Here is a 57,671-nt window from a genome sequence, read left to right as displayed (position 1 = left end):
CAAGATCGGCACCGCGGTGCAGTAGCGCCAGAATCCGGGTAGTCGCGACGAGCCCGTCGAGCAGTCTGGTGAGGACCAATTGCACTGGGTCGCAGATCGTTTCGCTGGTATTCACACGTGTCCTGTAAATATCGCACACGGGTTGTGTCCCAAAGGGTGTGGTGTGCGAGCTGCGGGTTCCAGAAGATGGTCGGCGTGGCTGTCGCTGGGACTCGAATGGTCGTTTTCGCCCAGTTTGGGATCAGGTGGTTGTCGATTGTGTGGGTCGGATTGGTGGCGTGGTGAACAGCGCAGAGGGCGCGCGTGCCCCCGGCTGCGAGGGATTCAAGCGGCTTGTCCGGTCAGGTCCAGGCGTCTGTCCATGTCCAGCAGGAATCTGCTGTAAGGGGTCACTTTCGGAGGTGCCCGACCGCAGCGCGGTCGCGTATTTGACCATCTGGTCGTACTGCGGACCGATCGCCGGGGATTCCGAAAATGGGCCGGGCTGCGTAACAGAAAGCAGGCGTGATCTGGAACACCCCTAATAACGTAACATGCTACTATGTAATAGTGGAAAGAGAATTTCAGCCACCCTCCGAGGCTCGATGAAGGTCGATCTGCAGCTGGACGGACGACCCGGCGAAATGGCCGCTCGGGCGGCCGAATTGGTCGCATGCGGCGCCGACGGACTGTTCACCTTCGAGGGCGCGCACGATGCCTTCCTGTCGCTGGCCCTGGCGGCGGGCGCGGAACCGGTCGATCTGATGACCAATGTCGCCATCGCCCTGCCGCGCAGCCCGCTGCATCTGGCGCACGCAGCCTACGATCTACACCTGCTCAGCGGCGGCCGGTTCCGGCTCGGGCTGGGCTCGCAGACCCGACCGCACATCGAAAAGCGTTACGGCGGTGAGTGGTCGCGGCCGGCGGCGCGGATGCGGGAAGCGGTGCTGGCGGTCAAGGCGATCCTCGGTGCCTGGCAACACGGCACGACACTGCGCTTCGAGGGTGAATTCACCCGGCATACCCTCATGCCGCCGACCTTCGACCCCGGGCCCAATCCCTATGGGCTGCCGGAGATCTGCCTCGGCGCGCTGGGTCCGATCATGACCCGGGTGGCCGCCGAAGTCGCCGACGGGTTGTTGGTCATGCCGTTCAACAGCGCCCGCCACTTCCGCGAGCGCACCCGGCCCGCCATTGCGGAGGGCCTCGAGCGCGCCGGCCGCGACGCGGCAGAGCTGGCGATCTACCCGCAGGTGGTGGTCGCGACCGGTCGGACCGCGGTCGAACTGGACGCCGCCGCCCACGGTGCTCGCCGATTGCTCGCCTTCTACGGATCGACTCCGGCCTACCGTTCGGTGCTCGACGTGGAGGGGTGGGGAGATCTGCAACCGGAATTGAATGCCCTGTCCAAGCGGGGCGAGGTCACCGCGATGACCGAGCTCATCGATCACCGGATGCTCCGGACGCTGGCCGTCCACGGCACACCCGAAGACTGCGCTGCCGCCATCGTGGCTCGCTTCGGTGCCTACGCCGACCGGATCTGCTGCTATTTCCCGGGATACGAGGTCGACGCCGCACACGTCATGGACCTGATCGCCGCGCTGCAGGCCGCCTCATGAGCGGCCTGCGCGTCGAAATCGACGGCGGGGTGGCGGTTTTGACCCTGGACCGCCCACAGCGCCGCAATGCCTTCACCAGCGCCATGGGGCGCGCGATCGGGCAGGCGTACCGCGACCTCGACGCCGACGATGCGGTGCGGGTGCTCGTGCTGACCGGTGCCGCTCCCGCCTTCTGTGCCGGAGCGGACCTGTCCGGCGGTGCGGACACCTTCGAAAGTCCCGATGGCAGCTCGTTTTCCGCCTCTCCGGTCGATCCGCCCGCATTCGCGCTGCGGAAACCGGTGATCGCCGCCGTGAACGGGCACGCCATCGGCATCGGCATGACGCTGGCCATGCAGGCCGACATTCGCCTCGTCGCCGCCGACGCCCGCTTCTCCATTCCGCAGGTGCGGCTCGGCGTCCTGCCCGATGCGATGGCGCACTGGACGGTGGCCCGCGTCGCGGGCCTGGCGGTAGCGGCGGACATTCTGTTGTCCGGCCGGACATTCGACGGTCACGAGGCAGTCCGCCTCGGGCTGGCCAGCCGCTGCCTGCCCGCTGCCGAGGTACTCCCTGCCGCCCTCGAACTGGCCCGGGACATGGCGGTCAATGTCGCCCCCCTGTCCGCCGCGCTGAGCAAAAGACTGTTGTGGGACACCGCGATTCGCGGCTATCACCCTACCCGCGTCGCCGATCTCGAAACCGAGCTGCATCTGCGGGTCATGGGTCGCCCCGACGCCGCCGAAGGCATGCGCGCCCGCCTCGAACATCGCGAACCGGTCTGGTCGGCACGACTGTCGGCCGAATGGAAGGACCTGCCAGAGGCATGATCATCTCTCCCCATCCTGGCGGAGCAGCACGGACTACCGACGAGGTGCTCGACGGTGTCGATCTCAGCGGGCGCACTGCCCTGGTGACGGGGGCGACCAGTGGGCTAGGGGCGGAGACCGCCCGATCCCTGGCCGCCGCCGGGGCCACCGTGGTACTCGCCGCCCGAGACTTCGACGCCGCGGTCGATCGCGCTCGCCGGATCCGCGAGCGGCACCCGAACGCCGACCTGGACGTCATCGGCCTGGACCTGACCGATCTGAACAGCGTGCTCGCCGCCGCGGGCATTCTCGCACTACGGCGCACCGGTCTCGATCTGCTCATCAACAACGCCGGGGTGATGTACCCGCCGCTCATCCGGACCGGTAGCGGATTCGAATTACAGTTCGCCACAAACCATCTCGGGCACTTCTTGCTCACCACCCAACTGCTCCCGGTGCTGGCAGCCACCGGCGTGCGGACCGGACGTCCGGCGCGGGTGATCACGCTCTCCTCCGACGCACACCGTGCCTATGCGATCGACCTGCAGGACCCGCACTGCTGGCAGCGCCCGTACGACAGGTTCGTCGCCTACGCCCAATCGAAGGCGGCGAATGTGCTGATGACCGTCGAATTGCAGCGGCGGCTGGCTGCGGCTCCGGTCGCCGCCTACGCCGTGCACCCGGGTGTCTGCGTGACAGGGTTGGCCCGCTTCATGTCTCGCGACGACTTCGCCGAGATGCAGCGGCTCAGTGCCGGTGCTCCGGATCAGCTGTCCCACCCGAAATCGGTCGAGCAGGGCGCGGCGACGTCGGTGTGGGCCGCGACCGCGGCGGAACTCGATGCGCACCAGGGCGCGTACCTGGCCGATTGCGAGATCGGCCGGGCCGCCGACCACGCCACTGACCCGGACACGGCCATGGCGTTGTGGGAACTGTCCACCCGGCTGACTGCCCCCCATTGACGACGAGATCGTCTCCAGTACTTACGAATTCATATCTCAGGAGCACTTCGATGTCCCTCGCCGTAGACGCCGATCAGCGCGCGCTGGCCGAGTCCGTCGCCGCGTTCGCCCGCAAGATCGCCCCACCCTCGCAGACCCCCGATCACCTTCATCATTACGCGGTCGGGAAAATGCCCGCCGAAGTCTGGGACGCGCTGTGTGAGCAGGGCCTGCACAATCTGCACCTGCCCGCGGCGAACGGGGGCGACGAGTGCGGACTGGCGACGCTTGCGGTTGTCATCGAGCAATTGGGCGCGGCATTGTTCCCCGGCCCGTACCTGTCCACCGTGACCGCGAGCGCGCTGGCAATGCTCGCGGTGTCCGGCTCGAAACGGCTGCTGGAAGACTTCAGCGCCGGCATGACCGGTGCGGTGGTCACCGGGACCGCGCTGCGGGCAACCCGGCACCCGGACGGCTGGGTGGTGTCCGGCCTTTCCGATCCGGCGCTCGGATTGCCGGGCGGACGACGTCTGGTAGTGCGCGCCGAGATCGACGGCAATCCCGGTGTGAGCATGTGGTTCTGGCTCACATCCGCCGACACGAATGCCTTGGTACCGGTGATCGGGGTCGAAGCGGTCGACCTGACCCGTTCGGTCGGCCGCGCCGAATTCGATGCTTACCCGGTGCCCGCGGCACAGGTGCTGGAGGGCATCGATCCGGCGGCGGCGCAGCTGTGGATGACCGCGCTGCTGGCGGCCGAAGCCACCGGTGTCTGCACCTGGTTCTTGGATACCGCCGTCGAATACGTCGGCATGCGACAACAATTCGGCCGTCCGATCGGCAGTTTCCAAGCCGTCCAGCACAAGGCGGCGCTCATGCTGGTCCGCGCCGAAGTGACCGCCGCGGCCACCTGGGACGCGGCGCGCGCCGAAACCCAGACCACCGATCAGCAACGCCTCGCCGCCGCGCACGCCGCAGTGACCGCCGTACCCGCCGGAGTCGACCAGGCGTTGGATTGCGTCAGCCTGCTCGGCGGCATCGGATTCACCTGGGAACACGACGCACACCTGTATTGGCGACGGGCGATCAGCCTCGCCGCGGCCGGCGGTGGAGCGGACCACTGGGCCCGCGAACTGGGGGAGCGGTCGCTGGGCGCCGAGCGTGACTTCTCGTTCGTCACACCGGAATCGCTGCCCGAACTGCGCGCCCGGGTCGGGGCCGTTCTGAACGAGGTGGCCGCCATGCCCGACGACGAAATACCGTCCGCCGGTTGGGCGCCGGCACGCGGCGCGGCCCGCCGGGCCCGGCTGGTAACCGACGGCTTGGTGGCACCGCATTACCCGCACCCCTACGGACTCGGTGCGGGCCCGGCCGAACAGGCGGTAATCGCCGAGGAATTCGCCCGCCGCGATCTCACCCAACCCGAACTGGGTATCGGTGGCTGGGTGCTCCCGACTCTGATCGAATACGGCAGCTCTGAGCAGCGCGACCGGTTCGTCTCAGACACGCTGTGCGGCCGCATCATCTGGTGCCAACTGTTCTCCGAACCCGGTGCTGGCTCGGACCTGGCCGGATTGTCCACTGCTGCAAGAAAAGTCGAGGGCGGTTGGTTGCTGACCGGTCAAAAGGTGTGGAACTCCCAAGCGCAAGAGGCGGATTGGGCAGTCTGCCTGGCTCGCACGGATCCCGCCGTACCGAAACACGCCGGCCTGACCTACTTCCTGGTCCGCATGGACAGCGCAGGAATCGACGTGCGACCGCTTCGGCAGGCCACCGGCATCTGGGAATTCAACGAGGTGTTCCTCGACGAGGTATTCGTCCCCGACAGCCACGTGGTCGCCAACCCCGGTGACGGCTGGCGAATCGCCGTCACCACCCTCTCCAACGAACGACTCGCCATGGGATCGGCCACCTTCGGCCACGGCTCGAGCGCCCTGGTGCGCCGTCTACTCGACTCCGGCGACCACGCGGGCTCCCGCGACGACGCGGTGCGCGTGCTCGGCCGGAATACCGCCCTCGAACTCTCGGTCGCGGCACTGAATCTGCGCAATGCCTTTGCCCGTCTCAACGGCGTCGCCGACGGCAACAGCGCCGGCACCAGCGTCCATAAGGTCTGGCACGCCATCGCCCAGCGAGAAGCCTCCCGCGCGCTGATGTCGATCCTCGGCCCACGCGCCGCCGTCGGCTACCCCGACCAGCCCTACACCTTCGACTTCCTCGGCCTGCCCGCGATCCTCTTCGGCGGCGGCACCATCGAGATTCAGCTCAACATCATCGCGCGACGCGTACTGGGCCTGCCCCGGTGACAGCGTATTCGGTGGACACCCTGAATTCTGGGTGGTCGGACAGCGATGGCCGGGCGGGCCGCCTCAGGAGCGCGACGTGGTAGTCGCGGCCACCGCGACCAGGGCGTCGGCGATCTGCGCGCAGAATGCGTCGGCGTCATCGGTGCCGTGCGTGAGCGCCCGGAACAGGGTGGCACCGCGCAGTAGTTCGAACACCGCGTCGGCATCACAGTCGGGCGCGGCCTGACCCGAGTCCGCCGCGACGGTCAGCAACTCTTGCAGCGCTTCGCGGGTGGGCAGCTCGCCGCGATCGAGCAGGCGGCGGTAGCTGTCGTGGTCGTTGTGGTACTCCGAGAGCAGGCCCGGTATGGCCGAGCGGGCCGCCGGATGCGCGGAAGCGGCCAGGAACAGGCGGGTCCAGGCCAGCAGATCCGCGCGCAGATCGCCGCTCGGGTGCGGGTGGTTGAACTCGTCCAGGGCGAAGATCGCGTCCTCGACCAGCGCCCGCTTGCTCGGCCAGCGGCGGTAGATCGAGGTGGTGACCACGCCCGCCCGGCGGGCCACCGCGGCAATGGTTGTGGCCTGATATCCCGCACTGACCAGCAGTTCCTGCGTGGCGCTGAGCACCTGCGCATCCAGTTGCGGGTCACGCGGGCGACCCGGGCCGGAACGGGTCCGCGGGGGTGCGCTCACGGAACTCTCCCATCGGGGCGAAAAGAAATTCTGCGAATGAGGTTACATCTAGAACAGGTTTCAAATACGCTATGGCCCGTATTCTAATTGTGTGGCCGCGGCCACATGCACCGAGAGGTACTCGTCGATGTTGACGCCACAGGACGAACTGCTCTGCCACCAGCTGCCCACCACCTTCGACCACGTCCAGCAGAGCGATCTGCGTTGGACCGAGCGGGTGGTGATGTACGGGTTCGACACCACCGGCCGGGTGAGTGTGATGACCGGTATGGCGCGCTACCCCAACCGCAATCTCATCGACGCCTACGCGATGATCACCATCGGCGACAAGGCGCACGTGGTGCGTATGTCCCGGCAGATCGACGGCCGCCACGACGGGCTCGGCTCCTGGCAGGTCGGGCCGTTCACCTACGAGATCATCGAGCCACTGCACAAGGTGCGCGCCACCCTCGCCGACAATGAGCACGGCATCGAGCTGCAGCTCGAGTTCGACGCGCAATTCCCGGCTTACGAGCAGGAGCCGGCCTTCTTCCGCACCCGCGGCCGCGTGCGTGAGGACGCCCGTCGCTACTACCAGAACGGTCGCATCTCCGGCTGGTTGGAGGTGGAGGGCGAGCGCATCGAGATCGATCCCGAGACCTGGTGGTTCGGTCGCGATCACTCGTGGGGCACCCGGCACGGCGGTGGCGGCGGCGCCATCAATGAGGGCGGCGGCATTCTGCAGCCCAGTGAGATTCCGGACGGTGTCCTCTACTACATGGGCATCTTCCAATTCGAGGACGAGCTGGTGCATTTCGCACAGCGCGAGACCCCCGAGGGCCACCGCTGGCACTTCGAGGGCACGGTGCTCGCGCCGCTCGGCTCCGATGCGCAGCCGCAGCCGGTGCGCGACGCCGGACATGATCTGACCTTCCGCGACGACTTCCGCGTTGTCAGTGGCGGCACGTTCACCATCGTGGACGCCGCGGGCAAGACTCGGGAATTCACCATCACCCCCGTTTCCGACTTCTGGCCGGGTATTGCGGGATACGACTTCTACCGTGGCTACGCCTCCGGCATCTGGAAGGGCGAGGACTGGAGCGACAGCTTCGTCGCCGACCTCACCGACACCAAGGACCTGAAGCAAGCCAGCATGCTCAGCGAGACCTTCTGCCGCATCGAGACCGAGGGCAAGGTCGGCTACGGCCTGGTCGAAATGGTCTTCATGGGGCGCAACGAGCGCTACGGGTATGAAGGGTACTGAACTTGAGCACCACTAGACTGTCGGCAGAGCGGCTGGCGGCGGCACTGGAACCTGCTGTGCACCGGAACTTCCCGGTGTCCGGCGGCGGCCAGGTCCGCAATTTCCATCGCACCGATCGTGGATTCGCGACCGAGACCTACACGTTCGAGGTCGTGGACGAGAACAGGTCGCTGCCACTGGTTTTCCGGCGTCCACCGGAGATGGCGCTGTTTCCCGACTACGATCTGCTGCGGCAGGTGCTGGTCATGCAGCGGCTGGCCGACATCGATATCCCCGTCGCCACGCCGATCTGGCTGGACCGGGAAGGCAGCGATCTCGGCAGCCCGTACTTCGTGATGAACCGGCTCACGGGCGAAGCGCCCAGCGACTTTCCCTCATATCATGTGGCGGGCAACTACTTCGAGGCCACGCCGGAGCAGCGTGAGCGCATGTGGTGGGGGTGTGTCGACACCATCGCCGATATCCACCGATTGGATTGGCGGGCACTGCGACTCGACTTTCTGGCGCTGCCACAGCACGGCAGCAGCCCGGTCGAGCAGATCGTCAACTACCTGGACTCGGCGCTGGGTTGGGCCACGACGGGCGATCAACCCGAGACCTATCGGCGGGCCATCGCCTATCTGCGGGCCAACCTCTATGAGCCCGAGCACATCACGCTCTGCTGGGGTGACGCCCGCATGTCGAACATTCTGTACGACAATGACTTCCGGGTCAGCGGCGTATTGGACTGGGAGATCGCCTACCTCGGCGATCACGAGGCCGACCTGGCCTGGCTGCTGTTCCTGGACTGGGCCAGCAGCGAATTCGAGGGTCGTGCGCCGCTGCCCGGCACACCGACCCGCGAGGAGACCATCGCCTACTACGAGAAGCGCACCGGGATGCCGGTCTGCAATCTCCTGTACAACGAGATCCTGGCGGCCGTGCTGCTGTCGGTTCCCCTGCTGCGTATGGCCAATCGCATACAGCTACCGCCGGAGATGAACATCACCGGCTTCTGCACTACCCGCATCGAGCAGCTGCTGTCCTGATCCGCGGACCGACGTTCGTGGAGGAAGAAGTAGCCGACTCCGAAAAGGCCTCCGCCCCGGGGCCGGCCCCCGGGACGGAGTTCTTCTCTCGTGTGGTGACCAGACGGTATGAAGGACCCATGCAGAAGCATGCATCAGAGGAACATAATCGCTCACCGCATTCTCGGACTGTGCCGATGACAACCTCCCGGGTCGCCACCGGTAGGCGAACCGCTCGGTACGATCCAGCGGTGCAATCCCATCCGAATGGCGATGTCGGCGCAGTGCTGCGTGCCGCCCGGCTCGCGGCCGGGGTCACCCTGGCCGGGATGGCGGCACGCACCTGCTATTCCAAGCCGTATCTGGGTCAGCTGGAAACCGGGGTCCGCGCTGTCCGTGAAGAGCACGTCGCCGCCTATCAAACCGCTCTGGGTGTGCGTATCGGCGCGACCACCGCGGCGAGTGTGCTCGATGAGCTCGCCCCCCTGTTGCAGGCGGTGTTCGTCCATTCCACAGACGATTCGCCTGCCCCCGACGATGCGGAGGCGCTCGTCCGGTGGGCCCGTGCGCACCAATGGGACGACGCGACCACTGCCCGCGAGGTCGTGACGGCCTGGTTGGCTCGCCACCGTGATCGCCTCGACACCGCGTCGGCGCGGGTCTATCTCGCCGCTGCCGAACTGGCCGATATCGCTTCCGCGATGGCCTGGGACGTCGAGGACATCGCCGCCGCACACCACTACGGAATCCTGGCCGCGCGCTGGGCGCACGCCGCGGGTGACGATGCCTTGGCGGCCGCTGTCCTGTCCTCGCTCGCCTACCAGTACTTGGACCGCAACCGTGCGTCCGAGGCCCTGGAATTGACCCGGTTCGCGCAATACGCGGCTCGGCACTCGCTGGGTCCGGCGTTGCACGCGGCGTTGGCTACCCGGGAGGCGTGGGCGCAGCTGATGTTGGGCGAGGAGAAGGTATTCCGGCGGCTGACCGCATTCGCCGAGGACTGCCGACAAGAACCGGATCCTATCGATGCGATCCATGTCCCGGCCGGTCGCAGTCTGCGCGCCGCGGAGCTGGCGTGTCTGATCGGCCCTCGCCGTCGGGTGCCCGGTCCGGCCGACCTGCACCGGGTCGTCGGTGCGGGCTACCGTGGCCTCGACTGCGGTCGCCCACAGGTGCTGCGCCGGGCGCAGGACCACGTCGGTCGCTCGTTGCGTGCGTCGACATCTGGTCGTGACCAGGTGTTCGAGATGGTCACCCTGGCCAGGGTCCAACTGCTGCTCGATGAGCCCGAGCAGGCCGCAGGTCTGATCACCACGGCGGCGCCTCAGGCCGAGCCATGGGTGGCGGGTCGAATTGGTTCACGATTGCGCGACTTTCGTCATGAATCCACCCGGTTCGCCGCGGTTCCCGCGATCCGCGAAGCCAACGACGCGATCGGCGCGCTTATGCACCGATGACGGCACTTATCTCCAGCTCACGGCAACTTCATAGCATTGACCAGCGTGTTTATGTCGAAGACATGTCATTGACGAGCTTTTACCGACTGCCGTGCTTTTGAAGGATGCATGGCGGAAACGACGACAGCTTGCGGAGGTCCACGCAACGGCGTTCGTTGGTCTGGGGGGCGAGTGCGTCATCGCCAGTCGGTGCGCGAGTTTCCGGACAGCAGCTGCGGCGTAGCGCACTCACCCACGCCGCCGAGAACGGCGCGTCCACCCCGATGTTGATGAAGATGTCCGGGCACGTCTCGGTGCGCAGTGCGGATATGACGTATCCACTGGTCAGGGTAGTGTGTCGGTGGTACGTGGCATGACTCGAAGGCGGTCTACTGTGCACTCGGGAGGGATTGCGGCAGGCCGAATATGGGGAGGACAGTGTTTTCGAAGCGGGTCATGGCGCTGATTCGGTCGCCGGCGAGGGTGAGGACGAAGAGGCCGACTCCGTGGATGCCGGTGGGGGTGTGTCGGTAGACCCCGAATGCCGGCTGACTGTTGGCTCGCGTCGGCACCAGTTCGGATCTCTGTGCCGAGCCGAAAATGAATGCGAAGAAGCGGGCCACGCTGTCTAGGCCCTGGTATTCCAGCGGCATCGGTGGCATCGACATGAAGACGTCGTCGGTCAACAGAGCCACCAACGCGTCGATGTCGGCAGATTCGTAGGCGCTGACGAATTTCGCGACGATCGCGTCCTCGGCAGGTGAGTCGCTAGCAGGCGGCTGCTCTCGGGCAGTAGTCACCGGCAGTCGGCGCTGCATTCCTGCACGCGCGCGTTTGAGGGCGCTTTTGACCGATTCGACGGTCGTGTCCAGCATGTCGGCTACTTCGTTCGCGTGGAATCCGAGGACGTCGCGCAGGATGAGGACGGCGAGCTGGCGAGGCGGCAAGATTTGCAGGGCGGTCACAAAGGCCAGGGAAATGGATTCGGTTTGCTCGTAGCGCGCATCCGGACCGAGCGGCACACTGATCGCACCGTCCAGAAGGGCGTCGGGATAGGGCTCTAGCCAGTGGATTTCGCCGAGTCGGGTGGGTTCTGGTGGTTCGATTCCCGGGATGTCCCACTGCTTTGCAGGACGTCGGCGAGCAGAGCGCAGCGCGTCGAGGCACCGGTTGGTGGCGATGCGATAGAGCCAGGTGCGAAGTGAAGCGCGCCCGTCGAATCGTTCGAGACCTCGCCAAGCGGCGAGCATCGTGTCCTGGAGAGCGTCCTCGGCATCCTGAAACGATCCGAGCATCCGGTAGCAGTGCACCTGTAGCTCGCGACGGTGTGGCTCGGTCAGCGCTCGGAATGCCTCGCCGTCGCCGGTCTGCGCCCTCGACATCAGGTCTGTTCTCGCCAACTCCACTCCCGCCACCTCATTCCTTGTGTGCAGTTCCATCCTGTATGGACGCCGACCAAGGCGCGAACGGGGCGGTCGAGCAGCGCCCCCTTTTCCGATGCCGCGGCGTCTAGACCAGTGATAGCCGACAGCATTGTCAAAGGAGCACGGAAATGGGAAAGATCGTCATCAGCTCAAATGTCACACTCGATGGAGTGGTCCAAGACCCGGACGGTTCGGAGGGCTTCGAGCGGGGCGGCTGGTTCCACCAGTTCGTGGGGGGTAAGGACCTCGAAGACTGGCAGGCCCGCGAGACGGAGGAAGCGCTGGGTGTCGAGGCGTTACTGCTGGGCGGGCGGAGCAGTGAGTGGTTCGCGTCCCGGATGTCATCGGGCGAGGGCGCGGCTGTCCGTGTAAGCCCCGAGTGGGCGGACAGAATAAACAGCCTCCCCAAGTACGTCGTGTCGTCGACTCTCGAACATCCTCAGTGGAGCAACACCACGGTCCTCAACGGCGATGCGGTAAAGGAGATTTCGGAGCTGAAGCGGAAAGTGGACGGGGAAATCCTGGTCTACGGCAGCTATCAGCTCGTGCGCACACTGATAGAACAGAACCTGGCCGATGAACTGCGGCTGGTCGTTTTCCCGGTCGTGCTGGGAACCGGCCTGCGTATCTTCGACGAGACCAGCGACAAGAAGCCGCTGCACCTGGTCAACACACGAAAGATCGGTGACGGCCTGGTGTTCTACACCTACGAATTCGTGCAAGGCTAAGGGCTTTGGGCCGCGGTCATCGCTGTGACCGCGGCCCAAACCCGGCGACTGTCTCGCTGGGGGTTTCTGTCAGTCGCGTCCGGCTTGGATCAGGGTGTCGGCGAGTTCGGTGGGTTGGGTGGTCATCGCGTAGTGGGCGCCTGGTGTGTGGAGGATCCTGCACAGGGGGCCGAGCCGCTGTGCCCTTGTCTCCCAGCCGTATTCGCCCGGCGGAAGTGCGATGTCATTGACCGGGTTGACGTAGCTGGTCTTGAGTTTTCCGCTGCCGATCAGCTCGTAGAAGGTAGTGAGATCGAGCTTATCGGTGAAGTAGGCGACAGGAACGGGCGTCATCGCGGCGTGGAGAGTTTCCGCGTCGGCGAGCGGCATGTCGTTGCAGGCGCGTTCCCGTATCAGCTCGAACGGCAGCAGGAGTCCTTGGGCGGGATCCGCCATGGCGAAGACAGCGCTCGTTTCGGGTGGGAACTCATCGGCCAGCGAGTTTCCGCTCGGCACTGTGAAGGAACTCAGGAACACCAGTCGTTTGATTCGATCGGGGTCCTCACCAACTCGGCGGGATTTCAGGCGGCGCGGGCCGCGGATTCGACTATTTGTCCACCTCGTAGGTCAGCTTGACTACCTTCGAGAACGCCTTGACGGCTGCGAGCCTCAATGTTGCCTGCTGGCCGAGGCGGAAGTAGAACTGCGCTCCGCTGCCTACAAGGAAGGGGTAGATCGCGAGGTCGATCGTGTCGATCAGCCGCTCGCGCAGCAGCGTCTCCCCGAGCAAGCCGTGCCCGAGAATCAGCAGGTTCCCCCCGTCCTGCTGTTTGAGCCGTGCGACTTCGGTGACGACGTCGCCTCCAATGATGGTCGTGTCGCCCCAGTCGGCCTTCTCCAGTGTGGAGCTGAACACGTACTTCGGGATCTCGTTGAGCCGGTCCGCCCACATCGGCTTGTGGGTCCCGCCGCTGTACAGTTCGGCGAACTGCTCGTAAATGTTGCGGCCGAACAGCAACGCGTCGCACGCCTGCAGCAGGCCAAGGCCATCGCGCAGGTAGGCCTCGTCCTGGTGCTCGCCCACCCCCATCGCCACCGGATCTTCGGTGACGCCATCGGCCGAGACCAGCACATATTCGATCACCTTGCGCATGGCGCCGCTTCCTCGTTGATCGAACCGCGCGACCGGCTCCTGGCATCGGTGGTGGGTGTGCCGAGTTCGGCGCTCACGACCCGGCGACTTCCATCACGGGGCCGACCTCGACCCCGCCGCCCACCCGCAGCGCCGGGCAGTCCTTGGCCAGCGCCAGCGCGGAGTCCATGTCCTTGGCGCACACCACCGAGTAGCCGATCATCCGGGAGCCGCTGCCGCCGACCTCGCCGAGCAAGGCGTAATCGGGCACCGCGTGGCCGAGGTCCACCAGGGCCGAGCCCATCCCGCCGAACCATGCCTGCCACTCGGCCGGCGTCCCGGCGTTGGGCCTGTAGTCGGAGGACACACGGTAGGAGAAAACGTAGTTGGCCATCATCTGTAGTCCTGTCCTGTATCCGGGGCGCGCCCCGGATTGGGACTGCCTCCAAACAGGTAGACGCCGGTATGGCCACGAACGGGGCGCGCAGACACCGCCCAATCCACGCGGGGCCGGCGGCGTCGGTACTTTCAGACGAGCCGAAAGCGCCCGGCGGAAAGCAGAAAAGCGAGGATGCACGCCGATGGAGATGTAGCACTGCTCGACGTGCAGCAGCCGATCCCTGGTACCCCGGGTCGCCCGGAGGGCACGGTGAACAAGGCCGCGTACACGATGTGCGTCCGTCGACGCACCTGTTGTTGCTGTTGCTCGATGTAAGTCATCGGCGCGCCGCATTGTCGTGGACACGTCGATCCGGACCGTCCATCAAAGGACCAACCGACCGGAATCTAGCGCCTCAACTACATCACAGGCAGGAGGCATCCAGCTGCAGACAACCGGTGCTACCGGACGGGGTCTGCAAAGGTCTGCTGTTCGGGCCGAATGGCCTCAATGCTCCGTAACGTAGACCCTCGTGATCAGACGGCCCATGCAGCTCGCGTTCCAGTCCGCGGCAGTCGCTGTGTTATCGGTGGTTACCCTGTCCGGCATTGTCGCGGGCGCGACGCCAGGGGCCGGGTTGCCGCCGCTGGGATCGGACTTTATGTGGGGCGTGGCGTCGGCAGGATTTCAGAACGAGGGGCATGCCCCGGATAGCAACTGGAGTCGGTACGCGGCCAGTGGTGCCGTCGAGCCGTACGGCGATTCGGTCGACTTCTACTATCACTACCGCGAGGACATCGCGCTCGCCAGGTTTATCGGCTCAGCATCAAATGGGCGCGCATCCAGCCGCGACTATCTGGCTGACGGTGGTTCCGGCCGTCTTCATCAGTAGGCTTCGGCGTCGGCCAGATCGGCCGTCGGCCCCGGAGCCATCGAGCTGGTCGCTCAGGAGTGGGGGAACCTGCGGTCCCCCGAATCTGCCCGGCTGAGGTCGAGTCCTATAAGGGCGCAGCCCCAACGGTCGAGCCCTTATACCCGCGCATCCGGCGACGAGCGGGTCCTGCCATCGAAATACCAGTAGGAAGGTGCCCTCATAGGTGAGGGCGGAATATGAGATCACTCCCGATTCGCCGCGTCAGGCGGCTCATTGCCGTAGCCGCTGCCGCGGCGCTGCTCCCGGTGGCCACCAGCGTGGCGCAACCGCCCGAAGGCACTGCCGGTTCTATACAGGAAGTGCAAGGCATCGCGAACACCGCTGCCGGACGTGCTGACTGTCGTGGCGACGCTATGCCCGAACCCGGCCTGCAAGGTGATGTTTCGGCGGCCGACCGCGACAGCGGTCGTAGCACTCAGGGGTACCGCTGCAACATCACGCGCGTGGGCGGGTACGCGGGACGTGGCGGCGGCATCACTTCCACGAGTTTCGATCACTGCGTCTACCTGGGCAGTTTTTTCCCCGGTAATCTGCTCGGCCCGGCGACCGGAGTGCAGGTGATCGATGTTTCCGACCCGACGAACCCGGTGCTGACGGCAACGCTGACCGAACCCGCGATGCTCGCCGGGACCTGGGAGAGCCTCAAGGTCAACCCGGTCCGAAAACTGTTGGTGGGCACCGGAGCTCCGGCACTCACCGGCGCCGGCCTGATCTCGGTATACGACGTCTCCGACTGTGCGCACCCACGTCTGCTCAATCCCGGGCCGGGCACTGATCTGACCTTGCCCATCCCGATCACCGCGCACGAGGGCGGGTTCTCCCCGGACGGCAACACGTACTGGGCATCGGGCGTCGTTCCCGGAATCGTCAGCGCTGTCGACCTGACCGACCTGGCCACCCCGCGCGTCATCTGGCAGGGCATGCCCGGCACATCGATGCACGGGATGGGTTTACGTGCGGACGGCAATCGGCTGTATCTGGCGAACAATATGGGCGGACTGACCATCCTCGACACGAGCGCCGTACAGCGTCGAGATCCGGACCCGCAGGTTCCGGTGATTGCCGAGATGACATGGACCGACGGCTGGGCAACCCAGCAAGCGATCCCCGTCGAGTACGGCGGCAGGCCTTATCTTTTCGTTGCCGATGAAGCAGGTTCCGGCGGGGTCAAACTCATCGATATCTTCGACGACACCCAACCCCGGGTGGTGAACTCGATAAAACTCGAGATCAACCTGTCCGAACACCGAGACAACGCCATCGCCTCCAGCATGGGCGGCTCCATATTCGCCTATGACGCACACTACTGCGCTGCTGATCGTCCCTCGAATCCGACAGCACTCGCGTGCGGCTGGATCTCTTCCGGTATCAGGGTTTTCGACGTGCGCGATCCGTTCCATGTCCGGGAGATCGCCTACTACAACCCGCCTGCCAAGACCGGGCACAACGTCGAGCTGTGGAATTCGCCGCACGCACTCGCCTCGATCATCGGCGCTCCTTTGCTGAGCGGACCGTCTGTGATGCAGGCACTGAATGACGGAATCTTCGATCCGGCCACCGCAATGAGCACCCGCACCGGCGATCTGGCGTTCGGCGACCTGTCCACCGACTGGTGCTTCTCCGCCCCCGAATGGCACGGCACCCAGCTCTGGGCGGCTTGCGCCGACAACGGTTTCTCGACATTGCAACTCGCGCCCGAGGTGTATACCCCGCCTGCCGATCAGCACTCGACGGGCGGGGCATGAAACGACGCAGCTGGGTCGCGGCGGCCGCATTCGGTTCGCTCGCACTGCTTCTCATGGTGCTCGGCGCGGCGATCCGCCCACTCGTGATCCCTGATACCCCTTCTCCCACAGTGATTCTCAACGAGACCGAGATCGGGTTCGTGCAGGATATGACCGCCCATCACCAGCAAGCGCTGGTCATGGTGCAACGTCTGCGGCAGGCTGACGATCCGACGGTGCTGAGGCTCGCGCAACAGATCGCGGATAGTCAACGTCTAGAGATCGGGATGATGCTGGGCTGGCTCCGCCTGGCCGGTACCACCTCCACCAACCCGCATCCGATGGCTTGGATGCACGATACCGATCATCAGGCGCAATCCAGCCACCACCAGGCGACCTCGACCACCGCGGCACCCACTGCCGCCGCCATGCCGGGAATGGCCTCCCGAGCCGAACTCGACGCACTGTCCGCGGCCTCGGGCCGAGATGCGGACACCCTGTTCCTGAAGTTGATGCAACGCCACCACTACGGCGGTATCGCCATGGCTCAGGCAGCCGACGAACAACTCGACGGTGGCCCCGTCGAACAGATCGCCCGGGACATGATCAGCACCCAAAGTCAGGAAGCCGGCCTGATCGGCCTACTGCTCGCTCAGCGCAGCGCGTGGACCCCCGAGTAGGTCGATGGGACCGGATCGGTGAGCGCGACTTCCACGGTGGCGGGACAACCAGCGGCTACCGACCACGCGTCCGGTGACCGCACCTCGAAAGAGCCTTGCGCACAAGCTCGCCGGCCGGACTCGATCGTGGCCACCAGGCCCGGCGCCGCCACTGCGCCCCGCGACGACTTCATCCTGCGGCGATCGAACGTTCGAGGAACGAAATCGCTTCAGCGGGAACGAGTTCACGGGGCAGCACCAGCCAGCGGCCGGCACCGGTCAGCGCCACGGTGTGCGTGCCGACGGAGATCTTGCCGATTTTCGCGAACTGATACGCCGTCGTCCCGAGGGTCGTCGTCACCTCTAGGCCATCGCTCAGGTATCTGGCCTGCAGTACCGCCCCCGGACTCGCATACCTGCGGACCCGCTGCGATCCGTGCCGGGCCTCCCGCACCGAGAACCACCCGAAGAGAAGCAATACTCCGACGTAGATCGCGGCGCCGGCAACCAGTACGGCGACGCCACTACCCCAGGTGTAGTTATGGCCAGTTGGGCCGGACCGTCGGAGCGCCATCTTGGCAGACAGGTAGGTCATGGCAACCGCGGCGACCCCCGCCGTCATAATCCACAGCCACGGACTTCGCCAGCGTAGCGAGAGTTCACCACGCGTGATAAGCACGGCAATCTGCGGCCCCGCCTCGAAACGCACGACCATGGCACCCGTTTGGTCCCGAAACATCGAGTTACCACCAGGATTCATAGCCCCCCTGTCCGCTAACTTCTCCCGATTCTACGCACCTTATGTGCCCTCGAATGGCTTGTTTACAGAGTCACGACGCAGCACAACCGCTCACCGGGCCGCAACCACCCGCCACCCCGGCCGATTACTGCATCAACCTTCCCGGACGAGGCACTCGAGCGCCAGCGCTGACCCCGTTGTCATCCCCTTTGCCACCGTCCGAATGGCGAACGCCTGATACTCCTGGCTCTTTTGGGCGACAAGGGTTGCGGCCAGGTCCACGCCATCGAGGCTGCGGACGCGGACGTTAGTAATAGTGCCGGTCGGAACCACACCGTCCATGGCCGGGTTCCCCGCATTTACGTGGCGGGCACAGTAACGTTGTCCTGCGCTTATGCCTGTCGGTGTGTGGTGGCTATCGGATTTTCGACTGTGTAATCGAGGTTGACCGAATTGCGATCGGAGGCCGCGGTGCGTGCGTCACGGGACTGGAGCGACGAGCTGGTCGCCTCGTTGCACTGGTTGCTCACCGCGTTCACCGTCACGGGCGTCGCATTCCTGGTCGTCATGGCTGTGGTGCTGCGGATCACGGAGTGGGGGAGGCACTTCCGGTTGGTGACAGGGGCTTTCTTCACGGGTCCTGCGGCATGGCGCAGCATTCCGTACTTCGGGGTGCTGTTGTTGAGCGCGGTCTTGTCGGTTCGGGTGAAGGTGTTGATGTCCTACCAGGGCAATGACCTGTTGACTTCCTTACAGAATGCCGCCGAGGCGTTCGGGCGCGGCGACAGTGCGGCGCTCGACAGGTCCGAAACCGCGTTCTGGCACTCGATGATCGTGTTCACTGTGCTCGCCGTCATCGATGTGGCGCGTACCGTGTTGGATTACTACCTCGGTCAGGCCTTCGAAATCAGTTGGCGGCGTTGGTTGACCGAGCGCGCGACCGGGAAATGGATAGTCGATCAGGCCTACTATCGGATCCGATTCATCGATGCGCCCATCGATAACCCGGATCAGCGCATCGAGCAGGACATCACCGACATGATCGCCCGTTCCAGGGCGCTGTCGCTCGGGGCGGTCACCGCGGTGGTGTCGGTGGTGTCATTCACCCGAATTCTGTGGGATCTGTCGGAGACCCTGACCATCTTCGGTGTCGGAATCCCAAGAGCGATGGTGTTTTTCGTCTTCGTCTACGTACTGATAGTGACGACGGTCGCCTTCTGGATCGGTCATCCGCTGATCGGGCTCGGCTTCCGCTATCAGGCCGCGACGGCGAACTTCCGCTATGCGCTTGTCCGATTGCGTGAAAATGCCGAGCGGATCGCCTTCTATCGCGGCGAAGACACCGAAAGATACGGATTGCGTGCGCGATTCGCGCAGGTGCTGCGAATCTATCGCCACCTCGTGCTGTTCGGCACGCGGTTCATCGGCTGGAATCAGGCTGCCACTGAGGCGGCCGTGGCGTTTCCGTGGGTCATGCAAGTGCCGCACTTCTTCGCAGGGACGCTGACCCTCGGTGACGTCCAGCAGACCGCGCAGGCATTCGGGCAGATCCAGGGCTCGCTGTCGTTCTTCCGCAATAGTTATAGTGAATTCGCGGCGTTCCGTGCGACATTGCTGCGTCTGTTCGGACTATTCGAGGCCAGTGAGTTCGCCGGCGCTCTGCCCAAGATCGAGGTGCGCGCGCTGAGTGATTCGGTGGAGTTGCGCGAGGTGGAAGTGCGTCGACCCGATGGCGCGATCCTGATCGCGAACTTGAATCTGCGGCTGCGCGCCGGAGACTCGGTGGTCGTCAAGGGGCTCTCCGGGAGTGGCAAGACCACCCTGCTGCGCTCCATCGCCGAGATGTGGCCCTACACCCACGGCGTGGTCGGCAGACCGGATACCACCGGCACATTGTTCATTTCGCAACTGCCCTACCTTCCGCTCGGCGATCTGCGCGCGGCCGTCAGCTACCCGGCCGCACCCGGAAGTGCGTCGGATGCGACGCTGCGGGCCACGCTCACCAAGGTGCAGCTCGGCCAACTGGCTACCCGGTTGGACGAGGAGGCGGACTGGGCCGACATCCTGTCGCCGGGTGAGCAGCAGCGTCTGGCATTCGCGCGATTGCTGCTGATCCGACCCGAGGCGGCGTTCCTCGACGAGGTGACCTCCGCCGTGGACGAAGGTCTGGAATTCGCCCTCTACACCCTGATTCGCACCGAACTGCCCAATCTCATCCTGGTCAGCGTCGCGCATCGCGCCACGGTCGACCGGCATCACACCGCGCGTCTGGAAATTACGGGCGGCGGTGCCTGGTCATTGGTGCCGATTCAGTAGGCGTGCCGGTGAATTCGGCATGGTCAGGATGCGACTCCGAGGTCGATCACGGGGTGCTCGGCCGGGTCGAGCCGGCCGCGGATCGTGCGTAGGTCGGCGGGGACGGCGACGCGGCCCGCCGTTGGTTATCCGTCGGTAGCGTGGCGCGACTACGTGTGTGCCGCTCCGTCGATCCGGATCTCGGTGCCACTGATGAAGCGGCCGTCATCGGAGACGAGCATTGCGATGACACCGGCCACGTTCTCGGGGCCTGCCAGCTCTTCCGGATTATCTTGCGGCAGAACGGCGATCAGGCGACCGAACAGGGACCAGTCGGAGTCCTGGGGGAGGTAGCCGGGGGTCGAGTCGGTGATGCCCGACTTGATGCCACCCGGGACGACACTGACCGCGCGCAAACCCTGCTTGCCGTATTCCAGTGCCAGCACGTGGGTCAGCGTCTGGATGCCGCCCTTGCTCGCGGAGTACGCCGCCATGTAGGGGTGTGCGAAGTTGGCCGAGGTGGAGCTGAAGTTGACGATGGTGCTGCGCGGGTTGGCGAGCAGTGCAGGCAGCGCCTCTCGGATCACCAGGAAGGTGCCGGTGAGGTTGATGTTGATGATCTCGTTCCACAAGTCCAGCGATGTCTCGTGGGTGTGTGCCGCGCGCAGGATACCCGCCGCGTTGACCAGTGCGTCCAGCCCGCCGAGGGATTCGATGGCGCTCTTCACGCCCGCGATCACGTCGGTCTCCCGGCCGATGTTCATTGCGAGTGTGGTCAGCCGGGTGTCGGTGCCCGCTTCGGCGGCTTGCTTGTGGGTCAGTTCCAGGCCCTCGGCGTTGACGTCGGCGCCGACGACGACCGCGCCTTCGGACAGCAGACGGAGGACGGTGGCCTGACCGATGCCGGATCCCGCACCGGTGACCAGAATGCGGCGCTGTTCGAGACGGTTCATGGGCTCTCTTCCTGCATCAGTGGAACTGTTTCTGACACAATATGCCGCAAATGGCACTCCGCGCCATTAAATGTTTCGGTCTCGGTACCCTACACCTGTGACCAGCAAGCGAAACCGTGCCGCGCCCGCACCGGGGCGTCCGGCACTCAGTGCGACCCGCCGCGCGGCCACGCGCCGAGAAGTGGCGATGGTGGCGGCGCACCTCTTCATTGAAAACGGTTACACCGCAACGACTGTCGACGATATCGCCGCTGCCGCGGGTATGGGGCTGCGCACTTTCTACCGTTACTTCGCCGGTAAGGAAGATGTCGTCGCGCCGCTGCTGGCCATCGGAACCCAGGCCTGGGCGGACGAGCTCGCCGCCTGCCCGCCCGACGTGCCGTTGCGTGAAGCGCTGAGCCGCTCTTACCGCACGGCCACCGCGGGCACGCTGGCGGCGGAGGGCATCGCCGAGACGAGCCTGCGTCCGCTGGTGCGCGCCGCCACCCAACTCCCCGCCCTGCGCGCGACCTGGCTGCGCGTCCAGCACGACTGCGAAACCCGGCTCATTCCCATCCTTGCCGCCCGCACCGGTCGCTCAGCCGACGACCTCGACGTCGCCCTCACCGCCGCGATGGCCAATACCGCCGTGCGCCTGGCGACCGAACTGTGGGCCGCGGGGAAGGGACCCGACTCTGCCGCCGACGTCGTCGACACCTGCCTCGCCCGCCTCGCCACCCAAAGTCTGCTGTAGGCGCGATATTTCAGTCCGTCCGGACCGCGCCACCTACACCTGATGTGCCCGGATTGCCTGTCCGGCAACGGTTCTCCGGCAACGGGTCCAGGATTCGGTGCGCCGAACAGATTTGTTTCGCGCCCGTACCGATCATGCGGCCTGCGTGTCCGGTGCGTCGGAGCAACGCGGATCTTCGGCAGGGGAGAAGTGCGTTGTCCGACGTGGAGGTCGATGAGGTCGGGGGCGGCGGTTTACCTCGGCGCTCTCTATCCAGACTGCGGTCGGTCCTTGCTGTGTTCGGCGCTGCCTCCCTCGTCGTGTGCAGCCCTCTTGTCGGACTCGGGTTGTGGGGGAGGGGCGGGGCTGGTGCGGACACCGTGATTCGTAGTTCCCTCGAACTGGCCGGTTCCGGACAGCACTGTTGTCAGCATCCGAACCAGTTCGGCCTGCCGATGCGTTCCGGTCTTTTCGAAGGCGCGTTGTAGGTGCGTGCGCGCGGTGTTCACCGAGACCGCCAATTCTTCCGCGATCGACCGCAACCCGGCGCCGCGCAGTGCCGCCGCCGCGACGCGCGCTTCGGCCGCGGTCAACCCGTACAGTTGCTGTAGCGCGATCGGCCCTCCCGATGTTTCCTGATCCGGGTCGACGATGACGACGAGCGCCGCCGATGTGCGCTCGTCGCGGCACTCGACCTTCGGATCCAGCGGCACCACCAGCAGTGCGTACGAGCTGCCGCCGCTATGCCGGGGAATGAGGGCGCGCCCTCCGACGTGCGGCCCGTACTCGCGCAGTGCCGAATTGATGATGGCGCGCAGCCCGACCGCGGATCGGTTGTCCGATGATTCGAGGTGGCCGCGGCGTCCCATGCCGAGGCCGTCTCGCGATTCCAGGATCGACAATGCCGCTGGGTTCGCGTAGCTGATCGCCCCGCAACTCGACACGATCACCAGCCCATGCCGATGCACGGCGAGCACGGCGATGGCTTGGTCACGCTCGGTCCGGACATCTGCCAAACAGGACTGGACATTCAATGCATGCCGCAGATGGGGGAGCAGCAGGCGCATTGTCGATGTCGCCAGTGCTCGGTCGAGGTCGTGGCCTGGATCGGGATACACCCCGATCCAGGATGTGTTGGCGCCACTGGTGACGAGCGCGAGCATCCCGTTGCCGAGCCGGTGTGGAACCATCCAGTCGCGGAAGAATGGGTGCCGGCGCAGGTAATCCGGCCCCAGCAGCTCTTCGCATGTCGTGATGACACCGGCGGGTTCGTGTTCGAGCGCACTCGCGATCGGATCGATACGCCAGAATCGGGCGTTGTAGCTGCGGCGCAAATCGTCCGCGCCGAGTGAACAGGCGGTCATCCGCCGGCTACTCGAGCCGGACACGACCAAGCCGCCGTGCTTCGCGCCCAGCGCCGTGACGATATCGTGCACCGCCTGCGACCAGTCACGAGGATGCATCGCCGCGCGATTGATTCGCGCCACGATCGCGGAAAACCTCTCGATTGTCATCGCCATATGAAATGACCTGCGGCACAAGAGAAACGGCAATCATCCAGAATTGAACAGAGGTGCTGATGATAGGTGTTCGGGAGGCACGTCAGACAAGTAGTCCGATACTCGATTCTACTCTCCTGAATGCCCTCTGCAGGGGCATCGCGCTCTCATCCGTTCAGATGAGGAACTGGGTCAGCAACCCTGCTCTACTCGGTAGGGCAACCGCTTCGCTACAGCGGTCGGCTGTGTCTTCCTGGAGGGCAGCGTGATCGAGGCATCTGACAACCGGAATCTTGCGGGCCCGACATGACCAGATACTGGCCATTGCCGCGTGGCCGTATCGTCACCTCCCGATTCGGTTCCCGTGGCGACGATTTCCACTGGGGGGTCGATCTCAGCCGGCCGGGCGGCAGCGGCGGAGTACCGGTCTATGCGGTCCAAGCTGGCACGGTGGTATTCGCGGGTCCGGCATCCGGGTTCGGCGGGCCCGACCCCGCGGGCTGGGTCGTCCTCGACCATCACACCGAAAACGGCGGCGGCACGACCGTGTACGGACACGTGATTCGTGAAGTTGCAGTAGGCGATCGGGTGGAAGCCGGGCAGCGCATCGCCCGGATCAACCCCGACTCCACATCCAACGGCGGCGTCGCCCCGCACGTGCACTTCGAGTGGCATCGGCACTCCTGGGCGCCGCCCGGATCGGACCGGCTCGCCCCCTTTGCCGCTGCTGGCTGAAGCCGTGGACCCACCGTCCTCGACCAATGGAGGTTCCCACATGTCGACAGCAGTTGATTTCGCCGTACGTTTGATCGATCCCGAGGCCATCAAGGCTGCCGGGCATAGTGCTGTCCTGGTCTACGTAGCACCGAGCAGGCCCGGATCCGGTTTCGGCGCCAAGCCGGTGACCAAGGAATATGCTGATCGGCTGAAAGCCGTTGGCCTCGAGATTGTTTCGATATGGCAATACGGCAAGCCCGGTAATGCCCAGGCGCCCTCGGACTGGACCACGGGCTACGACGGCGGGCATCGGATGGGCCGTCAGGCCAGGGAAATCCATTCCGCTGCGGGCGGATCGGACCGGTGCCCGATCTTCTTCGCGGTGGACGAGGACATCGGGCTGGACGAATGGAACGACCGGGCAGTCGACTTCTTCCGGGGTGTCAACGACTCGATCGGGCCGGAGTGGACCGGCATCTACGGCTCGTCGAAGGTGTGCGCCTGGGCCATCGAAGACGGCGTGATCGGTCGGACTTCCGAGGGCCGGTACTGGGCCTGGCAGACGCGCGCGTGGTCCGGCGACCGGCTCGATACTCCCGAGGCCGTCCTGTATCAGCGCGTCATCGACACCCCATCCAATCCGGGCCCGCTCATCGACGGTAGCTCGGTCGACGTCAACGACATCTTGGCTGCCGACTTCGGGCAGTGGTCCATCGTTCGCGCTGCGACGCAAGGAGAACACACCGTGAACGCCCCCGAATACACCGAAATCGACAGGATGGGGAACTCCCGCTCGGAGCGTTGGGGAGCTCGTATCACCAACTTCCTGCTGCACACCCAGGAGGGCAACGGCACGGCCGAATCGCTGGCGGCATATCTCAACAACACCGCCAACGGCGTCTCGTACCACTACACGGTCAAGGATGGGATCGTCTGCGATGTTGTCGATACCGATTACGCGTCGTGGTCGGTCTTGGATGCCAACAGTCATACGATCAATCTCTGCTTCGCGGGCAGCCGGGCGTCCTGGTCGACCGACGAATGGTTGGCCATCGAAGATGACCTTCGGATAGCCGCCTGGCTGGCGGTTCAGGATGCGAAGAAGTATGGATTCGCCACCGATGTCATCGCCCCGCCGTATACGCGCAGGGACGGGATCTCCGACCATAAATACGTGACCGAGTGCCTCGGGATCGGCACGCATACCGACGTTGGCTGGAACTTCCCCTGGGGTGTCTTCGAGAGCCACGTGCGAGAGTTCGCCAGTGGCGTATCGATAGCCGGAGCAATCGGCGAGAAGGCGGCCGCATCGCCCTGGCTGGGCCCGCGGCAGGGCCCCGAGGGCGAAATGAAGACAGCTGACGGTGTGGGACGATTCGTTCAGTTCCTGCACGGATATATCTATTGGCATCCGTCCACCGGTGCGCATCCGATCCCGGAATCGTTGTTCGAGAAGTATACGGAAACAGGTTGGGAAGCAGGACCTTTGGGTTACCCGATCACCGATCACACCGTGCTGCGCGACCCGAAGGACGAAGTATGGGGCGAGGTGCAAGGCTTTCAGAACGGGGCTCTCTACCGGCGCAACGGTCGGCCGGTGTACCTGGTGCACGGCGAAATCCGTGAGCGATGGAATCGAAGCGGATTCGAGAACGGGCCCCTCGGCTGGCCGACATCCGACGAAATCCCCTTCGACACCGGGACCTACCAGGAGTTCGAAAACGGCCGGATCTATTGGACACCGAAACCGACGCTCGCCCTCCTGACAGTCGACGGACGCGTGGAGCCGCTGCGCGATACCGCCTGAGCCCGGCTCGGGTGGCCTCGGCGCCGGTGGCGAGATCGTTGTTGTGAGAGCACCGTCTAGCGAGGCTCTGACGGTTTCCGCGGCGACTGCGGGAACTTGTTGGATGGAATGTGTCCAGTGTCCATTCCACGGCCGATTTTGGGCTTCCGAACGTTATCCAAGAACGATCCGACAGCGTCGACCACGCTCTCGAATCGTGGGGAGCGGAACAAGTCGAGTGAATGCTGCGCACCGGGTAGTTCGGCATACACGACAGTGCTGCGCGACCGCGGCGCGCAGCCTCGTGGCGAAGTCCCGCGCGCCGGAAACCGGTATATCCGTGTCCTGGTCACCATGTACGAGTAAGAACGGGGGAGCGCCTGCATGGACGTGATTCACCCGAGAAGTACCCGCTGCCATGGCAATAGGTGCTACCTGCCCTCCGATGGTGATTGCTTATTGAACTCTACGGACGTAGAGTTCAAGCGTCTACCCACTGATACCTGGGGGATCGTACAGTCAAGCGGGCAAATCGAATCCGGGGAGACGCTGCCGTCCAACGGCTTGCCCACCGCAGTCGTTCGTTGCCGTTGGTGCACGAACCCGTTATCGGTCTCTGAAACTACTGACAGGAGCAACCGCAGTGGAGAAGGTTCGGTTCACCGAGGAGAAGGCGACCATGCTGGCCACCCTGTATGGTCGGGCGCTCGACAATCGGCGAGAGAAGCCGATTCTCGGCGATCAGGCGGCCGAGGCGGCTCTGCGACAGATCGACTACGACTTCGCCGAACTTCGAGTCAAGGACGACGTGGCCGTCACGGTTGCGGTGCGCGCGAAGGTGATCGACGAGTGGGCGGCGCAGTATCTGCTCGAACACCCCGATGCGATCGTGCTGCACCTCGGGTGCGGAATGGACAGTCGGGTCTTTCGGCTCGACCCACCCACCACGGTGACATGGTTCGACATCGACTATCCCGATGTCATCGACCTGCGCCGCAAGATCTATCCCGACCGCGAGGCTTATCAGACGATCGGAACGCCGATTACCGCATTCGGTTGGCTCGACCACATCCCCTCGGACCGTCCCGCGCTGATCGTCGCCGAAGGCTTGACGATGTACCTGAAGCCGGACGACGGCGCCGAACTGCTGCGACGGCTGGTCGCGAAGTTCCCGACCGGTCAGTTGATCTGTGATGTCTTCAGCCGGCTCGGCATCAAGTTGCAGAAGACCAATCCCGTGGTGCGCCGATCAGGTTCCACGCTCTACTGGGGCGTCGATGATCCGGCCGAGTTCGAGCAGTACGGGCTCCATCCGATAACCAGTCTCGACGCGTCCGAATGGGCCGAGTCGGACGTTTTGAAGGAGTCCTTTTCCGACGTCACACTCGGAATGAAGCTGCAGCTCTTCGCGATCCGGTTCATTCCGGCAATGCGCCGCATCGCCCGAATCGGACGTTGGAGCTTCTGATTCGAGCCGCTGACCGAAGCACGATCGACAGTGCTGCAGCAGGCGGCATCAGTCATGGTGTTCATCGCCAGAGCCGCTGATAGGGCATGGGCTGCCGTGCTTCGTGCATATCGTGATCGATCTGAATTGTTGCCAGTCCCATTTCATACACTGCCTTCGCGAAAGTGTGCGCTGCTGTGGAGTCGGCCTGGTAGTGCATGGGCGGGGAACCCGGAAATTGGACTGTGACATGGCATGGCATGGCAGTGCGTTGGTCGGACGGCGCGGTCAGGTGTGGACCTCTCTGCACTGCCATGGTCTCAGGAACCGGTATTTCGTCTGTCGCACACTGATATCCGGCCGTTGGCCGATGGGATTTGTCCGGTGATCACCTGGCGGTGGAACTGTCCCAGGTCGCGGATCGCGGCTCGGGCGTCGGAGAGCAGATCCGAGCCGATGTGGTGGACGTGCGGTGCGCGGTCCCAGATCTGAAGTTGTATGGCGACGTTCGCTCGGGCGCAGCGTCGGGTCAGTATCTCGGCGTCCGGTAGCAGGCATTCGGTGGAGCCGACCTGGATCAGGACCGGTGGTAGGTCGGTGAAGTCATGGTTGACCGATGACCATGTCGAGTCGAGTTCGCCATCGATGGCAAAGCCTTGCCGCACTATTGTTTCCAGAATCCGGGTGGGTAGGTAGGAATCGCGGTGCCGGTTGGGGTGGGCGTTGCGGGTCGTCGAATCGAAGTCGGCCCATGGTGCGATCGCGGAGATGCCGCCGGGCATCGGCAACCCACGCTCCCGGGTGGCCAGCGCGAGCCGGAAGGCGAGCCCGCCACCGGCCGAGTCGCCGGACACGATGATGCGCTCGGGTTGGAAGCCCTGCGCGAGCAGGTACTTATACGACTCGACCGCGTCGTCGAGAGTCTCGGTGAAGTGCGCGTCTGGTAACTGTCGATAATCGACATGGAATGCGGGCATCCGGCTGGCCCGCCCGATCTTGGCGACGAGGCGCCGATGGGTATTCAGGCCGCCGCTGATGTACCCGCCGCCGTGGAAGTACAGCAGCGCCGAGTCTTGCCGTTGGCTTGGGTCGGCCAGGTCGTGCCATAACCATTCGGCGCGGAACTCTTCCAACTGAACCCGCCGACGTTTGGTGCCGTTCGGGGGGACGAGCACAGCGGCCGGTAGATCGATGAGGCGGCCGAGCCAGAGCATCTGCTCGAGCTGGCCGTAGCCGCCTATCCGCGCCAGTGTTGCCAACCCGAGCCCGACCGTGCCACGCAGCAGTGGTTGGGCGATTCGGGTTCCGATACTTGCCCGGTTGGATCGTTCGACGATTGGTGACGACACTTCGGGAAGTGGTTCGGACCGCGCAATAGCAGTGGCTATCGCGGTTCTCGAGTCGGCGCCGGCCGAGGGTAACTCGGCTTCGGAATCGGGCATAGGCGCCAAGTACACCGTTTCGCCAACCGCGCAGCTAGGAACAAGAAGTACGAAGTTCGACCCGGTCCGCCCGGATATTTTTGTAGCTACCTCCAAGTCCACCTCGGATGCACAGCTGGGCGGGCGCCGGGCGCCCGCGCCACTCCCCGGCCGGTCACCGGTTACTCCGCGTGCGTAGCTGTTGAACGTTGCCTCGAGTGTGATCGAGCAGCAGACCGCACAGCCATCGAGGCGCTGAGCCTATTGACCGGGCAGTCGAGGACCCTGCTGTTCCCGTCGGGTGTGGAATCACGTCATCACCGACACCGCAACAAGTCCTACCGGGTCGGCTGCGGCAGAATCACCGCATGCGCACCCAGCTGCCGCACCCAGCACCTCCGGTGGCCCCATGAGCACGGCGATGTCCATCCGATTCGGACTGGCGCCGCTGGCCGAGGTGCATCCCTGGGGCAAGGACAGCGAGCTCCACTGGTTCGGACTGACCCAGGGCTGGTACTGCCTCGATGTCGGCGGCTTCGAGTTGATGCGGTATTCGGATCGGTCGATCGAGCAGCTGCGCGGGGACGGTGCGAACCTCTCGGATGCGGGACATGTCGGGGACGAAGAACGGTATATCGACTACTACGTGGTCCGGCTCTGGGAGGACATCCTCGCGTTGTTCCCGGAAGCGCTCGAACCCGTCCCCGCAGACTTGATCGACTTCCTGAGGAGCGACTCCGAACAGTGGTCGCAGGAGGTGCTGGATGCCTCGATCAATGACGATGCGCTGGCGCGGGAGGTCGATGCCGCAATGACATTGCGCAGCCACCGATTCGTCGACACCGGATACATGAGATTCGGGCCCAGCTTCATGTGGTGGCGAACAGTTGACGGCTCCGGCGATCGCATGACGATCGAATGGTGGTACCCGATAGATCCCGACGGTGTGATCGAATTCGTTCGCCCGCCGGTCGACCGTGCCACCATCCCGACCTCCGAATTCCTGGCGGCGGTCAACGAATTCGATAGAGCGCTGTTGTCGGCAATGGACGAGCGGGTGAGCCGACTCGAGGCATCGGGTCCGCCGGAGGGCGTGAAATCGGATGTCGCCTGGTTGCGCCGTGAGCATGGAGACAGGATGCAATGGCTGCCGAAAGCGCTGGAGCGTCGAACCAGTACCGACTGGAATGCGGTCCGCTCCGGGGCCCGTGCTTTGCTCTGAATCGAGCCCCTCTCGAAGCTGTCACGAGTCGGGACTTGTCAAGACACCGTGAGGACTAATCTCGAGTCATGGCACTCGAGTACGAGCGATTGGCCGATGACCTGCGCGAATCGATCCGAACGGGCGAGTTTGCGGCCGGAAAGCAGCTGCCGACCTCGGCAACTCTCAGCGCGAAGTATGGCGTCGGCATGCCAACCGTTCGCCAAGCGCTGGACGTGCTCCGGAGCGAAGGCTTGATCGATTCACGGCAGGGCCTTGGCGTGTACGTACGACCGCCGCGCCGAAAAGTACGCCGTAGCAACACCAACAACCATTTCGACAAGGCTCGGATCCATGAGCCCGAACCTGTTCGTGCGGCCACCGGATCGACCGAACGGAATACCGGCCTCGATGTCTCGGAACTCGAGTTCGAGGCCGAATACACTGTGGCACAGGCGAATGACGATCTGGCCGAATCTTTCGGCGTACCTGTCGGCACCAAGCTGTTGCAGCGCGACTACCGCACGCGATCGAAGAACGAAGTCGCACCGTTCAACTTGGCGCGGTCGTACCTGATCTACGAGATGGTTGCCGCTGACCCCCGGCTGCTGGATGACCGAAATGAGCCATGGCCCGGCGGGACGCAGCACCAGTTCTTCACAATCGGGATCGAACTCGATCGTGTCGTCGAGACCGTCACGACACGACCTTCGACACCGGAGGAGGCCGAGTTGCTCGACATTGCCTCGGGTGTCCCCGTTTTTCTCATCCGCAAGACGTCCATTGATACGACTGGACGTGTCGTAGAGGTTGCCGATGTCACGCTGCCGGGCGACCGGACCGAGCTCGTCTACGAGACCCCACTCGAAAGGTGGACGAAATGACCCGACTCATTTCCGTAATCACGCCGGTCTATCAAGCCCTGCCCGAGTACATGGCCGCCGCATACGAGTCCCTTGCCAAGCAGATCTTGCCGTCAGGGTGGAGCTGGGAATGGATCGTGCAGGCCGATGGATTCAGTGAAGGCGGGATCGCCGTCGGGCTGCCCGATGACGACCGGATTCGATTCGCCGTCGGCCGGCGTGGCGGGCCTGGAGTCGCCCGCACGTTGGCGCTCGGCCGCGTACGCGGTGAACTGGCCAAGACCCTCGATGCCGACGACCAACTCAGCGAAGAAGTACTTGCGCGAGACATCGATGCTCTCGAGCGATTCGATATCGGCTGGACGACATCGCGAGTGCTCGATCTACTGCTGGACGGCTCGGTGATCGGTTTCGACAGCGATCCCGACGAGGGCGTGATCGAACGCGGTGCCGTCCTCGCTCATTGGCGTTCGAACAACTATCGCGCCCAGGTGCACCCGGCAACCCTGTGCATTCGCACCCAGCTCGTTCTCGCTCTCGGCGGCTGGATGGGGCTCCCGGCATCAGAAGACACAGGACTCCTCCTCGCGGCCAATGCCGTTGCGGATGGCTACTTTTCGGCCAGCGTCGGCCTGCTCTACCGCAAATGGCCCGGCCAAACCACAGCTCAAGCGGCCCACATCGACACCGACGATCTGACCGCCCGCTATACCGTGATCGAACGTCGAGCGAACGCGCTGGCCAACGACTTCCCGCACTGGCACTACTCCGGCAGCTACGGAGAAGCTGCGAATGAAAGGCGTAGTGATCCAGCAGGCCCCCTTGCGCGGATGTGGTACTTCGGCAAGACGGCACAGTGACTCACACTTCTGATGTGTCGCCGGTTGACCTTTCCCGTGTTGTTCCGGGCATGGACGCGCACGTTCGGCAAGGCCGTCCGGGTGTTCTGGCGGCGGGCGGCTGACGTGACGGACGTGACGGACGTGCTGACCGATCCGCCCACGTCCGAACTGGACAACGATCCGATGGCCGAGGAGTTCTTTCCGCGCCCGTGTGTCCTGGATCTTGAAAGGGTGCTGGAGCACTCCTGGTACGAGGAGCTTCCTGACGAGCTCCGCACGCGATTGTGGCCTGGATCCAGGGTCCGGCCCGATAGGTCTGAGGTTTCAGGCAGCCGAGATCTCGCCTTCCCGTCTGCGCCGCATCGGGATTGCTATATGGAGCACTGCTCCATATAGTCATAAGTGGAGCAGTGCTCCGATTCTACTCGGGAAGGTGGATCCATGTCGGATCTCAAGGATTGGCAGAGTTCGGTCGGCGGGTTCGTGCCGCGCCCGCGGCTCGAGGAGTATTCGGTCAAGTACGCCGATTACGCGCGGTTTCGTCGTCAGGACGGGATCCTCGAAGTCGCCCTGCACACCAGCGGCGCCTCGGTGACTGCCGACGGGGCTTGGTTCGCCACGCACAACGCATGGGCGCAGCTGTGGCTGGAGGTGGGCAACGACCCGGATAACGAGGTGCTGATACTGACCGGCACCGGCGAGGAGTGGTTCCGTACGGCAGCGGCTACGACGCAAGAGCAGAACGATGAGATACAGCGGGCGCAGGCGCAGCTGCCGTTGGACCACGCCTACGAGCATGCGTACTACGACGGCTCGAAGTTGCTGGAGAATCTGATCTTCGCGGTCGACATCCCGACGATCGCCGCCATCAACGGACCCAGTGCCGCGCATACCGAGATCGCGTTGCTGTGCGACATCACTCTGGCAGCGGACACTGCCACGATTATCGACCCACACTTCTCGGTGGGTGTGGTGCCCGGCGACGGCCAGCAGTTGACATTGCAGGAGCTGATCGGCGCCAAGCGCGCTGCCTACTACCTCTACACCGGGCAGCCGATCGACGCGGCCACCGCCCTACAGCTGGGACTGGTCAATGAGGTTCTCCCACCGGCGGAGTTGCTGAAGCGCGCGTGGGAGCTGGCCGAGTTGATCGCGAGTAAGCCCCGCACGACGCGACGGTTGACCCACGCGGTCGCACAACGGCCCTGGAAGAGGCGGCTGGTCGACGATTTGGGCTTCGGCTTCGCACACGAGATGTTCGGAATCGGGGTGCTGCCGAAGCCACAGTGACCGTTCGTTTTTCGACCGGCCTGTTCAGTGCGCCGCGAGACCGTCGAACATCAAGGTGAACAGATGCTGATGGCGTCCGGCGAGCGGAATCGACTGGTCGACGACCCAGCCGACGGCCGCGGCGAGGGCGAACAGGTCGGCGCTGTCCACATCAGCACGGACAGCGCCGACCTGTTGTGCACGCTCGAGCAATACATGCGTGGACTGTTGCAGCCGCGCACACGCCCCATGCAGCGGCGACTGCTCGTCGTGCAATGTGTCGACCAGCGCGGCGGGCAGACCGCGGTAGGAACTGGTTCCAATGCTGAACTCCCACAACCACTCTCGCAGTGCCTCGGCGGCGGGCAGCTTTCCGTCGGCGAGCTGGGCGGCCCGGACTGCGAGCTGTTCGAAACGATCGCCGAGCAGGTCGGCCAGCAGCGCGTCGCGGGTGGGGAAATGACGATAGAGCGTGCCGAGGCCGACTTCGGCGCGACGGGCGATATCCCGCAGCGAGGCCTGCGCGCCCTGCTCGCCGATGACTGTTTCGGCCACCGCCAGGATGCGGTCCCGATTGCGCTGCGCATCGGCACGTATGCGGTGCGGCATCTCCGTTTGTGCTGGCGCCTCGGTCATAGACCAACACTAACCACTCCACCGACTTGCGAGATATTTCGGACGCATACGAGGTCGGTCCGGCCGAAATCGGCGAAAGTGACGTCGTCCAACCGACGCGATCGCGGTGGTCCAGTACTCGGCGCACTGGTGACCTCGACAAGTCAAGCGCCGAAGTGGCCTCGCAATCCTTCGGTGACGTCCCACGGCCGACTTGCGGTGTCGAGGTGGTAGGACGTCCGGTCGGCAGTTCCTCGTCGGAATGTCGCCGAGGAGTTGGCCGCCTGGTGATTCGCTCTGGTTTCGGCCGAGCCGTGAATATGGCATCGATTGGCATCGAATCGGCACGTTCTGTCCTGTCCAATGGGCCGGAAGCGACGCACGCTTACCTTCTCGGCGGTGTTGTCATCGGGGCAACGACCGAAAAGCGCAGGGGAACGGGTGATGCGGCTATTGCTGGTCGAGGATGACGACCACATCGGAGACACACTCATCAAGGCGCTGATGGCGCGAGGTTTCACTACCGATCGCACTCGGTGGGGTCTGGATGTACTGACCTCCCATCACCGGTATGACGCGATCGTCCTCGATCTCGCCTTGCCCGATATCCCTGGGCTGCAGGTGTTGCGGCAGCTTCGAGCGATCAGTTCGATACCTGTGGTGATCTTGGTCGGCCACGGCGACGAGCGTTCGGTCGTGCGTGCCCTGCGCGGTGGCGCCGACGACTGCATGGTGCGGCCGCCCCGGGTGGGCGAATTGATTGCGAGGTTGGAGAAGGCCGCTCGGCACATCGTCACCGACATCGGTCCGGCTTCGAACGGCGTGATTGTCACCGGGGATGTGCGGGTGGATGTGGGGGCGCGGTGTGTCGAGGTGGCGGGCGAGCCGATACCGCTGACTCGCAAGGAGTTCGAGCTTGTGCGGATCCTGGTGGAGCGGCCGGGGATGGCAGTGAGTCGGCAGCAGCTGATGGATCGGGTGTGGGGGGACGCGTTTGTCTCGGTATCGCGGTCGCTCGATGTGCACATCACCTGGCTGCGTGCCAAGCTGGATCGGCCGGGGCTGATCAGCACTATCCGCGGCCATGGGTACCGGTGGGGCGACCCGGCTCGAGTCGACGCGGCGTCCTAGGTCACGACGGTCAGGGTTGGGACCAGCGTCGGTACGCGCGACCGAGTGAGCGTGCGTCCGAATAGCCGAGTAGGTGGGCCATTTCGGTCCTGTTCGTCGTGGGCGACCATCGGGACCGATCTTCCAGCCGGCTGCGTCGGGCGCGGTCGATTTCCTGTCGCCAGGTGGTTCCTTCCTCAGCGAGCCTACGTTGCAGACTGCGCCTGCTCATGGCCATGCGGCGCGCGACTGGATCGATCGTGACCGTGCCGTCGTCCATCATGACTGCCAGCACCTGTTGCAGCCGCTCGGACCACGTGGTGATCCGAGGTTGTGCCATGGCGCCCGCACTGCGGTGGAGGATGGCGGCCAGCACTGGATCGGCGGTCAGCATCGGCAAGGCGAGGTCGGCGGTCCGAAAGGTGAGTTGGTTGGTCGGTGCGCCGAAATCGATGCGGGCTGTGCCGAACAGCTCGATGAATTGATCGTGCCGAGGTGGCGCACTTTGTCGAAATCGGACGCGCACCGGGTTCACCTGCTGGCCGGTGACACGACGTATCTTTGTCACTGTGCCCGCCAAGGCGACCTGAATGGCCAGATCTCGCCCGCGGCCTTCCCCTTGGAGCAGACTCAGGTCGACGCTCATCTGATCTTCGGACTCTCCGACGATGGTGAAGTGGTGGTTGGTCGTAGAAGTGCCGATGTACATCCCTGTCAACGCGAGTCCCTCGCCAAGCGTCGGCGCCGTGGTGAAGAGATAGTCGATCAGTCCCAACTGCCCGGGTACGTACGCGAGCGCGGCCCGCAGTGCGACATCCGGATCGTCCAGCTCGTGCTCGGCCAACTCCCACAACCGTAGGTAACGATCGCTGGGCAAGATCGCGCTCGTGCTCGACAACATCCAGCCGGGCACATCGACCTCATCGGCCAGCCGCTGCCGAACTGATTCAGCCAGGCCGGTGGTGTCGAGGACGTACTTGGGAAGAAAAATATGATCCACCGCGTCCACAGCACAGATCATGCGGCGGTCGAGGCTGTAGTTCAACATTTCCCGCCTTGCGGACGGTCACCCGCGACGTCGCCTCGGCATCAGGGCTCGCGTCAGAGGTTACCGACCGCCGGGACGACGGCATGGTCAGGATCTCCGTTTCTCGAGGGTCAGGAACAGATTGCGTGGCGTCAAGGTGGTCGCCGCGACCATCTCCAGCACTGCTCCTGGCGCTGCCACCAGCCGCCATCCGGCGGCCATCGTCGCAAGCGCGAGCGTTGCCTCCACGACCGCGAATACGTCGCCGATGCACTTGCGCGGCCCGGCACCGAAATGCACCATCGCCTCCCTCGGGATCTCGGCGATTCGTTCTCGTCCCCATCGGTCCGGATCGAACTTGCCGGGATCCTGGAACAGTCGTGGATCGCGCAGCACGATATAGGGACTGAATATCACCGAAGCACCCTTCGGGATCAGATGACCATCCAGATCCACATCTTCGATGGCAACCCGAGTCAAGATCCAGGCGGGCGGGTAATACCGCAGCGCTTCGCTGATCACTTGCGCGGTGTAGGTGAGCCGGCTCGCGTCCGCATACTCCGCGGGCCTGCCACCGAGCACCTCGTCCACCTCCGCATGTAGCCGTGCCTCGATATCCGGATGCTCGGTCAACAAGTGGAAGACGAATGCGAGTGTTGCGGCGGTGGTTTCGGTGCCGGCAACCAGGATCGAGGCGACCTGATCGTGAATCTCCTGATCCGACAGCATGTTTCCGGACTCGTCCTGTGCCTGCATCAGCATGCCGAGCAGGTCGTTGCGCGGGGTGTCGACGCTGCGATAGTCGGCGATCACTTTGTCGATCATCGGGTGCAATCGCGTGAGGATCGCCGAATATTCACGATTGCGCGGCAACGGTAGCTTGTTCAACGCGGGCAGCGGCGTCACCAGCCGCTGGTACAGCAGCTCGAACAAGCGCGGCATGCTGTGCTGCATTTCCTCGACCAGATCGTTTCCCACATCGGAGGAGATCAGCGTTTTGGCCGTTACCGCGAGTGTCAGCGCGCTCATCTCCGCGCGGACGTCGACGGTCTGACCGTTACGCCAGGCGCCGGTCCGTTCGACGATCTGCTCACGCATGATCTCCGAGTACTCCGCGATCCGCTCCCGATGGAATGCAGGTTGCATCATCAGCCGCTGCCGTCGGTGCATATCGCCCTCGGAGCTGATCAGGCCGTAGCCCAACAGATCTCGGCCCCCCTCGATCGCCGCGCCCTTGTTGAACTGACGGTGCCTTGCGACCAATACCCCACGAACCAACTCCGCGGAATTGAGCACATACGCGCTCTGTGGTCCGAGCTTGATTCGGACGATGTCACCGTGTTCGCGCAACGATTCGAAGAATTCCAATGGCTCGTTGAGCAGCCGGAGCGCGTGTCCCAGAACGGGGAGTCCACCTGGTGCGGCAGCAATCGTGGGGGCAGTCATGGAAGTCTCCCGAGGAGGTTCGGATTCGGACGACGGCCTCGGTGAATCCAAAGCCGGCCAGCTGATTCTCAGTCGCTCATGACACCTGGCGCAGCAGCTGACGGGTTCCTTAACAGTCCATTAGTACTGCCGGACTCGTGCACACGGTCGATCGCCATCGGCTGACGGCAGGGCGCATATCGTCAGAGTGCCGGTTCGTGGTGTGCCCAAGGCGATTCGGATTCGAGTTGGGTGGCCAGGGCGAGGAGGGTGGGCTCGCTGCCCAGTCCGCCGATGAACTGCACACCCAGCGGAAGCCCGTGGGGGAGGCGATAGAGGGGGACGGACATGGCCGGGCGGCCGGTGATGTTCGCCAGCTGGGTGAATGGGACCGAGGCGAGGTTGGCCAGGACGGTCTGTTTCCACTGGGTGGATTTGGTGAGCGGACCGGCGAGACCGAGCCGGAGGAATGCCGTGCCGAGAAACCGCAGCAGGGCGGGCGTGTCGAGTTGGCCGATGCGGATGGGCGGATGTCCGAGGGTTGGGGTGAGGAGTAGGTCGTAGTTCTCGTGGAACGCGGCCAAGGTTCGCGTGTAGTCGTTCCACCTGTGGTGGGCGGCTGCGTAGTCGGGCGCTTTCAGCGCGCGACCAGCGGCGGCGAGTAGGCGGGTGTCGAGTTCGAATTCGGTGGCGTGTGCGCCGGTTATGCGTTCGGCTTCGGCTGTGGTCGAGGCGATTTCGGTGTACCACATGGTGAGGAAGTCGGCGGCCATCCGCTGACCGTCGAGTTCGAATTCGACCGGTTCGACGTCGTGGCCGAGTCGGGTCAGTAATGCGACGGTGTGGTCGACGGCTGCGACGGACTCCGCGTGCACGGGTGTGTCGATCGGCGAGCGTGTCGTGTAACCGACGCGTAGTCGGGTCGGCGTCCGCCGCGCCAGCTCGCGATAGGACTCGTTCGGGCGTGCGGAGAGGTAGGGGCCGCCCGGATCGGGCCGGGTAGTCAGTATGTCGAGCATGAGCGCGGTGTCACGGACGGTGCGGGAGACCACGCCGTCGGTCGCCGCACCGTGGAGGTATTCGGCGTGGCGTGGGCCGCAGGGCACCAGGCCGCGGCCCGGTTTCAGGCCGAAAAGTCCGCAGCAGGCCGCCGGGATCCGGATCGAGCCACCGCCGTCGTTCGCCCCGGCGACCGGCACGATCCCGGCCGCGACCGCTGCCGCGGAGCCGCCCGACGATCCGCCCGGCGTGTGGTCGAGGTGCCACGGGTTGCGGGTCGGTCCGTTCACCTCGGGTTCGGTGATCCCCTTGGCCCCGAATTCCGGAGTGTTGGTCTTGCCGAAGATCACCAGTCCAGCATCGAGCCAGCGCTCGACAACCGCGCTGTGGCCAGGGGCGACCTGATTGCGCAGTGCCCGCGAGCCACCCCCGGTGGGCAGACCGGCATAGTCCTGCATCAGGTCCTTGATGAGGAACGGCACCCCCGCCAGCGGTCCGCTGAGTTCCCCGCGGCTGCGGGTGCGCGCGATGTCGTACATCGGTCGCACGATCGCGTTGATCCGCCCGTTGACCTGTTCGGCGCGTTCGATTGCTACGTCGAGAAGCTCGGTAGGCGAAACCTCACGGCGGGCGACCAGCTCCGCTAGACCTGTCGCGTCGAAGGACCGATATTCGGTGTATTTCACTGTTCCCCCACTGAATTCGAAGATGCCAGGTATTCGTCGAATCGTGCGACACGCTGGGTGTCCTCGAATATGCGCTGATAGACGATTCTTCCCCAACGGACGTGCGCCAGGATTATTGCGTGGTTCTGGTAGACAATGCGGCCGTCGGCGTCGATGGCCTCATCGGTGAACCGAGCAGTCATCAGCGTCCGCCACGGTGGTCCGGCAACGAGGACCTCGTGTAGTTCGCCGCGGATCCGCTCGGCGAGGAAGCGTTCGAAAAAGGCGCGGATCGCGGGCTTTCCGCGGTGCTGCCCCGACCACGAGTGGGTGCCGTCGAGCACGAGGGTGGCGTGGTGGGCGAAGGCGCGCAGCAGTGGCTCGGGGTTACCGGCCGTCAGCCGCCCGACGTTGTGGGCGAGGACGGTGCGCAGTGTGAAAGCGTATGCGTGTGATGCGGCCTGTGCGCCGATTGCCGAGGCGAGCAATAGATTCCACGAAGGTTGGTGCTTCATACTGCGGCCTCTGTCGAACCGGTCGGCTCGACGACGATAACGCCGCCCGAGACGACGAGGTCAGGGTACTCGAGCAATTTGAACCGCTCGAGTGCGTTGCCGTTGACCGCGATGAGATCGGCAGGCGCGCCTGCGACGAGTTGACCGAGCGGTGCGAGCCCGAGATGTTCGCCTGCTCGCGCGGTGGCCGCCGACAGCACATCTGCGGGTGTCAGGGCTCCGCGTGCGGTGTGCATCATCAGCTGCAGCTCGAAAGCGTCTATGCCCCAAGGCACGTCGGGATGGGCCAAGTCGGTGCCGTAGAGCAGCCGGACTCCTGCCTCGACGAGACGAACGGCGTTCTGGAAGACCCCCGTGGTTCGGGACTGGGTATCCAGGGTGCCGAGAACGCGTACGTCGGCGGCTGCCGCGCGGGCGATCAGGGCATCCGGAAGAAGGTCGCACGGCACGTGCGCCCACTCGTCGACTCCGGCATCGAGCGCGAGTTCGGCACCGACGGGTCCACTGAGATGGGCCGACACGATCAGGCCGTTGGCGTGAGCTTCGGCGACTATCGCGGCGACCACTTCCCTGGAGAGCAGCGGCCACGGCGGTGGGGTCGTCGTCTCGTGCGCGGTCCATGGCGCTCCTGCCGACCCGCCCGGTTCCAGCCCGATTTTGATCAAGGCAGCACCGCCGTCGACGAGCTGACCGACTGCGGCCCGTGCGGTTGCGATGTCGGGTACTTCGAGCGCTACGTCCTTGCCGAACACCGGGATCGGGTAGCCGCCGGGTGCGGTGAGGATCGGCCCGGCGGCGAGCACTCGCAGCCGACCGTCACCGCCGGATGGCCGCACGAGTGGGCCGCCGGTATCCCGGACCGTGGTGATGCCGTGCCGCAGGACGGTGTCGGGTGGAGTCCTGTCGAGCAGCACATGGGCATGTAGGTCGATGAAGCCTGGGAGCAGAGTGCCCGCAATGTCGATGGTCCGGCCCCGGCCGATGAGCTGATCGGCTGGGGCGACGGCGGTGATGCGGTCGCCCTCGATCACTACGGCGTGCCGCTCGAGGACCTGTCGCCCGTCGAAGACGAGGTCGGCGGCGATCACGTAGTCATGGTCGTTGGTCATGCGATCTGTCCGTTCGGTAGTGCTAGCGCTTGTCTTTGGCGATGGATGCCTCAGCTGAATGCGACTCCTGAGTCCTTATCTGGAGTCCGACGCTAGAGTTCAACACTAGAGTGCAACTCTAAAGCTAGAGTAAGGCTATGAGTCAGGTCAAGGGCAAGCAGGCGGCGAAGTCGCGGGAAACCCAGCGGCGGATACGCACCGCCGCGGGTGAACTGTTCGTTGAAAGGGGTTATGGCAATACCTCGCTGCAAGACATCGCCGATCACGCGGGGGTCGCGGTGCAAACGATCTACTTCACGTTTCGAAACAAGCGCAATCTGCTCAAAGAGCTGGTCGACGTTACAGTCGCGGGTGATGAGGAGTCGTTGGCGACGATGGATCGCCAGTGGTTCACCCGCGCGATGGACGCGAAAACCGCCCAGGAGCACTTGCTGGCGCACGTGGAGGGTGCCACGGCGATACTCGGCCGTGTCGCCCTGATCACCGACGTACTGCACGCCGCCGCGTCGATCGAGCCCGAACTCGATGCGTTACGACGGCAAGGCCTCGATCAGCGCTACACAGTGCAGGAAGCGTCCGCTCGGGCGCTACTCGACAAGCCGGGGGCGGTCTCCACCATGACAGCCGACCAGGCCGCCGACATCCTGTTCGCGGTGCTCAGCCCTGAGCTCTACCTGCTGTTCGTCCGTGATCGAGGCTGGTCGGCGGATCGATGGCAACGATGGGCAGGCACGACCTTGTGCGCTCAACTTGTCGAAAACCACGCAACGTCATGACCTTGCCCTATGGTTCGGATTCGCGCTGCGGTCCTTGATGGAGCGGGTAAGCCGTCTCGAGGTATCCGGTCCGCCGGAGGGCATGAAATTGGATACCCTTGAGCAGAAGTTCTGCGGAAAGGAAATAATGTGGGGCCACTACGAAACAAGGCCGCATCGACCGTAGCCGCCATGTGAACGCCTCGGGCTGATCTCCGAGCTACCGATGCACGAGCCGATCGATCTGGTCGATTCAGCGGAACGAACCCGCACAGCGCTTGCCACTGTCGTGGCAGCGTTTTCCGAGGCGTGGGCGTCCGGGTCCCCGCCCGATCTGTCGGTGTACCTACCCCGTGAACCGGCTGACCGACGTACGATATTGATCGAACTGATCAAGATCGACCTCGAATACCGCTGGCTTCGTTATCACTTTCCCAAACGACTGAGCGAATACCGTGCGGAATTTGTAGAGCTGCAAGATGGTCGGCTTCCAGCCGAGCTGGTCTACGAGGAATTCCATGCCGTGCGCCGCGGTTCGCACGCAGCAGATGTGGCTGCCACGGTCGCCGAGATTGCCGCCACGGCGGCCGGCCCCGAGCCCCCAGAGATCACGAGCGACTACCGCAGCACGATGATTGCTCGTCCAGGCGCCCAAGTTGTGCTCGACGCCATCAATGTCGGCGACCATGTCGACGATTTCGACCTCCTGATGAGGATCGGGTCCGGCGCCTTCGCCCAGGTGTATCTCGCTCGGCAACAATCAATGCAGCGACTGGTCGCGGTCAAGATTTCCCATAACCACGGCATCGAGCCGCAGACCCTTGCCCAATTGGACCACGAATACATCGTGCGCATCTTCGACCAGCGACTCATCGCCGACGGCGAGCTGAAGTTGCTCTACATGCAGTACCTACCGGGGGGAACGCTGCTCGACGTGGTGCGGTTGCTGCGCTCGACGCCTTCGGAACGCCGCAGTGGGCAACTGTTGCTCGATTCCATCGACAAGGTACTTGCCGATAGGGGCGAGGTTCGCCCCACCGAATCAGCTGTTCGAACACGGGCCGCCGCACTGACGTGGCCGGAGACTGTCGCCTGGTTGGGCCGCCGACTCGCGGACGCGCTCCAGCACGCATCCGAACGCGGTGTGTTGCATCGAGACATCAAACCCGCGAATGTGCTGCTGAGCGCCGAGGGAATTCCGAAGCTGGCCGATTTCAACGTCAGCTCGAGCAAACGCGTCCAGGGCACAAGTCCCCTGGCGTACTTCGGCGGGTCACTGGCGTACATGTCGCCCGAACAGCTTGAAGCCTGCCATCCGGACTTGCCGGTGACCGCCGCCGACCTCGACACTCGAAGCGACATCTTCGCGCTGGCTGTCATGCTGTGGGAGTTGCTCACCGGACGGCGCCCGTTCGCGGACGAAACCTCGGCCGGTGAATCGGAGACATCGCTGGCCCGCATGCTCGAACTGCGGCGCAGACCTGTTGCGTCGAGGTTCCTGTCGGCGCTTCCGCCGGATTGCCCCATGGCGCTGCGTCGAGTGCTGCTGAAGTGTCTGTCGCCCGACCGTGAAGACCGCTACTCGTGCGGTTCGGAATTGGCCCAACAGCTCGACCTGTGCCTCGAGGAGCGGGCCCGCGACCTTGTCTATCCGTCGCCGAACAGTTGGCGGGCACGACTTTCGCGATGGCCCACCCCCGTCCTGTGGATATCTTCGCTGGTCGGCGTCGGCCTAGCTACGGTCTACATGGCTGTGCACGTTCAGCAACTGATCAGAGAGCGCCTGTCCGATGCCACCAACTCGCAGCTCGACAGGGGCGTCATCGTTTTCATCCTCTGTGCGTTGCCGCTGGCCGTCCTCATCTACGCATACATGTCGCGTGATTTGCTCGCGGTTCCACGCGGCTTGCGCGCTGGCAGACGCTACGACGAGGCAATGCTCGCGCGGGTGCGGTCGCGAACACTGTTTTGGGGCGACATGTGTGCGCTGAACACCCTTCTGACCTCGGTTTGCGCAACCGTGACGGGGGTGATGTTGGTTCATTGGTATACCGACCTTCCGGTGCGTCTGCTAGTCCATGCGGCGACGACCGTTCTGGTGGCGGGCACCATCTCCGTTGCCTACACGTTCTTCCTTTCCACGTTCTATATCGTCCGCTGTGTCTATCCCATCCATCTGCGCTACGGCCGCACGACGGCGCACGACTTCGCCGTTATTCGCGCGCTGCGGCGAAGAACCACGGTCTATCTCGCGGTCACGGCGTCGGTGCCGCTGGTCGGGGTGCTGGCGGGATTCAGCGCCCTCGAACCGACGGAGCTTCCGCTCGTGCGCGATTCGGTTCTGGGGTTGTGCGCGGCCTCCGGGCTCGCGTTCGTCGCCGTTTACTGGTTGTTCAGGAAGCTGGATGCCGACCTGCGAGCGCTCGGGCGCGTGGTCTAGCAATTCAGCCGCGGCCCAGCGACCCCTGAATTCACCGCACTGTCGGAGAATAGGTGCGGTTCGTCGATCACGCCCCCGGTCCGATGGGAGCCACCGCTATGCACGATGACCGTCGATTGGTCGAGAATCGCCTCGGGCGGGTCTTGGCAGAGCGGATCACTCCGGCGATCTACCCGGAGTCGGTGCCGCTGAAGGCGTCCATCTGGGTCGCGCCGGATGAGCCGGTGCCGGTCGCCGAGGGCATCGCCGCACCCCGGACGCCTATCGAATCCGGCGCCAGGTGGGGCGCACCGTGGGGAACCAGTTGGCTCACGGTCGAGGCGACGGTGCCTGCCGCGTGGGCGGGCAAGACCGTCGAAGCGATCATCGATCTCGGTTTCGACCAGAACATGACGGGTTTCCAGTGCGAGGGCTTGGTGTATCGGCCGGACGGATCGCCGGTCAAGGGTTTGCACCCGCGTAACCAGTGGGTGCGTGTAGCGTCCCCGGCGGTCGGCGGCGAGCACGTGGTGTTGCATGTCGAGGCGGCCTCGAACCCGATCATTCCCTTCTTCTCGCCGACCACGCTCGGCGACAAGTCCACCGCCGGTGACGAGCCGCAGTACCGGCTGGGTCGGCTGGACCTCGCGGTCTTCGACAAAGAGGTCTGGCTGCTGGTGCAGGATCTGGAGGTGCTCGGCGAGCTGATGCACGAGATGCCCGAGGATCCCGCCCGCCGCTACGACATCGTGCGGGCGATCGAGCGCGCGCTCGACGCCGTCGATCTGCAGAGCGTGAACGTCACCGCCGCGGCGGCGCGCGCGTGCTTGGTCGACGTGCTGGCCGAGCCGGCGGTGGCGTCCGCGCACAAGATCTCGGCGGTCGGGCACGCGCACATCGACTCGGCGTGGCTGTGGCCGCTGCGCGAGACGGTACGCAAGGTGGCGCGCACCACCGCGAACATGACCGCGTTGCTGGCCGATGAGCCCGAGTTCGTCTATGCGATGTCCCAAGCCGCGCAATACGACTTCATCAAGCGGCACCGTCCCGAGGTCTACGAGAAGGTTGAGCAGGCCGTGTCGGAGGGCCGGTTCGTGCCGACCGGCGGGATGTGGGTCGAGTCGGACACGAATATGCCGGGCTCCGAAGCGATGGCGCGGCAGTTCGTGCACGGCAAGCGGTTCTTCCTCGAAGAGTTCGGTATCGAGAACCAGGAGGTATGGCTGCCCGACACGTTCGGATTCGCTGCCGGGCTGCCACAAATCATCAAGGCCGCCGGGTCCAAATGGTTACTGACACAAAAGATCTCCTGGAGCCAGCTCAACCAGTTTCCACACCACACCTTCCTGTGGGAGGGCATCGACGGAACCCGGATCTTCACCCATTTTCCGCCGGTCGACACCTACAACTGCTCGATGCACGGCCGCGAGATCGCGCACGCCGCAAGGAATTTCAAGGACAAGGGCCGCGCGTCGATGTCACTGGCACCGACCGGCTGGGGCGACGGCGGTGGCGGGACGACGCGGGAGATGGTCGCCAAGGCCGCCAGGATGAAGAACCTCGAGGGCTCGCCGAAGGTGGTGTGGGACTCCCCGGCCGACTTCTTCGCCAAGGCCGAGGCCGAGTATCAGAACCCGCCGGTATGGGTGGGGGAGTTGTACCTGGAGTTGCACCGCGCCACGCTGACCAGTCAAGCCAAGACGAAGCAGGGTAACCGGCGCAGCGAGCACTTGCTGCGGGAAGCCGAGCTGTGGGCCGCCACAGCGGCGGTGCGGAAGAACTGGGAGTACCCCTATACGGCACTGGACCGGATCTGGAAGACGGTGCTGCTGTACCAGTTTCATGACATCCTGCCGGGCTCGTCGATCGCCTGGGTACACCGGGAGGCGAAGCAGACGTACGCGGCGGTGGCCGAGGAGCTGACGACGATCATCGAACGGGCCCAATGGGTGCTCGGCGGTGAGCGGGTGGGACCGAATACCTTCAATCCGGCACCACACACGTGGCGATCGGTCCCGGCCGGTGCGGCGGCTGCTGCGGCGGCGGGTAACCCGTGCTCGGTGGCCGAGCGCGTGGATGGCGGATTCGTCCTCGACAACAGTCTGTTGCGGGTCGAAGTGGACGCCCACGGCCTCGTCGTGTCGGTGTTCGACCTCGAGCAGCAGCGTGAGACGCTGCCGCCGGGTTCGGCCGCGAACCTGCTGCAGCTGCACCCGGACTACCCGAACGCATGGGACGCTTGGGATGTCGAGCTCTTCTACCGAAACCGGGTCACCAACCTCACCGAAGCGGACTTCGTTGCGGTAGATACGGATTCGCCAGCCACCGCGGTGGTGCGGGTGGGCCGCTCGTTCGGGTCTTCCAAGGTCGAGCAGACCTTGGCGCTGCGCGCGGGCGCACGAGGCCTCGACATCGACACCAGCGTCGAGTGGTACGAGACGGAGAAGTTCCTCAAACTGGCTTTCCCCCTGGACATCCACGCCGACCGCTACGCCTCCGAGACCCAGTTCGGGCATCTGTTCCGGCCTACCCATACCAACACCAGCTGGGAGTATGCGAAGTTCGAAGCCTGCAACCATCGGTTCGTCCACTTCGCCGAGCCGGGCTGGGGTGTGGCGCTGGTCAACGACTCCACCTACGGACACGACGTCACACGCACGGTCCGAGCCGATGGCGGGACGACGACGACACTGCGCGTTTCGCTGTTGCGGGCGCCACGATTTCCCGATCCGGAGACCGACCACGGTGCACACTACTTCCGGCACTCGTTGGTCCCTGGCGCCTCGATCGGGGACGCGGTGTGTGAGGGCTACCGCGTCAACCTCACGCCATTGCGGCCGGGTGTCGCCGAAGCCGTCGAGCCGCTGTTCACCATCGACAACGACGCCGTGGTGACCAGCGCGGTCAAACTCGCCGACGACGGTAGCGGCGATGTCGTGCTCCGCGTCTATGAGGCGCGCGGCGGCCGCGCCTCGGCGCTGGTGGCCGCCGGTTTCGGGATCGCCGGGTTCCAGGTCTGCGACTTGCTGGAGCGGCCGCTAGCGGGGGACACCCCCGCGATCCCGGAGGGCGCGGGAGTTCGCTTGCGGCTGCGGCCTTTCCAGCTCGTCACGCTCCGGTTCGCTCGTTCCGCTGGATCCATCGCAGGGTGAACAGCCCTCCGATTCGGCGGCGGCTGAGCAGACTGCCGCGCAGCACATCTCCGCTCTTCCTCGCAAGTGATTCCATTGTGGTGGCTGGTTGGTTGCTGTCTATCGTGCGGGCGCTGATGTTCGGCGGTACACTGCCGCTGGGCAGCGGGCAGGCCGGATGCGTTATGGATTGATGAGGGAACGGAATTGGTTATAGGCACGGACACGGCTTGGGTGCTGTTGTCTTCCGGGCTCATCTTCCTATGGGCACTTGTACTCGGCGTATGGAAATGGCAGGCGATGACCACCTCGCCGGACGGATTGGCGCATCCGTATGTCGACATCGCTCACCGAGCCGCATTGCTGTATTCGTTCGCAACCGCGTTGATCGCGGCATTCGTCGAACTGTCCGGCTGGCCGACCGCGGTGAATTCCGCAGCGGCCGGGACGATCGTCGTGCTGTTCGTGGTGACGATCGCGAACTACGTTCGGCTCGGATTGGCGCGCGAAACCGATAATCAAATGCGCAATCCACCATCCGCGATGCGTTTCGTCCTGGCCACCCTGATCATCGGCCAGATCGGCGGCTTCAGCGTGCTGCTCGCCGGCTTCGCCAGGGCGCAACTGTAGCGGGCATGCACGACCACACTCAATACAGCTCGCCAATCGGCACCGGTGAGCCGCGGATTTCGATGTATGCACCGGAGTTCGCGGCGGATCCGCATTCCGCCTACGCGGTAATGCGGGAGCGGTATGGAGCATTGGTGCCGGTGGAATTGGCTCCGGGGGTGCCTGCCACGTTGGTGATCGGGTATTACACTGCCGTCCGAATCCTCAATGATCCCGACCATTTTCCGGCCGATTCGCGTGCCTGGCAGGAGAATGTGCCCGCCGACTGTCCGGTGTTGCCGATGCTGGAGTGGCGGCCGAATGCGTTGCGCACTGCGGGGCTCGAGCACGCGCGGTATCGGCAGGCGAATATTACGGGGCTCGGCAAGGTAGATCAGTACGGGCTGCACGACACCGTGGAGCGGATCGCGCTGCCGCTGATCAATTCGTTCTGTACGGATGGTTCGGCGGATCTGGTGTGGCAGTACGCGTTTCCGCTTGCCTTCGCAGTGCTGAACGCGCTGCTCGGCTGTTCGGCCGAGATCGCGGAGCAGGCCGCGACGGGGATGGCCGCGATCTTCGATGGCGTCGACGCCGAACGCGGAAATACGATGCTGCTCGACGCGATGCTGAGGTTGGTCCTGCTCAAGCGGGCCGAACCCGGCGACGACATCACCACCCGATTGTTGGAGCACCCGTGCGGCCTCGACGATACGGAAATGGTGCATCAGGTGGCCACGCTGTACGGCGGCGGCATTGAGCCGCAGCAGAATTTGATCATCAACGCGCTGCTGCTGATTCTCACCGACGAGCGGTTTGCCGGCGAAGTGCTGGGCGGGAGCCTGTCGACCCGCGACGCGCTCGACGAGGTGTTGTTCAATGATCCGCCGCTGGCGAATTTCTGCGTCAGTTTTCCGCGACAGCCGATTCTGATCGACGGCGTGTGGTTGCCCGCGCACCAACCGGTGGTCATCAGCATGGCCGCGTGCAATAACGATCGGCAGATCATCGGAAATCACCATGCGGGTAACAGATCTCATCTTGCATGGGGCGCGGGGGCGCACGCCTGCCCCGCGAGTTCGATGGCCTACTTGATCGCTCAGGCCGCAATCGACCAACTGCTGGACGCGCTACCCGAGCTACGCCTGGCGGTGGCACCGGGTGAATTGGCCTGGCGGCCAGGACCATTCCATCGAGCATTGACCGCACTGCCGGTTGTCTTTCCGAAATCGCCACCACTGCCGCAGCGCTGACTCGCCTCGGGTGCTGTCCGAGCCTGGATCTATTGTGGTCCACGGTCGATCCACAGAGCTGGCCGCTCGCTCTGCGCCTCCAAAGAATCGCATCACTCGGTCCTAGAGGGGAGTGCAGTGCCGGATTTTCGGGCGTTGCTCCGCAGGTGTAGACGATACGGTGATGTCGTGTTGTTTCACGACATCACCGAGCAGCAGTGGGCGAACGGTTAATGATCGCGATGGGATTCGTATTACTTTGAAAATCGACACAACTCTGACCGGCGGACTCAGCACGATGGGCACGGACGCCGCCGCCGCGGAGGCAGCAGGATATGCCGGAATTTGGACGTTCGAAGGTGCGCACGACCCGTTCCTGCCGCTATTGCTTGCCGCCGAACACACCGATCGGATCGAACTGGGCACCTCGATCGCGGTGGCGTTTGCCCGTAATCCGCTGTTGCTGGCCACCATCGCATGGGATCTGCAGGCGTTCTCCCGAGGCCGGTTCGTGCTCGGCCTCGGCAGCCAGATCCGAGCTCATATCACCCGCCGCTACTCGATGCCGTGGAGTCAGCCGGCCAACCGCATGCGCGACATGGTGCTGGCCGTGCGGGCCATCTGGGACAGCTGGCAGCAGGGCGGTCGACTCGACTATCGCGGTGAGTTCTATCAGCACACGCTGATGCCGCCGCTGTTCATGCCGGCTCCTGCTGAGGTCGAAGGTTTTGGTCCACCGCCCATCTACCTCGCGGGCGTGGGACCGCAGATGACGACGGTCGCTGGAGAGGTGGCCGACGGATTCATGTCGCATCCGTTCTGCACGCCGAAATTCCTGCGCGAAGTAACTCTTCCCGCTTTGGAACAAGGAGCACAGCGCGCACGGAAATCGTTGGACGACATCGTGATTCATCATTCCGCGATGATCGCGATAGGTAGGTCCGATAGTGAGCGGGCCGCGGCCAGGCAGGCGATCCGAAAGCAGCTGGCCTTTTACGGATCGACACCGGCGTACTGGCCGATTCTCGAACTCCACGACCGCGCGGAGCTGGGCCCCCGCCTGAAGGACATGTCCAAAAAAGGGGAATGGGATCGGATGGCCGACCTGGTCGACGACCCATTCCTCGACGCTGTGGCACTCACTGTCACCGACCCCGCCCGAGCCGCGGCGCAGCTACATGAGCGGTACGACGGGATTGTCGAGCGGCTCGGATTCAGTACGCCCTACCAAGCCGACCCGGTATTGCTGGCGGAATTGCTGCGGGAGTTGTAGGTGTTTCGCGGTGCTCGGGCCGGCCCGCCCGCCGGCGATAGTGGTACGGAAAGCGCTCCAGCAGAACGTCTTCGAGCATGACATCGCCCGCAGGCATGCATTGCACCGGGCATCGGCGGCGGTGGTCAGGAGTTCGTGTCGGCCGGTGCCGCCACGGCTATTTCGCCACCCAGCTCGTAGCCGCCACCCAGCTGCAGCCGGTCTCCGCTCCAGAATCGTCCCGGGTCATACCAATTGGGGCTGCGGTGCTGCGGCAGCAGTCCCATCGCCTGGTATGTCGCGGCCACGATCTCCGCGCAGTACGCGTTCTCCAATTTTTGGGCCGTTACCTGGCGCGGCTTGCGGCGCGGGAGGCGCGCCCGGCCGCGTAGCCAGCGCCCGGCGAGACCGGCGGTGGATGGGAACGGGGTTCCGTCGAGTCGGGCGATGGTGCGCAGCAGGCTGTCTTCCATCTCTCGGGTGACCGGACGGTTCAACTGGCGTAGCCACGCCTGCTGACCGTAACGGTGCGCCCACACGAGCACTGCATCGCGCAGATTGTGTAGCTGGACGCCACGGTGCGCGACTCCCGACCACATGTCGGGCAGCGATCGGCCGAGCTCCGCATGCCAGATCAGCGCGGGCAGATCGTCGATCACCACGGACATGCCGACATGGTTCACCGGACTGTTCGTCGTCATCCGGATCGCCCGGTCGGCTGCCGAATGCCCACGGAACAGCCAGATGTCGCCAGTTCTGGTGAGCTCGAGCGCTCGGTCGAGACTGATGCCCGTACCCGTCATGGCCGTAGCCTATGCGGTATGAGGTGGTGGAAGGCAGTGGGATTGGCGGGTGCGGCCGGTGTGGTCGCCACCGGTGTGGTGATTGTGCGTGCCGAACGCCGGCGCCGTGCCTACACCCCGGACCAGGTCCGCGAACAGCTGCACGTGCGATTCGCCCAGGCGACGTCGGCCCAGGCGGCCGTCGAAACCGCCACTTCGGCACCGCGGGACGCCTTCGGCATCCGCGGGCGCATCCGACGGTTGTTCGGGCGCTGACCACAGTCGGGCAGCGCCGGGGCCGCGATGGTCGGCGGCCTGCTACTCGCCCGTAGCGTCGTGGGTGCCTATTGTCCTCGGATGACAACGGAGTCGGAACCGTGAATCCGCATACCCGAATAGATCGGCTGGCTGTGAGCGCCACTACCTTCGATTCCGTCCCGAGTCAGGCAGCGTCCGGCAGACGCTCCGAGGCGATCCACCGTTTTCTCGTCAAACCCGTCGACGCCGGAATCGGGGGATCGGTCGACGGCGGCAAGCTGCTCGAATGGATCGACAAGGTCGCCTACGCGGCGGCGGCCCAGTGGAGCGGGTGCTACTGCGTGACCGCCTACGTCGGGAACATCCACCTCGACCGGCCGATCGCGGTCGGTGAGCTGATCGAGTTGCATGCGAACCTCGTCCATACCGGTCGCACGAGCATGCATATCCTCGTCAGCGTCTATTCGACCGATCCGACCCGGAAGCGGCCGGTGCAAACGGCGCAGTGCCTGACGATCTTCGTCGCAATCGACGACAACCGACAGTCCGTGGCAGTACCGCAATGGGATCCGACCACAATTCTCGAGCTACAGCGACATCGGCAGGCGCGGGCCAGGATTTCGGTGCGGAAGCGGATCGAGGAGGCCATGGCTGCCCAGCACTACACTGCTGAGGGCACCGCGCCGAGCGCCACACTGCGGTTCCTGGCGGCCCCTTCGGATATCAATTGGGGCGGCAAGGTGCACGGTGGCCGCACGATGGGGTGGATCGACGAGGCGGCCTACGTCTGCGGAGCCGATTGGGCCGGGCAGCATGTGATTACGTCCTACTTCGGCGGGATCCGCTTCTATCAGCCGATCGTCATCGGCCACATCGTCGAGGTCACCGCCCGGCTGATCCATACCGGGCCACGCAGCATGCACGTCAGTGTGCACGTGACATCGACGGACACCCACTCCGATAGACCCGTGCTCGCGGCGCATGGCCTCGCTGTGGTGGTCGCGGTCGATGGCAGCGGAAAAGCGCGGCCGGTCCGGCAATGGGCGCCGGTTTCCGAAGAGGATCGGTCGCTCGAAGCGCATGCCCGACACCTCGTCGACCTGCGTGCCCAGGTTGAGCCGTTCACCTCGGCGAGCGATATGCCGGCCGATGCCGAACCCAGCCACTTCCGCGCTCCTATCCCGGGCTGACTCGTGTCGGGCCGGACTGCGTATCGGTGACCGAACCGCCCGAGTTTCAGACGAATCACCAACGGCCCGACACCTGGGTGATGCCAGACCGCTGTGCTGGATGGACAGCCGTCGCCGAAACATCCGTGTGGGAACAATCAGAAGGGCGACCGATGCCCGACCGAAACACCCGGTAGGACGCGAGGCGAGGAAGTCCGAAGCCGCTGCAACTACACCACCCATCATTTCGTAACGCCGCCCGTTGGCGGCTGGCGGTTCTTGCCAGGCTTGGGCGCTGATGCCGCAATCATGGCTGGTGCGGCTGACCGAGATACGAGGATGCGGTGGTGGTGCGCCGTAGTAGCTGAGCGGTGCGGGCACAGCCGAGCTATCTGGATCGCGATCGTTTACCATTCGGGGACCGAACCACGGCCGGTGGTCGATTCGGCCCGGCGCGCTGTTGATATCGCTGTTGAGTTGTGGCGGAGTGTGGTCGGGGAGGGAGTTTGTGGTGGGCGAGTACACGCTGGTGGTCGAGAAGCGGCTCGCCACGATGCGGGCCGAGTATGTGACGTTGCTTCGGGCCCGGCCGGTCTGGTCGCTGCGGGAGTTGTTCAGCGCGTCCGACTGTGACATCGTCGAATTCTGCCGGGGTTTCGCGCCGAATCCGTTCGGAGAGAGCGCCTGCGCGGATGTGGAAGAGTTCTGCACCCGGCGCGGTATCTGGCTGGAGGTCGGGGGCGCGCACTACAACAGCATGACGCCCTATCTGCATCCGCACGCCGTCACCGCCGAGCGGATGACGATCATCGGGATCTACAACGCAATCTTGTTCTGGCTCAACGATACTGTCGGCCGGGAGAAGTTTGCCCACCTGACCGACGCCGAACAGCGACAGGCTCGTGTGACGGTGGAACGGCTGTGCGACTTGATCGAGACACGGCGTGCCGCAGCGGATCCGAGTGCGGTGGAGGCGGCGACCGCCGAATTCCTGGCGTTGGCCGACCGGCAGGCCGACCCGGACTGGCTGGCTCGGTTTCTGGATTCCACTGTCGATCATCTGCGACCAGCGATCCGGGATCAAAACGCCCGTGCGCGCGGTGACCTGCTGACGGTCGTCGACTACATCGAATTGCGTGCGCATGTGTCGGGTATGTACCCGGCGATCGCGCTGTGCGAATTCGGCCGCGACGAGTATCTGCGTTGGGAGCGGGTGCGTGCCGCCGGACTCGAGGTCGACCTGCGGCGGTTGCAGCGGTTGACCGTGGAGATCGGGGCGCTGATGAACGACGTGTTCTCCTTCGAGAAGGAATGCATCTGGGACCGCGCCGATTTCAATCTGATCCCGGTGTGTCTGTTGAATACGCCCGGAGTCGGCCTGTCCGACGCCGTGCACGCCGCCGCGCAGATCGTGCGCGACCGGATAACCGAGTTCCGCCTGGTCCGCGCCCGGATCGACCGGGTGTGCGCCGATACCGACCCGACCGTCGCCGAGCCGGTGTCGGCGCACGTGCGGGATCTGCTCGGGTGCGTGCAGGCCACCTGGGTATGGCAGCTCGCCACCATGCGATACAAGGGCGAATCGGTCTTCGCCGAGAACCGGCTCGCATGATTGTTACCGTGCTCGGAACTTTCACGCGATACTGTGTCGAATCGGGCTATCGTCGGGTGAACGGACCACCGTTTGCCGCGAGGGGTGGTCGAATGGTGCGACGTATCGAAGGGTTGGGGTGGACGACAGCAAGAGTGCGGTAATGGCTCGAACCTGGTGGCAAGCGCTTGCCAAGGCAAGCGACATGCCTGCATTGGACGGCCGAGGACTTCAATTGTTGGCCGGCATGATCGACGATCTCGCGACCGCGGTGGATGTCGATCCCTTCGACGTGACTGTGGGCGCCCGGGTCGGGGCGGCGCTGGCAACCGCGCAATTGGACGACCAGCAGGTGCCCGCCGTATCGGCGGAGGTTTTGTACCAGCTGGCCGACCGCAGTGCCCGACCCGACGCCGGACAGCGACTCGTCGGGCTGTTGGTCGCGCTGGGTCAGGGCCACCAGCAGGAGCTGGACCGGGCGCGCGATGTCGCGAGTTCGCCGCTCGAGCGGGGGCTCGATAGACCCGACCGTGACGAACGGGATGCTCGGTTTCGTATCCTGTTCGAGAACACGACCATCGCCATCGCCATCGGTGACACCGACGGAAAGCTGCTGGAAGCCAACCGGGGACTGGCCGACATGATCGGCGTCCCGGTGGACGCGCTACGCGGGATCTCGGTCTACGACTTCGCCCATCCCGATGACCAGTCCGATATTCGGACGCTGCTGTACGAAAAGCTGGTGCCGGCGGGGGAGGGCACCGTTTCGCTGGACCGGCGCTTGGTGCGCGCCGACGGCAGCGTGGGGTGGATGTCGTTCGCCATCTCGTATGTGAAGGGCAACGGCGGCCAGCCCGACTATCTGCTGGCCATCGGAGCCGACGTTACCGAGCAGCATCGGCTCGAGGACGAACTACGTAGGCAGGCCAGGCACGATCCGCTGACCGGCCTACCGAACCGGCGTTACCTACTCGAACGCATCGATGAACTCATCACGACCGCATCCGACGGCGATCGGGCCGGATTGTGCTTCGCCGATCTGGACCACTTCAAAAATGTCAACGACCGCTTCGGACATGGCACGGGGGACAAGGTCCTCGTGGCCGTGGCGGGCCGCCTGAACGACGGGCTCAGTGAACACGACTGCCTGGTCTCCCGACTGGGTGGCGACGAATTCGTCGTCTTGGTCCCGCCGCCTGCCACCGCCGCCCAGATCACGGTGATCTCAGAAAAACTCTTGTCGGTGTTCTCCGACCCGATCACCGTCGATGGCCAACAGTTGCAGGTGGCAGCCAGCATCGGGGCGGTGGTGACACCGATCGTCGGCGCCAATGCCGAATCCCTCCTCGACGCTGCCGACGCCAGCCTGTATTACGCCAAGACCAGCGGAAAAGGGCACTGGGTGTTGCACACCCTGCAAGCTTTGACCTGAGCGCCGGCATCTCCTACCGCAGACGCGCGGTCGGCGAGCGCGGGAACTCGCTGTTGAAGGCCAGGTGCACAGCGCTGCGGCGAATCAGCCTGTTCCCCTAACAGATCGGCGCTCAGCACTCGTCCTGCTCCACGTCGAGCATGGCCGCACCACCGCACCGCAACGACGCCGCTACCCGGAAGGGCTCAGTGCCCGAGGTCGGCACGACACTGCGTCGGCGATTCTCGATCTGCCGAAAACCGTTCGAAGCAAGGGTAATTCGGCAAACTCGTCAATATTTGGTCAATCGACCTGAATGCTTCAGGCGCCCGAGAATGCTGTGTCCTGGGTCTCCTTGGGATTCAAATCACGTTGACCCGAAGTGTATTCGGTCATAACCTCGATAACTGTCGATGGTCGACGAAGATCATCCGGCTGTTTATCCGAAGGGTTCGTGCTGGTTCATTGAGGAGCGCAACTCGCTCCATCCAACTCGCTCCACCCAATTCGCTACAAGCGAAAACGAAAGATCCAAAAGGTCGAAATCCAAATAATGGCAAATTCAACTTCAGAACAATTCAAATACGTTGAGCCGCAGGGGTCCGGGCCTCGATCCGGTTGGCGATGTTGGTGTATCGCGGCGTTGAGCCTGCTCACCCTCGCGTTCCTTTTTCAGCCTTGGCTCTCGGCGACGGGGCCGGCGGGGGACCTGCACGCCAACGCCTTCGGCCGGATCGACGGCTCCGTACCCGAGCTCAATACTCTCGGATACGCGCCCGCCAACCATATTTCCATAAGCGGTACCTGGGGCATGCTGGCCGCAATCACCGCAGTGATCACCTTATTCGCCGCGATGCTGTACCTGGTCGTGCGTATCGAGGCGTTGTCGTGCCTCATGGCCGGCGCCAGCGTGGCCACAGCGCTGTTCGTTCTGGCGGCGGTGCTGTATCTCAACGGCCAAGCGCCGGCGCTGCGTGACATGACCAAACACAGCGACGCGATGGGCACCGGACTCGGCAGCATTCTGCGGAATTTCTTCGGTGGCGGAGAGGGATCGAACCCCGAGGCGGCACAACAGGTCGCCAGCGCCGCGATGAAGACTCCTGCATTGATCTGTGGTCTCGCCGCGGCCGCCGCGGCCACTCTCGCCATCGTCGAGTTGCGGAATCGAATCCGCATCACTGTGGGGAATGACCCGAATGCCGATTCCTCATACCTGCTGACGCCGTCATCCCGAGAAGAGTTCGGTGAGCCTGGTTTCACCGAAGAGCACGGGCCGGAGAACTCCATCGATCCTCGCGTCGCTGTATCGCTCGACCTGCTCGAGTCGGCCGGCTACACCGTGTCCGACGGGTTGGGCACCGCCGCGCGGGCAGCTGCGAACCCACTGCCGATCAAGATTGTCGTGACCGGCCACCATGATCGTGAAATGGTGCTTCACCCGCAGTGGGTGGGAGAGCTCGAACCGCGTGGTGGTGTGAATTACGAAGGTATTCAAGGACTTCGTTTTCGACGTAGGGGAGTCGAGTTGGTGTTGGCGAACGTGAACGACGTGAGCTGACCAGACAATTTGTGAGTTGTGTTGACGGCGTCGGACGCCACTGCGGACGTATTGCGGACGCAGGTCCGGCGCCGTCAAGTGTTTTGGCTGTCCTTTGGACGAAGTAGACCGGATCCGACCAGCCTCTACTCCACCTCGGTCAGTGTCATCCGACCTGTAAATTGAAGCATTGCAGGATGTTTCGAGTCTTCCGTGTTGGCGGGAGGGTCTTTCTGTTCGAGGATCAGTGCAACCGCCGTATCGGCTGTCGGCTACTTCGCGATTCGTCAGCGAATTCGCACACCCGCGGTGATGTCTCGCGCCGGCCGATCAGGAGGCTCTGAATAGTGTTCTTGCTGAACGGAGTGGGCTGGCTGTGTAGCGCGACAAATCTCCGCCACAGTCAGATTCTGACAACCTCGGCGACGACAGCTGAAGCCAGGCGTCGAGAACGCTTTTCATCATCGACGCTGTGATCAGTGGGTGAGTTCGCGTGGACTCGGATTGATGCTTATGGGGGCGGCACCGGGTTCCGCGCGGGAGGAGACATGAATTCAGCGCTCCTGCAACTGATTACACTGTGAAAGGCGCTCCAAAGGTCAGTCGACCGCAATGGTCTGGCTACCTAGTATTCAATGTGCTCGAACACGCCCATGCCCACGGGCTGGTCGATGAGGCGGTGGCCGATCGTCGCCAGAGGATCGGTCGATTCGATCGCGGGCGAGCAGTCGCGGTGGGTTCGGCCTCTATCGCTGTGTGTGGGGTGTTCCTATGGTTTTCGTCAACAGCGCCTGATGGATCCTCGGTCCGTCGCAGCCTATTCGTGGGTGGCGAATTAAAACATCCCGGTTGGTTTGCAATTCGGGTCCGCGAGTCCGTTTTGCGACCGAAATGATGGGATCAATTCAATATGACGTGGCAACTAATTGCATGGCCGGATTGGGGCAGTCGAATCGGCCCGTTCCTATTGATCGTGCCGTTGTGCAGCGGTACATTACCTCCACTGTGCCGTTACTTGGTGGCACGTTAATCGGCGACACAATCGTCGTAATGTGAGGGGTTTTGGCCATGACCACAGTTCGACCTCCCTCGGAGGTGTCGGGGCCCGTAAATACGCTGCACGACGAGGACGCTGGCTATCACAAGTCGCTTCGTCCCCGTCAGGTACAAATGATCGCGATCGGTGGCGCCATCGGCACCGGCCTATTCCTGGGTTCAGGCGGCAGACTGGCCAACGCAGGGCCCGGGCTGTTTCTGGTGTACGCCGTCTGTGGCGTGTTCGTGTTCTTCATCCTGCGCGCGCTCGGTGAGTTGGTGCTGCATCGCCCCTCCTCGGGGTCGTTCGTCTCCTACGCCCGTGAGT

General features: G+C 64.3%; 50 protein-coding genes and 1 pseudogene (1 of these 51 running past the window's edge). 33 read left to right on the top strand and 18 right to left on the bottom strand.

Going from position 1 to position 57,671, the window contains the following annotated elements; translation table 11 throughout:
- Window positions 1-115, bottom strand: partial view of a hypothetical protein gene (locus ACLMAL_RS30450; protein WP_412002224.1) — the 5' portion only. Its footprint begins 191 nt before the window's first position; 115 of the gene's 306 nt are visible here — the first part of the coding sequence; it begins with the start codon at window positions 113-115; its stop codon lies off the left edge, out of view.
- 469 nt (window positions 116-584) lie between these two features.
- Between ACLMAL_RS30450 and ACLMAL_RS30445 the strand changes: the two genes are divergently transcribed.
- Genes ACLMAL_RS30445 through ACLMAL_RS30430 form a run of 4 tightly spaced genes read left to right on the top strand, consistent with a single transcriptional unit; the run spans window position 585 to window position 5,633 of the window.
- Window positions 585-1,598, top strand: coding sequence for a TIGR03617 family F420-dependent LLM class oxidoreductase (locus ACLMAL_RS30445; RefSeq protein WP_412002223.1), 1,014 nt, complete (start codon window positions 585-587; stop codon window positions 1,596-1,598).
- Window positions 1,595-2,407 carry an enoyl-CoA hydratase/isomerase family protein gene (locus tag ACLMAL_RS30440; protein WP_412002222.1) on the top strand — a complete coding sequence of 271 codons (813 nt, stop codon included), beginning with the start codon at window positions 1,595-1,597 and terminating at the stop codon, window positions 2,405-2,407. Before ACLMAL_RS30445 ends, ACLMAL_RS30440 begins: the two co-directional genes overlap by 4 nt.
- The gene (locus ACLMAL_RS30435; protein ID WP_412002221.1) at window positions 2,404-3,348 is read left to right on the top strand and encodes an SDR family NAD(P)-dependent oxidoreductase; all 945 of its coding nucleotides are present in this window, start codon (window positions 2,404-2,406) and stop codon (window positions 3,346-3,348) included. Before ACLMAL_RS30440 ends, ACLMAL_RS30435 begins: the two co-directional genes overlap by 4 nt.
- A gap of 50 nt (window positions 3,349-3,398) precedes the next feature.
- Window positions 3,399-5,633 (top strand): acyl-CoA dehydrogenase, encoded by a 2,235-nt coding sequence (locus tag ACLMAL_RS30430; protein ID WP_412002220.1) that lies wholly within the window; start codon window positions 3,399-3,401, stop codon window positions 5,631-5,633.
- A gap of 63 nt (window positions 5,634-5,696) precedes the next feature.
- On the opposite strand, the gene ACLMAL_RS30425 is transcribed toward ACLMAL_RS30430, so the two are convergent.
- Window positions 5,697-6,305, bottom strand: a complete 609-nt coding sequence (locus ACLMAL_RS30425) for a TetR/AcrR family transcriptional regulator (protein WP_328412252.1) — start codon at window positions 6,303-6,305, stop codon at window positions 5,697-5,699.
- A 127-nt stretch (window positions 6,306-6,432) separates the two neighbouring features.
- Between ACLMAL_RS30425 and ACLMAL_RS30420 the strand changes: the two genes are divergently transcribed.
- The 3 genes from ACLMAL_RS30420 to ACLMAL_RS30410 all read left to right on the top strand — a co-directional run bounded on the left by ACLMAL_RS30420 (window position 6,433) and on the right by ACLMAL_RS30410 (window position 10,012).
- Entirely contained in the window at window positions 6,433-7,548 is a 1,116-nt protein-coding gene (locus ACLMAL_RS30420) for a hypothetical protein (protein WP_412002219.1), read from the top strand.
- A gap of 2 nt (window positions 7,549-7,550) precedes the next feature.
- Window positions 7,551-8,576, top strand: coding sequence for a phosphotransferase family protein (locus tag ACLMAL_RS30415; RefSeq protein WP_412002218.1), 1,026 nt, complete (start codon window positions 7,551-7,553; stop codon window positions 8,574-8,576).
- A gap of 230 nt (window positions 8,577-8,806) precedes the next feature.
- Window positions 8,807-10,012 carry a helix-turn-helix domain-containing protein gene (locus tag ACLMAL_RS30410; RefSeq protein ID WP_412002217.1) on the top strand — a complete coding sequence of 402 codons (1,206 nt, stop codon included), beginning with the start codon at window positions 8,807-8,809 and terminating at the stop codon, window positions 10,010-10,012.
- A gap of 368 nt (window positions 10,013-10,380) precedes the next feature.
- Here the strand turns inward: ACLMAL_RS30410 and ACLMAL_RS30405 are convergent, their stop codons facing one another.
- Entirely contained in the window at window positions 10,381-11,373 is a 993-nt protein-coding gene (locus tag ACLMAL_RS30405) for a sigma-70 family RNA polymerase sigma factor (protein WP_412002249.1), read from the bottom strand.
- A gap of 170 nt (window positions 11,374-11,543) precedes the next feature.
- Here ACLMAL_RS30405 and ACLMAL_RS30400 point away from each other — a divergent pair, with 170 nt between their 5' ends.
- On the top strand, window positions 11,544-12,143 hold the full coding sequence (locus ACLMAL_RS30400) for a dihydrofolate reductase family protein (protein ID WP_412002216.1): 600 nt from the start codon (window positions 11,544-11,546) through the stop codon (window positions 12,141-12,143).
- A gap of 69 nt (window positions 12,144-12,212) precedes the next feature.
- Here ACLMAL_RS30400 and ACLMAL_RS30395 read toward each other — a convergent pair whose 3' ends face one another.
- From ACLMAL_RS30395 to ACLMAL_RS30385, 3 genes are all read right to left on the bottom strand, one after another.
- Window positions 12,213-12,659 (bottom strand): hypothetical protein, encoded by a 447-nt coding sequence (locus tag ACLMAL_RS30395; protein ID WP_412002215.1) that lies wholly within the window; start codon window positions 12,657-12,659, stop codon window positions 12,213-12,215.
- Window positions 12,660-12,729: 70 nt separating this feature from the next.
- On the bottom strand, window positions 12,730-13,275 hold the full coding sequence (locus ACLMAL_RS30390; RefSeq protein ID WP_412002214.1) for a dihydrofolate reductase family protein: 546 nt from the start codon (window positions 13,273-13,275) through the stop codon (window positions 12,730-12,732).
- Window positions 13,276-13,348: 73 nt separating this feature from the next.
- Entirely contained in the window at window positions 13,349-13,648 is a 300-nt protein-coding gene (locus tag ACLMAL_RS30385) for a hypothetical protein (RefSeq protein ID WP_412002213.1), read from the bottom strand.
- A 532-nt stretch (window positions 13,649-14,180) separates the two neighbouring features.
- Here ACLMAL_RS30385 and ACLMAL_RS30380 point away from each other — a divergent pair.
- From ACLMAL_RS30380 to ACLMAL_RS30370, 3 genes are all read left to right on the top strand, one after another.
- Window positions 14,181-14,525 carry a hypothetical protein gene (locus ACLMAL_RS30380; RefSeq protein ID WP_412002212.1) on the top strand — a complete coding sequence of 115 codons (345 nt, stop codon included), beginning with the start codon at window positions 14,181-14,183 and terminating at the stop codon, window positions 14,523-14,525.
- A 218-nt stretch (window positions 14,526-14,743) separates the two neighbouring features.
- Window positions 14,744-16,312, top strand: a complete 1,569-nt coding sequence (locus ACLMAL_RS30375) for an LVIVD repeat-containing protein (RefSeq protein ID WP_412002211.1) — start codon at window positions 14,744-14,746, stop codon at window positions 16,310-16,312.
- On the top strand, window positions 16,309-16,971 hold the full coding sequence (locus tag ACLMAL_RS30370) for a DUF305 domain-containing protein (RefSeq protein WP_412002210.1): 663 nt from the start codon (window positions 16,309-16,311) through the stop codon (window positions 16,969-16,971). The genes ACLMAL_RS30375 and ACLMAL_RS30370 overlap by 4 nt, the downstream gene beginning before the upstream one ends.
- A gap of 169 nt (window positions 16,972-17,140) precedes the next feature.
- Here ACLMAL_RS30370 and ACLMAL_RS30365 read toward each other — a convergent pair whose 3' ends face one another.
- Window positions 17,141-17,572, bottom strand: a complete 432-nt coding sequence (locus ACLMAL_RS30365; protein WP_412002209.1) for a hypothetical protein — start codon at window positions 17,570-17,572, stop codon at window positions 17,141-17,143.
- 270 nt (window positions 17,573-17,842) lie between these two features.
- Window positions 17,843-18,031 carry a hypothetical protein gene (locus tag ACLMAL_RS30360; protein ID WP_412002208.1) on the bottom strand — a complete coding sequence of 63 codons (189 nt, stop codon included), beginning with the start codon at window positions 18,029-18,031 and terminating at the stop codon, window positions 17,843-17,845.
- Between the two features lie 129 nt (window positions 18,032-18,160).
- On the opposite strand from ACLMAL_RS30360, the gene ACLMAL_RS30355 reads away from it, so the two are divergent.
- On the top strand, window positions 18,161-20,005 hold the full coding sequence (locus ACLMAL_RS30355) for an ABC transporter ATP-binding protein/permease (RefSeq protein ID WP_412002207.1): 1,845 nt from the start codon (window positions 18,161-18,163) through the stop codon (window positions 20,003-20,005).
- Window positions 20,006-20,154: 149 nt separating this feature from the next.
- Here ACLMAL_RS30355 and ACLMAL_RS30350 read toward each other — a convergent pair whose 3' ends face one another.
- Entirely contained in the window at window positions 20,155-20,937 is a 783-nt protein-coding gene (locus ACLMAL_RS30350) for an SDR family NAD(P)-dependent oxidoreductase (RefSeq protein WP_412002206.1), read from the bottom strand.
- Between the two features lie 97 nt (window positions 20,938-21,034).
- Here ACLMAL_RS30350 and ACLMAL_RS30345 point away from each other — a divergent pair, with 97 nt between their 5' ends.
- A complete protein-coding gene (locus tag ACLMAL_RS30345) occupies window positions 21,035-21,670 on the top strand; it encodes a TetR family transcriptional regulator (protein WP_412002205.1) in 636 nt (211 codons plus the stop codon).
- A 248-nt stretch (window positions 21,671-21,918) separates the two neighbouring features.
- On the opposite strand, the gene ACLMAL_RS30340 is transcribed toward ACLMAL_RS30345, so the two are convergent.
- Window positions 21,919-23,163, bottom strand: a complete 1,245-nt coding sequence (locus ACLMAL_RS30340) for a helix-turn-helix transcriptional regulator (RefSeq protein WP_412002204.1) — start codon at window positions 23,161-23,163, stop codon at window positions 21,919-21,921.
- A gap of 291 nt (window positions 23,164-23,454) precedes the next feature.
- On the opposite strand from ACLMAL_RS30340, the gene ACLMAL_RS30335 reads away from it, so the two are divergent.
- The 3 genes from ACLMAL_RS30335 (at window position 23,455) to ACLMAL_RS30325 (ending at window position 27,119) form a co-directional block, all read left to right on the top strand.
- Window positions 23,455-23,883 (top strand): murein hydrolase activator EnvC family protein, encoded by a 429-nt coding sequence (locus ACLMAL_RS30335; protein ID WP_412002203.1) that lies wholly within the window; start codon window positions 23,455-23,457, stop codon window positions 23,881-23,883.
- Window positions 23,884-23,923: 40 nt separating this feature from the next.
- Window positions 23,924-25,672: a glycoside hydrolase domain-containing protein gene (locus ACLMAL_RS30330; protein WP_412002202.1), complete on the top strand. Its 1,749-nt coding sequence runs from the start codon at window positions 23,924-23,926 to the stop codon at window positions 25,670-25,672.
- Between the two features lie 622 nt (window positions 25,673-26,294).
- Window positions 26,295-27,119, top strand: coding sequence for a class I SAM-dependent methyltransferase (locus ACLMAL_RS30325; protein WP_412002201.1), 825 nt, complete (start codon window positions 26,295-26,297; stop codon window positions 27,117-27,119).
- Between the two features lie 299 nt (window positions 27,120-27,418).
- Here the strand turns inward: ACLMAL_RS30325 and ACLMAL_RS30320 are convergent, their stop codons facing one another.
- A complete protein-coding gene (locus ACLMAL_RS30320; protein WP_412002200.1) occupies window positions 27,419-28,447 on the bottom strand; it encodes an alpha/beta hydrolase in 1,029 nt (342 codons plus the stop codon).
- 481 nt (window positions 28,448-28,928) lie between these two features.
- On the opposite strand from ACLMAL_RS30320, the gene ACLMAL_RS30315 reads away from it, so the two are divergent.
- The 4 genes from ACLMAL_RS30315 (at window position 28,929) to ACLMAL_RS30300 (ending at window position 32,715) form a co-directional block, all read left to right on the top strand.
- The gene (locus ACLMAL_RS30315; protein WP_412002199.1) at window positions 28,929-29,741 is read left to right on the top strand and encodes a DUF5984 family protein; all 813 of its coding nucleotides are present in this window, start codon (window positions 28,929-28,931) and stop codon (window positions 29,739-29,741) included.
- A 68-nt stretch (window positions 29,742-29,809) separates the two neighbouring features.
- Complete coding sequence (locus ACLMAL_RS30310) at window positions 29,810-30,604, top strand: GntR family transcriptional regulator (RefSeq protein ID WP_412002198.1); 795 nt, start codon at window positions 29,810-29,812, stop codon at window positions 30,602-30,604.
- Complete coding sequence (locus tag ACLMAL_RS30305) at window positions 30,601-31,443, top strand: glycosyltransferase family 2 protein (RefSeq protein WP_412002197.1); 843 nt, start codon at window positions 30,601-30,603, stop codon at window positions 31,441-31,443. The genes ACLMAL_RS30310 and ACLMAL_RS30305 overlap by 4 nt, the downstream gene beginning before the upstream one ends.
- 423 nt (window positions 31,444-31,866) lie before the next feature.
- Window positions 31,867-32,715: an enoyl-CoA hydratase/isomerase family protein gene (locus ACLMAL_RS30300; protein ID WP_412002196.1), complete on the top strand. Its 849-nt coding sequence runs from the start codon at window positions 31,867-31,869 to the stop codon at window positions 32,713-32,715.
- A 24-nt stretch (window positions 32,716-32,739) separates the two neighbouring features.
- Here the strand turns inward: ACLMAL_RS30300 and ACLMAL_RS30295 are convergent, their stop codons facing one another.
- Complete coding sequence (locus tag ACLMAL_RS30295) at window positions 32,740-33,330, bottom strand: TetR/AcrR family transcriptional regulator (protein ID WP_412002195.1); 591 nt, start codon at window positions 33,328-33,330, stop codon at window positions 32,740-32,742.
- 423 nt (window positions 33,331-33,753) lie between these two features.
- Between ACLMAL_RS30295 and ACLMAL_RS30290 the strand changes: the two genes are divergently transcribed.
- Window positions 33,754-34,440 (top strand): response regulator transcription factor, encoded by a 687-nt coding sequence (locus tag ACLMAL_RS30290; protein ID WP_412002194.1) that lies wholly within the window; start codon window positions 33,754-33,756, stop codon window positions 34,438-34,440.
- A gap of 10 nt (window positions 34,441-34,450) precedes the next feature.
- Here the strand turns inward: ACLMAL_RS30290 and ACLMAL_RS30285 are convergent, their stop codons facing one another.
- The 5 genes from ACLMAL_RS30285 to ACLMAL_RS30265 form a co-directional block, all read right to left on the bottom strand.
- Window positions 34,451-35,467 carry an AraC family transcriptional regulator ligand-binding domain-containing protein gene (locus ACLMAL_RS30285; protein ID WP_412002193.1) on the bottom strand — a complete coding sequence of 339 codons (1,017 nt, stop codon included), beginning with the start codon at window positions 35,465-35,467 and terminating at the stop codon, window positions 34,451-34,453.
- 87 nt (window positions 35,468-35,554) lie between these two features.
- A complete protein-coding gene (locus ACLMAL_RS30280; RefSeq protein WP_412002192.1) occupies window positions 35,555-36,892 on the bottom strand; it encodes a cytochrome P450 in 1,338 nt (445 codons plus the stop codon).
- A 182-nt stretch (window positions 36,893-37,074) separates the two neighbouring features.
- Window positions 37,075-38,556, bottom strand: a complete 1,482-nt coding sequence (locus tag ACLMAL_RS30275; RefSeq protein ID WP_412002191.1) for an amidase — start codon at window positions 38,554-38,556, stop codon at window positions 37,075-37,077.
- Window positions 38,553-39,050, bottom strand: coding sequence for a nuclear transport factor 2 family protein (locus ACLMAL_RS30270; RefSeq protein WP_412002190.1), 498 nt, complete (start codon window positions 39,048-39,050; stop codon window positions 38,553-38,555). The genes ACLMAL_RS30275 and ACLMAL_RS30270 overlap by 4 nt, the downstream gene beginning before the upstream one ends.
- A complete protein-coding gene (locus ACLMAL_RS30265; RefSeq protein WP_412002189.1) occupies window positions 39,047-40,159 on the bottom strand; it encodes an amidohydrolase family protein in 1,113 nt (370 codons plus the stop codon). Before ACLMAL_RS30265 ends, ACLMAL_RS30270 begins: the two co-directional genes overlap by 4 nt.
- Window positions 40,160-40,296: 137 nt before the next feature.
- Between ACLMAL_RS30265 and ACLMAL_RS30260 the strand changes: the two genes are divergently transcribed.
- From ACLMAL_RS30260 to ACLMAL_RS30235, 6 genes are all read left to right on the top strand, one after another.
- Window positions 40,297-40,935: a TetR/AcrR family transcriptional regulator gene (locus ACLMAL_RS30260; RefSeq protein WP_412002188.1), complete on the top strand. Its 639-nt coding sequence runs from the start codon at window positions 40,297-40,299 to the stop codon at window positions 40,933-40,935.
- 358 nt (window positions 40,936-41,293) lie between these two features.
- Window positions 41,294-43,354 carry a serine/threonine-protein kinase gene (locus ACLMAL_RS30255; protein WP_412002187.1) on the top strand — a complete coding sequence of 687 codons (2,061 nt, stop codon included), beginning with the start codon at window positions 41,294-41,296 and terminating at the stop codon, window positions 43,352-43,354.
- A 98-nt stretch (window positions 43,355-43,452) separates the two neighbouring features.
- Complete coding sequence (locus ACLMAL_RS30250) at window positions 43,453-46,485, top strand: alpha-mannosidase (RefSeq protein WP_412002186.1); 3,033 nt, start codon at window positions 43,453-43,455, stop codon at window positions 46,483-46,485.
- A 192-nt stretch (window positions 46,486-46,677) separates the two neighbouring features.
- Window positions 46,678-47,094: a hypothetical protein gene (locus ACLMAL_RS30245; RefSeq protein WP_412002248.1), complete on the top strand. Its 417-nt coding sequence runs from the start codon at window positions 46,678-46,680 to the stop codon at window positions 47,092-47,094.
- Window positions 47,095-47,099: 5 nt separating this feature from the next.
- Window positions 47,100-48,326, top strand: a complete 1,227-nt coding sequence (locus ACLMAL_RS30240) for a cytochrome P450 (protein WP_412002185.1) — start codon at window positions 47,100-47,102, stop codon at window positions 48,324-48,326.
- A gap of 238 nt (window positions 48,327-48,564) precedes the next feature.
- Window positions 48,565-49,578 (top strand): TIGR03617 family F420-dependent LLM class oxidoreductase, encoded by a 1,014-nt coding sequence (locus ACLMAL_RS30235; protein WP_412002184.1) that lies wholly within the window; start codon window positions 48,565-48,567, stop codon window positions 49,576-49,578.
- A 125-nt stretch (window positions 49,579-49,703) separates the two neighbouring features.
- Here the strand turns inward: ACLMAL_RS30235 and ACLMAL_RS30230 are convergent, their stop codons facing one another.
- Window positions 49,704-50,360, bottom strand: a complete 657-nt coding sequence (locus ACLMAL_RS30230; RefSeq protein ID WP_412002183.1) for a hypothetical protein — start codon at window positions 50,358-50,360, stop codon at window positions 49,704-49,706.
- A gap of 18 nt (window positions 50,361-50,378) precedes the next feature.
- Between ACLMAL_RS30230 and ACLMAL_RS30225 the strand changes: the two genes are divergently transcribed.
- The 6 genes and pseudogenes from ACLMAL_RS30225 to ACLMAL_RS30200 form a co-directional block, all read left to right on the top strand.
- On the top strand, window positions 50,379-50,615 hold the full coding sequence (locus ACLMAL_RS30225) for a hypothetical protein (protein ID WP_412002182.1): 237 nt from the start codon (window positions 50,379-50,381) through the stop codon (window positions 50,613-50,615).
- A gap of 101 nt (window positions 50,616-50,716) precedes the next feature.
- Window positions 50,717-51,787 carry an acyl-CoA thioesterase gene (locus ACLMAL_RS30220; protein WP_412002181.1) on the top strand — a complete coding sequence of 357 codons (1,071 nt, stop codon included), beginning with the start codon at window positions 50,717-50,719 and terminating at the stop codon, window positions 51,785-51,787.
- Window positions 51,788-52,277: 490 nt separating this feature from the next.
- Complete coding sequence (locus ACLMAL_RS30215; protein ID WP_412002180.1) at window positions 52,278-53,378, top strand: terpene synthase family protein; 1,101 nt, start codon at window positions 52,278-52,280, stop codon at window positions 53,376-53,378.
- A gap of 142 nt (window positions 53,379-53,520) precedes the next feature.
- A complete protein-coding gene (locus ACLMAL_RS30210) occupies window positions 53,521-54,789 on the top strand; it encodes a diguanylate cyclase domain-containing protein (protein WP_412002179.1) in 1,269 nt (422 codons plus the stop codon).
- A gap of 622 nt (window positions 54,790-55,411) precedes the next feature.
- Window positions 55,412-56,329 carry a hypothetical protein gene (locus ACLMAL_RS30205; protein WP_412002178.1) on the top strand — a complete coding sequence of 306 codons (918 nt, stop codon included), beginning with the start codon at window positions 55,412-55,414 and terminating at the stop codon, window positions 56,327-56,329.
- A gap of 1,047 nt (window positions 56,330-57,376) precedes the next feature.
- Window positions 57,377-57,671: pseudogene (locus ACLMAL_RS30200) on the top strand (L-asparagine permease); the annotation flags it as partial.

It is taken from the genome of Nocardia sp. CWNU-33, from assembly GCF_046764895.1.
Taxonomy (GTDB): domain Bacteria; phylum Actinomycetota; class Actinomycetes; order Mycobacteriales; family Mycobacteriaceae; genus Nocardia.
Note: the sequence above shows the minus strand (reverse complement) of the source record. Positions and strands in the feature narration are given on the sequence as shown.

Bases quoted from the DNA above. Each gene is read 5' to 3' on its own strand.
- ACLMAL_RS30225 (WP_412002182.1), top strand. From the start codon at position 50,379: ATGAGGTGGTGGAAGGCAGTGGGATTGGCGGGTGCGGCCGGTGTGGTC.
- ACLMAL_RS30330 (WP_412002202.1), top strand. From the start codon at position 23,924: ATGTCGACAGCAGTTGATTTCGCCGTACGTTTGATCGATCCCGAGGCC.
- ACLMAL_RS30420 (WP_412002219.1), top strand. From the start codon at position 6,433: ATGTTGACGCCACAGGACGAACTGCTCTGCCACCAGCTGCCCACCACC.
- ACLMAL_RS30210 (WP_412002179.1), top strand. From the start codon at position 53,521: ATGGCTCGAACCTGGTGGCAAGCGCTTGCCAAGGCAAGCGACATGCCT.
- ACLMAL_RS30310 (WP_412002198.1), top strand. From the start codon at position 29,810: ATGGCACTCGAGTACGAGCGATTGGCCGATGACCTGCGCGAATCGATC.
- ACLMAL_RS30315 (WP_412002199.1), top strand. From the start codon at position 28,929: ATGAGCACGGCGATGTCCATCCGATTCGGACTGGCGCCGCTGGCCGAG.
- ACLMAL_RS30335 (WP_412002203.1), top strand. From the start codon at position 23,455: ATGACCAGATACTGGCCATTGCCGCGTGGCCGTATCGTCACCTCCCGA.
- ACLMAL_RS30340 (WP_412002204.1), bottom strand. From the start codon at position 23,163: ATGACAATCGAGAGGTTTTCCGCGATCGTGGCGCGAATCAATCGCGCG.
- ACLMAL_RS30295 (WP_412002195.1), bottom strand. From the start codon at position 33,330: ATGACCGAGGCGCCAGCACAAACGGAGATGCCGCACCGCATACGTGCC.
- ACLMAL_RS30435 (WP_412002221.1), top strand. From the start codon at position 2,404: ATGATCATCTCTCCCCATCCTGGCGGAGCAGCACGGACTACCGACGAG.
- ACLMAL_RS30250 (WP_412002186.1), top strand. From the start codon at position 43,453: ATGCACGATGACCGTCGATTGGTCGAGAATCGCCTCGGGCGGGTCTTG.
- ACLMAL_RS30370 (WP_412002210.1), top strand. From the start codon at position 16,309: ATGAAACGACGCAGCTGGGTCGCGGCGGCCGCATTCGGTTCGCTCGCA.
- ACLMAL_RS30350 (WP_412002206.1), bottom strand. From the start codon at position 20,937: ATGAACCGTCTCGAACAGCGCCGCATTCTGGTCACCGGTGCGGGATCC.
- ACLMAL_RS30385 (WP_412002213.1), bottom strand. From the start codon at position 13,648: ATGGCCAACTACGTTTTCTCCTACCGTGTGTCCTCCGACTACAGGCCC.
- ACLMAL_RS30300 (WP_412002196.1), top strand. From the start codon at position 31,867: ATGTCGGATCTCAAGGATTGGCAGAGTTCGGTCGGCGGGTTCGTGCCG.
- ACLMAL_RS30430 (WP_412002220.1), top strand. From the start codon at position 3,399: ATGTCCCTCGCCGTAGACGCCGATCAGCGCGCGCTGGCCGAGTCCGTC.
- ACLMAL_RS30375 (WP_412002211.1), top strand. From the start codon at position 14,744: ATGAGATCACTCCCGATTCGCCGCGTCAGGCGGCTCATTGCCGTAGCC.
- ACLMAL_RS30405 (WP_412002249.1), bottom strand. From the start codon at position 11,373: ATGTCGAGGGCGCAGACCGGCGACGGCGAGGCATTCCGAGCGCTGACC.
- ACLMAL_RS30285 (WP_412002193.1), bottom strand. From the start codon at position 35,467: ATGTTGAACTACAGCCTCGACCGCCGCATGATCTGTGCTGTGGACGCG.
- ACLMAL_RS30440 (WP_412002222.1), top strand. From the start codon at position 1,595: ATGAGCGGCCTGCGCGTCGAAATCGACGGCGGGGTGGCGGTTTTGACC.
- ACLMAL_RS30400 (WP_412002216.1), top strand. From the start codon at position 11,544: ATGGGAAAGATCGTCATCAGCTCAAATGTCACACTCGATGGAGTGGTC.
- ACLMAL_RS30305 (WP_412002197.1), top strand. From the start codon at position 30,601: ATGACCCGACTCATTTCCGTAATCACGCCGGTCTATCAAGCCCTGCCC.
- ACLMAL_RS30445 (WP_412002223.1), top strand. From the start codon at position 585: ATGAAGGTCGATCTGCAGCTGGACGGACGACCCGGCGAAATGGCCGCT.
- ACLMAL_RS30270 (WP_412002190.1), bottom strand. From the start codon at position 39,050: ATGAAGCACCAACCTTCGTGGAATCTATTGCTCGCCTCGGCAATCGGC.
- ACLMAL_RS30230 (WP_412002183.1), bottom strand. From the start codon at position 50,360: ATGACGGGTACGGGCATCAGTCTCGACCGAGCGCTCGAGCTCACCAGA.
- ACLMAL_RS30280 (WP_412002192.1), bottom strand. From the start codon at position 36,892: ATGACTGCCCCCACGATTGCTGCCGCACCAGGTGGACTCCCCGTTCTG.
- ACLMAL_RS30260 (WP_412002188.1), top strand. From the start codon at position 40,297: ATGAGTCAGGTCAAGGGCAAGCAGGCGGCGAAGTCGCGGGAAACCCAG.
- ACLMAL_RS30390 (WP_412002214.1), bottom strand. From the start codon at position 13,275: ATGCGCAAGGTGATCGAATATGTGCTGGTCTCGGCCGATGGCGTCACC.
- ACLMAL_RS30360 (WP_412002208.1), bottom strand. From the start codon at position 18,031: ATGGACGGTGTGGTTCCGACCGGCACTATTACTAACGTCCGCGTCCGC.
- ACLMAL_RS30380 (WP_412002212.1), top strand. From the start codon at position 14,181: ATGCAGCTCGCGTTCCAGTCCGCGGCAGTCGCTGTGTTATCGGTGGTT.
- ACLMAL_RS30240 (WP_412002185.1), top strand. From the start codon at position 47,100: ATGCACGACCACACTCAATACAGCTCGCCAATCGGCACCGGTGAGCCG.
- ACLMAL_RS30290 (WP_412002194.1), top strand. From the start codon at position 33,754: ATGCGGCTATTGCTGGTCGAGGATGACGACCACATCGGAGACACACTC.
- ACLMAL_RS30365 (WP_412002209.1), bottom strand. From the start codon at position 17,572: ATGACGGCGGGGGTCGCCGCGGTTGCCATGACCTACCTGTCTGCCAAG.
- ACLMAL_RS30265 (WP_412002189.1), bottom strand. From the start codon at position 40,159: ATGACCAACGACCATGACTACGTGATCGCCGCCGACCTCGTCTTCGAC.